The 55,301-nt window shown below is 69.4% G+C and carries 60 protein-coding genes and 1 tRNA gene (1 of these 61 running past the window's edge); 17 read left to right on the top strand and 44 right to left on the bottom strand.

The genetic code is table 11. The features are described from left to right. The 3 genes from ABD164_RS10570 to ABD164_RS10560 form a co-directional block, all read right to left on the bottom strand. Positions 1-173, bottom strand: the 5' portion of a protein-coding gene (locus tag ABD164_RS10570; protein ID WP_344295963.1) for an FHA domain-containing protein. 334 nt of this gene lie to the left of the window's left edge; 173 of the gene's 507 nt are visible here — the first part of the coding sequence; its start codon is at positions 171-173; its stop codon lies off the left edge, out of view. Positions 174-190: 17 nt separating this feature from the next. After that, complete coding sequence (locus tag ABD164_RS10565; protein ID WP_344295962.1) at positions 191-814, bottom strand: CDP-alcohol phosphatidyltransferase family protein; 624 nt, start codon at positions 812-814, stop codon at positions 191-193. Positions 815-946: 132 nt separating this feature from the next. Then, a complete protein-coding gene (locus tag ABD164_RS10560; protein ID WP_344295960.1) occupies positions 947-1,396 on the bottom strand; it encodes an NUDIX hydrolase in 450 nt (149 codons plus the stop codon). A 55-nt stretch (positions 1,397-1,451) separates the two neighbouring features. Here ABD164_RS10560 and ABD164_RS10555 point away from each other — a divergent pair, with 55 nt between their 5' ends. The 3 genes from ABD164_RS10555 to ABD164_RS10545 are packed head-to-tail and all read left to right on the top strand — an operon-like array spanning position 1,452 to position 2,878. After that, a complete protein-coding gene (locus ABD164_RS10555) occupies positions 1,452-1,823 on the top strand; it encodes an RNA-binding S4 domain-containing protein (protein ID WP_344295959.1) in 372 nt (123 codons plus the stop codon). 24 nt (positions 1,824-1,847) lie between these two features. Beyond that, positions 1,848-2,141, top strand: coding sequence for a GNAT family N-acetyltransferase (locus ABD164_RS10550; RefSeq protein WP_344295957.1), 294 nt, complete (start codon positions 1,848-1,850; stop codon positions 2,139-2,141). After that, positions 2,141-2,878 (top strand): NAD(P)H-hydrate epimerase, encoded by a 738-nt coding sequence (locus tag ABD164_RS10545; RefSeq protein WP_344295956.1) that lies wholly within the window; start codon positions 2,141-2,143, stop codon positions 2,876-2,878. Before ABD164_RS10550 ends, ABD164_RS10545 begins: the two co-directional genes overlap by 1 nt. A 21-nt stretch (positions 2,879-2,899) precedes the next feature. Here ABD164_RS10545 and ABD164_RS10540 read toward each other — a convergent pair whose 3' ends face one another. Further along, positions 2,900-3,730, bottom strand: coding sequence for a DUF948 domain-containing protein (locus ABD164_RS10540; RefSeq protein ID WP_344295955.1), 831 nt, complete (start codon positions 3,728-3,730; stop codon positions 2,900-2,902). 216 nt (positions 3,731-3,946) lie between these two features. After that, positions 3,947-4,438: a carboxymuconolactone decarboxylase family protein gene (locus ABD164_RS10535; protein ID WP_344295953.1), complete on the bottom strand. Its 492-nt coding sequence runs from the start codon at positions 4,436-4,438 to the stop codon at positions 3,947-3,949. Between the two features lie 45 nt (positions 4,439-4,483). Between ABD164_RS10535 and pdxR the strand changes: the two genes are divergently transcribed. Continuing rightward, on the top strand, positions 4,484-5,914 hold the full coding sequence (gene pdxR, locus ABD164_RS10530; protein WP_344295952.1) for a MocR-like pyridoxine biosynthesis transcription factor PdxR: 1,431 nt from the start codon (positions 4,484-4,486) through the stop codon (positions 5,912-5,914). Here pdxR and ABD164_RS10525 read toward each other — a convergent pair. After that, positions 5,896-6,741, bottom strand: coding sequence for an MBL fold metallo-hydrolase (locus ABD164_RS10525; protein ID WP_344295950.1), 846 nt, complete (start codon positions 6,739-6,741; stop codon positions 5,896-5,898). The genes pdxR and ABD164_RS10525 overlap by 19 nt on opposite strands. 215 nt (positions 6,742-6,956) lie before the next feature. Here ABD164_RS10525 and ABD164_RS10520 point away from each other — a divergent pair, with 215 nt between their 5' ends. Beyond that, the gene (locus tag ABD164_RS10520) at positions 6,957-7,601 is read left to right on the top strand and encodes a GTP pyrophosphokinase (protein ID WP_425545943.1); all 645 of its coding nucleotides are present in this window, start codon (positions 6,957-6,959) and stop codon (positions 7,599-7,601) included. Positions 7,602-7,629: 28 nt separating this feature from the next. Here ABD164_RS10520 and ABD164_RS10515 read toward each other — a convergent pair whose 3' ends face one another. Together ABD164_RS10515 and ABD164_RS10510 are read right to left on the bottom strand one after the other, a co-directional pair. Beyond that, positions 7,630-8,076, bottom strand: a complete 447-nt coding sequence (locus tag ABD164_RS10515; protein WP_344295949.1) for a hypothetical protein — start codon at positions 8,074-8,076, stop codon at positions 7,630-7,632. After that, positions 8,025-8,309: a helix-turn-helix domain-containing protein gene (locus ABD164_RS10510; RefSeq protein WP_344295948.1), complete on the bottom strand. Its 285-nt coding sequence runs from the start codon at positions 8,307-8,309 to the stop codon at positions 8,025-8,027. The genes ABD164_RS10515 and ABD164_RS10510 overlap by 52 nt, the downstream gene beginning before the upstream one ends. Before the next feature lie 64 nt (positions 8,310-8,373). Between ABD164_RS10510 and ABD164_RS10505 the strand changes: the two genes are divergently transcribed. Then, a complete protein-coding gene (locus ABD164_RS10505) occupies positions 8,374-9,213 on the top strand; it encodes a hypothetical protein (protein ID WP_344295946.1) in 840 nt (279 codons plus the stop codon). Further along, positions 9,197-9,985, top strand: a complete 789-nt coding sequence (locus ABD164_RS10500) for an isocitrate lyase/PEP mutase family protein (protein ID WP_344295945.1) — start codon at positions 9,197-9,199, stop codon at positions 9,983-9,985. The genes ABD164_RS10505 and ABD164_RS10500 overlap by 17 nt, the downstream gene beginning before the upstream one ends. A gap of 31 nt (positions 9,986-10,016) precedes the next feature. Here the strand turns inward: ABD164_RS10500 and ABD164_RS10495 are convergent, their stop codons facing one another. Continuing rightward, on the bottom strand, positions 10,017-11,216 hold the full coding sequence (locus ABD164_RS10495; protein WP_344295944.1) for a cytochrome P450: 1,200 nt from the start codon (positions 11,214-11,216) through the stop codon (positions 10,017-10,019). A gap of 125 nt (positions 11,217-11,341) precedes the next feature. On the opposite strand from ABD164_RS10495, the gene ABD164_RS10490 reads away from it, so the two are divergent. From ABD164_RS10490 to ABD164_RS10480, 3 genes are read left to right on the top strand one after another with little or no spacing between them, the layout of a single operon-like run. Beyond that, complete coding sequence (locus tag ABD164_RS10490) at positions 11,342-12,190, top strand: IclR family transcriptional regulator (protein ID WP_344295942.1); 849 nt, start codon at positions 11,342-11,344, stop codon at positions 12,188-12,190. Continuing rightward, a complete protein-coding gene (locus ABD164_RS10485; RefSeq protein WP_344295941.1) occupies positions 12,187-13,881 on the top strand; it encodes an HAL/PAL/TAL family ammonia-lyase in 1,695 nt (564 codons plus the stop codon). The genes ABD164_RS10490 and ABD164_RS10485 overlap by 4 nt, the downstream gene beginning before the upstream one ends. Further along, complete coding sequence (locus ABD164_RS10480) at positions 13,878-14,876, top strand: PDR/VanB family oxidoreductase (RefSeq protein WP_344295940.1); 999 nt, start codon at positions 13,878-13,880, stop codon at positions 14,874-14,876. Before ABD164_RS10485 ends, ABD164_RS10480 begins: the two co-directional genes overlap by 4 nt. 8 nt (positions 14,877-14,884) lie before the next feature. Here ABD164_RS10480 and ligD read toward each other — a convergent pair whose 3' ends face one another. From ligD to ABD164_RS10460, 4 genes are read right to left on the bottom strand one after another with little or no spacing between them, the layout of a single operon-like run. After that, positions 14,885-15,904: a non-homologous end-joining DNA ligase gene (ligD, locus tag ABD164_RS10475; RefSeq protein WP_344295939.1), complete on the bottom strand. Its 1,020-nt coding sequence runs from the start codon at positions 15,902-15,904 to the stop codon at positions 14,885-14,887. 59 nt (positions 15,905-15,963) lie between these two features. After that, a complete protein-coding gene (locus ABD164_RS10470; protein ID WP_344295938.1) occupies positions 15,964-16,248 on the bottom strand; it encodes a DUF2277 domain-containing protein in 285 nt (94 codons plus the stop codon). A gap of 45 nt (positions 16,249-16,293) precedes the next feature. After that, positions 16,294-16,794, bottom strand: a complete 501-nt coding sequence (locus tag ABD164_RS10465; RefSeq protein WP_344295936.1) for a nitroreductase family deazaflavin-dependent oxidoreductase — start codon at positions 16,792-16,794, stop codon at positions 16,294-16,296. A 57-nt stretch (positions 16,795-16,851) separates the two neighbouring features. After that, positions 16,852-17,916, bottom strand: coding sequence for a YihY/virulence factor BrkB family protein (locus tag ABD164_RS10460; protein ID WP_344295935.1), 1,065 nt, complete (start codon positions 17,914-17,916; stop codon positions 16,852-16,854). 209 nt (positions 17,917-18,125) lie between these two features. Between ABD164_RS10460 and msrB the strand changes: the two genes are divergently transcribed. Continuing rightward, complete coding sequence (gene msrB, locus ABD164_RS10455) at positions 18,126-18,614, top strand: peptide-methionine (R)-S-oxide reductase MsrB (RefSeq protein WP_344295933.1); 489 nt, start codon at positions 18,126-18,128, stop codon at positions 18,612-18,614. Then, positions 18,611-19,156 carry a peptide-methionine (S)-S-oxide reductase MsrA gene (msrA, locus tag ABD164_RS10450; protein ID WP_344295932.1) on the top strand — a complete coding sequence of 182 codons (546 nt, stop codon included), beginning with the start codon at positions 18,611-18,613 and terminating at the stop codon, positions 19,154-19,156. Before msrB ends, msrA begins: the two co-directional genes overlap by 4 nt. Before the next feature lie 77 nt (positions 19,157-19,233). Here msrA and ABD164_RS10445 read toward each other — a convergent pair whose 3' ends face one another. Beyond that, a complete protein-coding gene (locus tag ABD164_RS10445; protein WP_344295931.1) occupies positions 19,234-20,175 on the bottom strand; it encodes an aggregation-promoting factor C-terminal-like domain-containing protein in 942 nt (313 codons plus the stop codon). A gap of 150 nt (positions 20,176-20,325) precedes the next feature. Next, a complete protein-coding gene (locus ABD164_RS10440) occupies positions 20,326-21,243 on the bottom strand; it encodes an aggregation-promoting factor C-terminal-like domain-containing protein (RefSeq protein WP_344295929.1) in 918 nt (305 codons plus the stop codon). 305 nt (positions 21,244-21,548) lie between these two features. Between ABD164_RS10440 and ABD164_RS10435 the strand changes: the two genes are divergently transcribed. After that, the gene (locus tag ABD164_RS10435; protein WP_344295928.1) at positions 21,549-23,801 is read left to right on the top strand and encodes a winged helix-turn-helix domain-containing protein; all 2,253 of its coding nucleotides are present in this window, start codon (positions 21,549-21,551) and stop codon (positions 23,799-23,801) included. Positions 23,802-23,813: 12 nt separating this feature from the next. Here ABD164_RS10435 and ABD164_RS10430 read toward each other — a convergent pair whose 3' ends face one another. Continuing rightward, on the bottom strand, positions 23,814-24,164 hold the full coding sequence (locus ABD164_RS10430) for a carboxymuconolactone decarboxylase family protein (protein ID WP_344295926.1): 351 nt from the start codon (positions 24,162-24,164) through the stop codon (positions 23,814-23,816). 189 nt (positions 24,165-24,353) lie between these two features. Here ABD164_RS10430 and ABD164_RS10425 point away from each other — a divergent pair, with 189 nt between their 5' ends. Beyond that, positions 24,354-24,749, top strand: coding sequence for an SHOCT domain-containing protein (locus ABD164_RS10425; protein ID WP_344295925.1), 396 nt, complete (start codon positions 24,354-24,356; stop codon positions 24,747-24,749). A 101-nt stretch (positions 24,750-24,850) separates the two neighbouring features. Here ABD164_RS10425 and ABD164_RS10420 read toward each other — a convergent pair whose 3' ends face one another. The 6 genes from ABD164_RS10420 to ABD164_RS10395 all read right to left on the bottom strand — a co-directional run bounded on the left by ABD164_RS10420 (position 24,851) and on the right by ABD164_RS10395 (position 33,396). Beyond that, positions 24,851-27,217: a sulfatase-like hydrolase/transferase gene (locus ABD164_RS10420; RefSeq protein WP_344295923.1), complete on the bottom strand. Its 2,367-nt coding sequence runs from the start codon at positions 27,215-27,217 to the stop codon at positions 24,851-24,853. Between the two features lie 110 nt (positions 27,218-27,327). Continuing rightward, positions 27,328-29,460, bottom strand: coding sequence for a bifunctional polysaccharide deacetylase/glycosyltransferase family 2 protein (locus ABD164_RS10415; protein WP_344295921.1), 2,133 nt, complete (start codon positions 29,458-29,460; stop codon positions 27,328-27,330). Between the two features lie 23 nt (positions 29,461-29,483). After that, positions 29,484-29,939: a hypothetical protein gene (locus ABD164_RS10410; protein ID WP_344295920.1), complete on the bottom strand. Its 456-nt coding sequence runs from the start codon at positions 29,937-29,939 to the stop codon at positions 29,484-29,486. A 61-nt stretch (positions 29,940-30,000) separates the two neighbouring features. Further along, positions 30,001-31,194 (bottom strand): Fic family protein, encoded by a 1,194-nt coding sequence (locus ABD164_RS10405; protein WP_344295918.1) that lies wholly within the window; start codon positions 31,192-31,194, stop codon positions 30,001-30,003. An 83-nt stretch (positions 31,195-31,277) separates the two neighbouring features. Beyond that, positions 31,278-32,681, bottom strand: coding sequence for an FAD-dependent oxidoreductase (locus ABD164_RS10400; RefSeq protein WP_344295917.1), 1,404 nt, complete (start codon positions 32,679-32,681; stop codon positions 31,278-31,280). 43 nt (positions 32,682-32,724) lie between these two features. Beyond that, complete coding sequence (locus tag ABD164_RS10395; protein WP_344295915.1) at positions 32,725-33,396, bottom strand: NUDIX hydrolase; 672 nt, start codon at positions 33,394-33,396, stop codon at positions 32,725-32,727. Positions 33,397-33,467: 71 nt separating this feature from the next. Here ABD164_RS10395 and ABD164_RS10390 point away from each other — a divergent pair, with 71 nt between their 5' ends. After that, complete coding sequence (locus ABD164_RS10390) at positions 33,468-33,890, top strand: DUF1801 domain-containing protein (RefSeq protein ID WP_344295914.1); 423 nt, start codon at positions 33,468-33,470, stop codon at positions 33,888-33,890. Positions 33,891-33,914: 24 nt separating this feature from the next. On the opposite strand, the gene ABD164_RS10385 is transcribed toward ABD164_RS10390, so the two are convergent. The 4 genes from ABD164_RS10385 to ABD164_RS18035 all read right to left on the bottom strand — a co-directional run bounded on the left by ABD164_RS10385 (position 33,915) and on the right by ABD164_RS18035 (position 36,420). Continuing rightward, positions 33,915-34,631, bottom strand: a complete 717-nt coding sequence (locus ABD164_RS10385; RefSeq protein ID WP_344295912.1) for an SOS response-associated peptidase — start codon at positions 34,629-34,631, stop codon at positions 33,915-33,917. A 51-nt stretch (positions 34,632-34,682) separates the two neighbouring features. Beyond that, complete coding sequence (locus ABD164_RS10380) at positions 34,683-35,411, bottom strand: PDDEXK-like family protein (RefSeq protein WP_344295910.1); 729 nt, start codon at positions 35,409-35,411, stop codon at positions 34,683-34,685. A 454-nt stretch (positions 35,412-35,865) separates the two neighbouring features. Next, positions 35,866-35,942: transfer RNA gene (locus ABD164_RS10375), tRNA-Pro, on the bottom strand. A gap of 133 nt (positions 35,943-36,075) precedes the next feature. Then, positions 36,076-36,420, bottom strand: a complete 345-nt coding sequence (locus ABD164_RS18035) for an SDR family oxidoreductase (protein WP_425545939.1) — start codon at positions 36,418-36,420, stop codon at positions 36,076-36,078. Positions 36,421-36,423: 3 nt separating this feature from the next. Between ABD164_RS18035 and ABD164_RS10365 the strand changes: the two genes are divergently transcribed. Further along, a complete protein-coding gene (locus ABD164_RS10365) occupies positions 36,424-36,654 on the top strand; it encodes a hypothetical protein (protein ID WP_425545938.1) in 231 nt (76 codons plus the stop codon). Between the two features lie 45 nt (positions 36,655-36,699). Beyond that, positions 36,700-37,323 carry a GNAT family N-acetyltransferase gene (locus ABD164_RS10360; RefSeq protein WP_344295907.1) on the top strand — a complete coding sequence of 208 codons (624 nt, stop codon included), beginning with the start codon at positions 36,700-36,702 and terminating at the stop codon, positions 37,321-37,323. Between the two features lie 3 nt (positions 37,324-37,326). Here the strand turns inward: ABD164_RS10360 and ABD164_RS10355 are convergent, their stop codons facing one another. The 18 genes from ABD164_RS10355 to ABD164_RS10270 form a co-directional block, all read right to left on the bottom strand. Next, positions 37,327-38,208, bottom strand: a complete 882-nt coding sequence (locus ABD164_RS10355; protein WP_344295906.1) for a CHAD domain-containing protein — start codon at positions 38,206-38,208, stop codon at positions 37,327-37,329. Then, a complete protein-coding gene (locus tag ABD164_RS10350) occupies positions 38,208-38,444 on the bottom strand; it encodes a DUF167 domain-containing protein (protein ID WP_344295905.1) in 237 nt (78 codons plus the stop codon). Before ABD164_RS10350 ends, ABD164_RS10355 begins: the two co-directional genes overlap by 1 nt. A 48-nt stretch (positions 38,445-38,492) precedes the next feature. Further along, positions 38,493-40,010: a ribosome biogenesis GTPase Der gene (gene der, locus ABD164_RS10345; RefSeq protein ID WP_344295903.1), complete on the bottom strand. Its 1,518-nt coding sequence runs from the start codon at positions 40,008-40,010 to the stop codon at positions 38,493-38,495. A 53-nt stretch (positions 40,011-40,063) separates the two neighbouring features. Then, the gene (gene cmk / locus ABD164_RS10340) at positions 40,064-40,753 is read right to left on the bottom strand and encodes a (d)CMP kinase (RefSeq protein WP_344295902.1); all 690 of its coding nucleotides are present in this window, start codon (positions 40,751-40,753) and stop codon (positions 40,064-40,066) included. Then, a complete protein-coding gene (locus ABD164_RS10335; protein ID WP_344295900.1) occupies positions 40,750-41,832 on the bottom strand; it encodes a prephenate dehydrogenase in 1,083 nt (360 codons plus the stop codon). Before ABD164_RS10335 ends, cmk begins: the two co-directional genes overlap by 4 nt. Then, entirely contained in the window at positions 41,829-42,641 is an 813-nt protein-coding gene (locus tag ABD164_RS10330) for a pseudouridine synthase (protein ID WP_344295899.1), read from the bottom strand. Before ABD164_RS10330 ends, ABD164_RS10335 begins: the two co-directional genes overlap by 4 nt. After that, positions 42,628-43,311 carry an SMC-Scp complex subunit ScpB gene (scpB, locus tag ABD164_RS10325; RefSeq protein WP_344295898.1) on the bottom strand — a complete coding sequence of 228 codons (684 nt, stop codon included), beginning with the start codon at positions 43,309-43,311 and terminating at the stop codon, positions 42,628-42,630. The genes ABD164_RS10330 and scpB overlap by 14 nt, the downstream gene beginning before the upstream one ends. Next, complete coding sequence (locus tag ABD164_RS10320; RefSeq protein WP_344295896.1) at positions 43,301-44,149, bottom strand: segregation and condensation protein A; 849 nt, start codon at positions 44,147-44,149, stop codon at positions 43,301-43,303. Before ABD164_RS10320 ends, scpB begins: the two co-directional genes overlap by 11 nt. Before the next feature lie 46 nt (positions 44,150-44,195). Continuing rightward, on the bottom strand, positions 44,196-45,083 hold the full coding sequence (locus ABD164_RS10315) for a ParA family protein (RefSeq protein ID WP_344295894.1): 888 nt from the start codon (positions 45,081-45,083) through the stop codon (positions 44,196-44,198). 43 nt (positions 45,084-45,126) lie between these two features. Continuing rightward, on the bottom strand, positions 45,127-46,032 hold the full coding sequence (gene xerD / locus ABD164_RS10310) for a site-specific tyrosine recombinase XerD (RefSeq protein ID WP_344295892.1): 906 nt from the start codon (positions 46,030-46,032) through the stop codon (positions 45,127-45,129). Then, positions 46,029-46,667: an NUDIX domain-containing protein gene (locus ABD164_RS10305; RefSeq protein ID WP_344295891.1), complete on the bottom strand. Its 639-nt coding sequence runs from the start codon at positions 46,665-46,667 to the stop codon at positions 46,029-46,031. The genes xerD and ABD164_RS10305 overlap by 4 nt, the downstream gene beginning before the upstream one ends. Positions 46,668-46,671: 4 nt before the next feature. After that, entirely contained in the window at positions 46,672-48,342 is a 1,671-nt protein-coding gene (gene pyrG / locus ABD164_RS10300; RefSeq protein WP_425545942.1) for a CTP synthase, read from the bottom strand. A 171-nt stretch (positions 48,343-48,513) separates the two neighbouring features. Then, entirely contained in the window at positions 48,514-50,214 is a 1,701-nt protein-coding gene (recN, locus tag ABD164_RS10295; RefSeq protein WP_344295889.1) for a DNA repair protein RecN, read from the bottom strand. A gap of 8 nt (positions 50,215-50,222) precedes the next feature. Next, on the bottom strand, positions 50,223-51,137 hold the full coding sequence (locus tag ABD164_RS10290; protein ID WP_344295888.1) for an NAD kinase: 915 nt from the start codon (positions 51,135-51,137) through the stop codon (positions 50,223-50,225). Beyond that, positions 51,134-51,943: a TlyA family RNA methyltransferase gene (locus ABD164_RS10285; RefSeq protein ID WP_344295886.1), complete on the bottom strand. Its 810-nt coding sequence runs from the start codon at positions 51,941-51,943 to the stop codon at positions 51,134-51,136. Before ABD164_RS10285 ends, ABD164_RS10290 begins: the two co-directional genes overlap by 4 nt. A gap of 3 nt (positions 51,944-51,946) precedes the next feature. Then, positions 51,947-52,171 carry a hypothetical protein gene (locus ABD164_RS10280; protein ID WP_344295885.1) on the bottom strand — a complete coding sequence of 75 codons (225 nt, stop codon included), beginning with the start codon at positions 52,169-52,171 and terminating at the stop codon, positions 51,947-51,949. Positions 52,172-52,248: 77 nt separating this feature from the next. After that, a complete protein-coding gene (locus ABD164_RS10275) occupies positions 52,249-53,283 on the bottom strand; it encodes an HAD-IIA family hydrolase (RefSeq protein WP_344295883.1) in 1,035 nt (344 codons plus the stop codon). Beyond that, positions 53,258-55,102 carry a primosomal protein gene (locus ABD164_RS10270; protein ID WP_344295882.1) on the bottom strand — a complete coding sequence of 615 codons (1,845 nt, stop codon included), beginning with the start codon at positions 55,100-55,102 and terminating at the stop codon, positions 53,258-53,260. The genes ABD164_RS10275 and ABD164_RS10270 overlap by 26 nt, the downstream gene beginning before the upstream one ends. Positions 55,103-55,301 lie beyond the last annotated feature (199 nt).

Genomic DNA, 55,301 nt, shown 5'->3' with positions numbered 1-55,301 from the left:
GCGATCGCCTCTTGCTCTTCGGCGGTGGTGTCGGCATCGAGCGCGCCGAGCTGTGCGGCCGCGTCTCGGCTGAAGCCGATCGTCGTGTCGCCGGTATCGTCGCTGACCGCGTGCTCTGAGGTAGGCGTAGGCAACCCGTCTCCCGTCTCGTTCGTACCGTCGGGCCTTGTCATGTCGGAATCCGCCACGGCTAACCTCCTTGTTCCAGCGTATCGGATCGGGAGTCGTCTGCCACCCGCGGAATACGGATGACCCGTGAGGTCTCGATCGCATAGATGATGCCCGCCCACCAGTAGAGGAACGCACCCCAGAGCGTGATAGCCCAGCCGATCGGCTCGCTCACCGGCTCGATCGCGGGGAACGCCAGTCCGAGCATGATCACGGGCAGGCCGAAGAAGAGGGCGAACGTCGCCACTTTGCCGAGCTGGTGCACCGGAAGGGGACCGAAACCGTGGTTGGCGAGCACGACGCCGAGGACTAGGAGGAACACGTCGCGTGCCACGATGACCACGACGATCCACCACGGCACGAGTTGCTGTGCGGCGAGGCCGACGAGGGCCGCGAAGATGTAGAGGCGGTCGGCCGCGGGGTCGAGCAACTGGCCGAGACGGGTGATCTGGCCGAGTCGCCGCGCGAGGTACCCGTCGAGCAGGTCGGTGAGGCTCGCGACCACGAGCACCACGAGGGCGACGATGTAGTCGCCGATCACGAGGTACACGAGGAAGACGGGCACGAGCGCGAGGCGGAGCATGCTGAGGACGTTCGGGATCGTCCAGACCTCCGAACCGATCTCCCCCGAGCGATCCCCTGCCACGTACCGATCTTATCGAGCCATGGAATTCGGCTCTGAGACCTCTGCTCGTGTGTCTCGGCATCGGTGTCGCGGCCGCGCTCGCCACCTGGGTCGCTTCACTCATCGTTCGCGAGCGGGCGCAGTCGGCCGCGATCAGACCTGTGCGGCGAGTGCGGGCCACGACTCCCCGAACCGCGGATGCAGGTCGAGTTCGTCGACGCGGTCGACCGCGATCCAGCGCAGCTCGATGCTCTCGGGGTCGCTGACCACCGGCTCGAAGCGCTCGGTCGCGTCGGCGACGACGGTCGTGTACGACCAGTAGCCGAGATCGAGCACCGACGTGAATCGCACGACGATCAGGTCGGGCGGCACGCCCGCCTCTTCGCCCGCCTCGCGCACGGCCGCCTCGACCGCGCTCTCGTGCTGGTGCCGCGCGCCGCCCGGCATGCCCCAGGTGCCCCCGAAGTGGCTCCAGTGTGCGCGATGCTGCAGCAGAACCTCGCGCTGCGGGCTCACGGCGAGCAGGCCCGCTGCACCGTACCGCCCCCAGTAGCGCGCGCCGCCCGGACCCTCGACCCAGGCATCGCCGCTCTTCGCACTCATGGTTCCAGCATGGACTACTCGGCTGGGATCTCGACCTGAGTCGTAGGCTGATGACATGAACGGCGAGGCCCCGGTGCGTATCGATGCGTGGCTATGGGCGGTGCGGCAGTTCAAGACCCGTTCGGCGGCCACCGCCGCATGCCGTGCAGGGCATGTGCGGGTCAATGGCGAGCGGGCGAAGGCCGCGCAGCCGGTTCGGCCCGGCGACGAGGTGCGGGTGCGCATCGCGGGATTCGACCGGCAGCTCATCGTGCGCCGGACTCTCGTCAAGCGCGTGTCTGCGACGCTCGCGGCAGAGGCCGTCGACGACCGCACTCCCCCGCCGCCTCCACGGGAGTCGGTGGCGGCCGTCGTCACCCGCGACCGTGGTTCAGGACGTCCCACCAAGCGCGAGCGACGCGACATCGAGCGTCTCCGAGGGCACTGAACGCAGTCGGCGTAGCCTGAGGTGGTGCGCAAGGAACTCACCCATGAACCCGACGCCCGACGCTACGTGCTGCGGGTCGACGGCGGCATCGCGAGCGTGCTCGACTACCGCGTGCTCGGCGACGCGGTCGCGTTCACTCGCACGTTCACGAACCCGACGTACCGCGGGGCCGGACTCGCCGGAGATCTCGTCGAGTACGCGGTCAACGACGTCGAGGCGTCCTCGACGCGACACATCGTGCCGAGCTGCTGGTACGTCGGCGAATGGTTCGACCGCCATCCCGATCGGCAGCAGATGCTCGACGAGCGCCTGACCTGATGGTCGCCGGGTACACCGCCGCGCAGGTGCGCGCGGCCGAGCGTCCGCACATCGAGCGCGGCGAGCCGCTCATGCGGATGGCCGCGTCTGCCCTCGCCGCCGTGGTGCGCGAGCAACTCGCTCGAGCCGTCGAGAACAGCACCGAGCAGCCCGCGTCAGCGCGCGCTTCAATGGATCGTCGGGATGCCTCGCCGACGGTGCTCGTGCTCGCCGGAAGCGGCGACAATGGCGGCGACGCCCTCTTCGCGGCTGCCGAGCTGGCCGGCGACGGCACCCGCGTCGAGGTGGTGCCGACCGGCGCACGGTTGCATGATGAGGCACGCGCCGCGGCCGAGCACGCAGGCGTTCGCTTCGCTGACGACGTCGAGCCCCAGCGGGTCGCGCGGCTCGCGGCCGGGGCATCCGTGCTGGTCGACGGCATTCTCGGCACCGGAACGAGTGCCGACCCGGCGCTGCGCGGTCGCGCGCGCGAACTCGTCGCCGGCATTCTGCCGATTCTGGCCGATGCCCGCCGGCCGATCGTCGTCGCGGTCGACCTGCCGAGCGGCGTCCATCCCGATGACGGGTCGGTCCCCGACCCGGCCGTGCTCGCCGCCGATATCACGGTCACGTTCGGCGCGGCGAAGGCGGGCCTGCTGCTCGAACCGGGCGCCGACTACGCGGGAGAATTGCGCGTCATCGACCTCGGACTCGGCGCCGAGCTCGAGCGGTTCACACCACTCGTCGAGCGCGGCTGACCGAGGTCGACGACCGTCAGGTCAGTACCAGTTGACGGCCTGCGAGTGCGACCAGGCGCCACAGGGCGAACCGTAGCCGCGCTGGATGTAGTCGAGGCCCCACGCGATCTGCGTCGCCGCGTTGGTCTGCCAGTCGGCTCCGGCGGTGGCCATCTTGCTGCCGGGCAGCGCCTGCGGAATGCCGGTCGCACCGCTGGATGCGTTCATGGCCGTGTACGACCATCCCGACTCCTTCTGCCACAGCGAGACGAGGCACTGGAACTCGCCCTCGCCCCAGCCGTATTTCGACGCGGCCAGGTCACGCGCCACGGCCTTCGCGCCCTCGGGAGTGTTCGCGCGGGCGAGCGCCTCGGCCGCCGCCTTCGCCTTCTCGGCCTGAACGCGGTCGTACTCGGCGGCGGCGAGCCTGGCCTTCTCGGCCTCTGCGCGCGTCTGGGCGGCGAGGTCGACGACCTCATCGATCGGGAGCGTCTTGTACTCGCCGAGCGAGGCGACCGACGAGGCGAGGTTCGAGGCGTCGACCTTGCCGTCGACGGCGGCGAGCGTGGCATTGGCGGCCGTGATCGTGTCTTCGGCGTTGGCGCGGGTGCGCTCGGCGGCGATCGTCGCGTAGGCGCCGAGCTGTTCGTGCTGCACGCCCGTCGACTCGGTCAGCGCGGTCGTCGCATCGATGCGCGCCTGGGTGGAGATCGCCGACTGCACCGTGAAGCCGGTGCCGACGATGAGGCCGGTCGCGGCGATCGCACCGGCGACGATGAGCCGCTTGCGGTTGGTGCGGCGGCGGCGTGCGCCGCGGCGAGGGTGCTGGGAGTCGAGTTCGGTTTCGGGCGTGGCTGAGGTGTTGTTGCGCATGAGTTCCAGTGAGTCGCTCGGATCAGATTCGGTCGGAGGAGCCCCCGAGCGCGGGCACAAGTCCCCAACTTTGCACGGTCAGTCTGGACAGATCCTCAGCTTCACCTGTGCAGACCATGGGTGTCGCACCCGATGCGAACGAGCCGATTCACTCGCGAGCGGGTCACTGGTACTCCGTCGGCGGTGACGCCGCCTGACGCCGCGACACCGGCGAGGTCAGTCCTCGTCGCGTTCGATCGGCCAGCACCTGGTCGCGACGCCGATCAGGTTCCAGGCGTTGATCGCGACGATGAGCGCGATGAGCGCCCCCGTGCGTTCGTCGCCGAAGTGTGCGAGCGCCTCGTCGACGTCGCCGTCGGGCACATGCGTTTCGGGTGCCCTCGTGATGGATTCGGTCAGGCGCAAGGCCGCGCGCTCTGCGGCAGTGAAGAGCGGCGAGTCGCGCCAGATGGCGACGGCGTGCAGCTTCTGTTCGGTGAGCCCGGCGGAGCGCCCGGTCTTCGTGTGCAGGTCGACGCAGTACGAGCAGCCGTTCAGCTGCGACGCGCGTAGCCTCACCAGGTCTCGAGTGGCCGGGTCGATTCCGACGCGGTCGAGTTCGGCGGTGGCAGCGTGGTCGAGCGAGGCGACAGCGCGGGAGAATCGCGGTACCGCCGCGTCGAAGTCGATGCGCACGGGAATCTCGACGAGTGTCTCGGTGAAGGTCATGACTCCACGCTAGAAGCGATCACACCGCTGCTACAGTCCATTTCCATGGCGATCCAATGGGCCATTCCGGGTCTCGACCTGCTCATCGACGTCGATCCCGCTCGAAAGTCCGCGTCACTCGAATCCGGTGTCCGCGACGCGATCCGCGATGGACGCCTGCGCGCCGGCACTCGGCTTCCGTCGAGCCGCACCCTCGCCGGTGACCTCGGCATCGCCCGCAACCTCGTCGCCGAGGTCTACGCGCAACTGGCTGCCGAGGGGTGGCTCGACGCACGCACGGGTGCCGGCACCTGGGTGGGTGATCGCGGCGGGCGAGCCGTCGCCGCCGCCGAGGTCGAGCACCCGCACCCGGCGCCCGCGCTCGACCTGCGCGGCGGTGTGCCCGATGCCTCCGCGTTCCCGCGTTGGGACTGGGCGTCCGCCGCGCGGCGGGCCGTCGTCGACGCACCGGCGAGCGCCTACGGCTACGGTCCGCCGCTCGGGTCACCGGGACTTCGCGCCGTCCTCGCCGAGTACACCTCGCGCGCCCGCGGCGTCGTCGCCGACCCCGAACGCATCGTCGTCACCCACGGGTTCGGCGACCTGCTCGCACGGATCGGGCGAGCGCTCTCGGAACGAGGCGCCCGGCGCATCGCCGTCGAGGAGTTCGGTCATCGGCATCACCGTCGCATCGTGAGGTCGATCGGACTCGAGGTGATCGCGCTCCCTGTCGACGACGACGGTGCGGTCACGGCGGCGCTGGAAGGCGCACAGGTCGACGCCGTGCTGCTGACGCCGGCCCACCAGTTCCCCACCGGCGTGGCGCTGTCGCCCGCGCGACGGGTCGAGGTCGTGCGGTGGGCTGAGCGCACCGGAGCCGTCGTCATCGAAGACGACTACGACGGCGAGTTCCGCTATGACCGGCGGGCGATCGGCGCACTGCAGGCGCTCGCTCCCGACCACGTCGTGTACGCGGGCACCGCGTCGAAGAGCCTCGCGCCGGCGGTCGGACTCGGATGGGGTGTGGCGCCTCGATGGCTCATACCCGCCCTCGCAGCGCAGGCCGAGCTCTCGAGCGGTCTCCCCGACATCCTGAACCAGCGCACCCTCGAGGAGTTCATCCGCGTGCACGCCTACGACCGGAACGTGCGGCTCCTGCGCGGGATGTACCGGGAGCGGCGCGCCCTCGTCGACGCCAGGGTGGCCGAGGAGCTCGCCGATTGCCACGTGAGCGGCATGTCGGCCGGTCTCCATTGCCTCATCGAACTCCCCGCCGGCATCGACGAAGCCGCCGTGAGTGAGGAGGCTCGCCGACGCGGTGTGCGACTCGCCGGCCTCCGGTCGTTCCGCGACGACGGCGACGCCGGTCGCCACCCGAGCGACCGCGTCGCGATGGTCGTCGGCTACGGCGCACCCCCGGCGCACCGCTTCGGACGGGCGCTCGACGGGGCGGTCTCGGCGATCCGCACCGTGCTCGCTCAGTCGGCCGGCGGCTGATCGAGCTGGGTGTAGGCCCGCTCGACGCCGCTGACGAGGAAGTCGAGCGGGATCGGCCAGTCGTGGTGGCGCGCGAGCGCCTCGGCCGCTGTGAGGCCGTCGTCGTGCGCGGCGCGGAACCGATCGGCGACGAGCTGCAGGTCACCGGCCTGGCGTGCCACGAAGCCGCGGTCGACGACACGGCCGTGACCGGGGATGACGAGGTCGCGCGGGTCCATCGCATCGGCGAGGGCGGCGAGCACGCCCGGCCACTGCAGCGGGAAGCTCCCCGAACCGTACATCGGCGGCCCCGACTCCTCGACGAGGTCGCCGAGGATCCACACGCGCTCGGCCGGGGCGAACACGACCAGGTCGGTGTCGGTGTGCGCCGGGGGTTGCGGCAGGAGTTCCACGATGCGGCCCCCGAGATCGAGCGTGGTCGGCGTGCCGACCGGATGCGTCGGGGGCGTCAGCCGCACGTCGTCCCAGTGCCGCCCGGGCTCCCGCGTCGGGTCGGCATGCCACGCGGCCAGCCTCGGTCGCTCATGCTCTGCGAAATGGGTCGCGATGTTCTCGTGGCCGTGGATCGAGGCATCCGCCGACGTTCCCGGGCCGAAGGCCTGATTGCCGAACGTGTGGTCGAAGTGCGCGTGCGTGTTCACGACCCATCGCACGGGGCGATCGAACCGCTCGCGCACGTCGTCGCTCAGCGCCTCGCCCTCGGCAGGCTCGGCCCGCGTGTCGACGAGCAGCACACCGTCGGCGCCCTCGATGACGACGATCGAGATGTCGAACGGGTCGTATCGGCGCTGGTGGATGCCCGGCGCCACAGTGTGCCATTCACGCATGACTCGAGCGTAGCGATCCGCCCGCAGCGAACTCCGGCGCCGAACCGCGGATTCCGTGGCCGAATCAAAGGCAACGCAGAGGATCGCGCCCTACGGTGGAACTCGTGACCCCGCTCGACGGAATCCGATCCACGAGGCATCCGAAAACCCCGCCCATGCTCACCGACCGCGCCCAGCGCACCCTCGAGACCATCGACGGGCAGACGCTCGACGAGATGCGAGCGCTGCGCGACGAGACCGAGCGGTTCATGCTGCGCTACAAGTTCGGCATGGACGAGGTGATCACGAAGCTCTCGATCCTGCGCGAGGAGTTCAGCCAGACGCACGACTACAACCCGATCGAGCACATCTCGAGCAGGCTGAAGAGCCTCGACAGCGTCATCGAGAAGATGCGGCGCAAGGGCGTCGAGCCGACGTTCGACGCGATCCGCGACACCATCACCGACATCGCGGGCGTTCGCGTCACATGCAGCTTCGTCTCCGACGCCTACCGAATCTTCGAGCTGCTCACTGCTCAGCGCGACATTCGCGTACTGAAGGTCAAGGACTACATCAAGGCGCCCAAGCAGAACGGCTACCAGAGCCTGCATGTGATCGTCGAGGTGCCCGTGTTCCTGTCGACCGGGGCGCATCCCGTGGCCGTCGAGGTGCAGATCCGCACGATCGCCATGGACTTCTGGGCGAGCCTCGAGCACAAGATCTACTACAAGTACGACAAGCAGGTTCCGCAGGAGCTGCTCGACGGGCTGACCGATGCCGCGCACACGGCTGCAGAGCTCGACGCTCGCATGGAGCGACTGCACCGCGAGGTGCACGGCGTGCCGCGGCTCCCCCACGCGAACCGCGATATCGCGGTCTGAGTCGAACAGCTGTCACCGCGGTCGCCGATCAGGCGAGCGCGGCAAACTGCGCCCGACCTTCGGCGGTGACCCGCAGGGATCGGTCGCCGGCCACGCGCGCGACCCACCCGTCGTCGAGCAGCCGCTCGAGCAGGTGCGCCCCGAGCCTGCCGGCGATGTGCGGCCGACGCTCGGTCCAGTCGAGACAGCCGCGCACTGCCGGCCGTCGAGACGTGGTCGCGATCGCCGACGCGATGCCGAGACGGGTTGCGAGCGGGCCGTGTGCATCGAGGACGGCGCCCGGCGCACCGGCTTCGAGCGGGGCGAGGGTGCCCTCGGCGACGAGCGCGTCGGCCACGTCGAGCGCGACGCGCCCGGCGAGGTGGTCGTAGCACGATCGCGCCTCGGCGAGCCGTGACATGGTCTTGGACTGCGAGTACGAGGTCACCTCGCCTCGCGGTGCGAGCAACTGCAGCGCTTCGACGGCGTTCGCCACCGCTGGTCCCGCAAGCGAGAAGTAATGGTGGCGACCGAGCCTGCGGCCGATGACGAGCCCGCCTCGACCAGTTGCGCGAGGTGCGCACTCGCGGTCGAGGGCTTCACCCCGGCGATCCCCGCGAGGTCGGACGCGGGCAGCGCTCGGCCGTCGAGCAGTGCGAGCAGCATCGCGGCACGTGCGGGCTCCCCCATGAGTCGGGCGGGCGTGGCGAGATCGGCGTCTCCGAGCATGTGCCCACGATACGTCGGGCACACTTCGATGGGTGGCGAAACGTTGCGGTCGTACCGTGGCACCATGACGATCATCTCCGATCCCCGCCAGGCCGAACGCATCCTCGCGGATCCGCGATACCGGGTCCCCGAGGCGGATGTCGCGGCGACGGGCTCCTTCGATCGATTCCGGGCAGCGGTCTCGCGTTTCACGAACGGCTCGATCCATGATGGCCGGCGCGCGCAGCTCGACGCACGCCTCGCGCACCTGAACCTCGGAGCGCTCGCCGACGCGGCCACGACGCGAACGAGGCGCGCGCGTCGGCTCGCCGAACGCGCTGCACTCGACACTGCCGCCCTGACCGCCGACGTCGCGCGCGGCGTGCCCGTGGCGAGCCTCGCCGACGTGCTCGGCTTCGACGAGGCCGACCGGCTCACGGAACTCGTTGCCCTCGTCGCCGATCGGTATGCCACCGGAATCGCGAATGACACCGTGGCCGAGGATGACGCGATCGAGCGCCTGGTCGCGATCGCGCCGGGCGCCGACATCGACACCCGCGTGCTCGAGGTGCAGTTGCTCGTGCAGGCCTGGGCGGCCACCCGCGCCCTCATCGAAGGCGCGATGCGCCTGCTCGCGTGCGACGACCACGCCCAGCGCTCGACCGCCGAACTGCTGCGCGAGGCACTCGAACAGCACGCACCCGTGGCGATGACCCGCCGGGTCGCACCCAGCGGTGAGCTCGTGGCCCTGCGCCTCGACGGCGCAGACCTGGCCTTCGGGACAGGAGCCCGTCGGTGTCCGGCGCCGCACCACGCCATCGCCATCGCGACGGCGGCCGTCGATGAGCTGAGGCGATCGCTCGACGGCCGCGACACCATGCCCGCCGAACGCGAGGAAGGATCCCCCCGTGCTGACGCCGACTGAGTTCCGAAGCCTCCACAGGCCCGGATCGCCGCTCATCCTTCCGAACGCGTGGGACCTCGCTTCGGCGCGCTGGCTGCACGCGTCGGGTCATCGCGTCGTGGGAACCACGAGCCTCGGCGTCGCGTTCGCAACCGGCCTGCGCGACGGCGCCGGTGAGATCGCGGAGGAAACGCTGGGCCTCGTGCGAAAGGTCGCCGGCGCTGGCATCGCGGTCACGGCCGACATCGAGGCGGGCTTCTCGAGTGATCCCGACGAGGTCGCGCGCTACGTCGCCGAGCTGGCCGAGCTCGGGGCCGTCGGGGTCAACATCGAGGACTCCGACACCACCGGTGGGCTCGTCGACCCATCGCTCGCGGTCGCGAAGATCGCCGCGATCGCCGCGGCGGTGCCGAACCTCTACGTGAACGCACGCACCGACGTCTTCTGGATCGGCGACGACGCCGACACTGCCTCGAAGCAGGCCGACGCAATCGCCCGGGCCGATCGCTACCTCGAGGCCGGAGCATCGGGGGTGTTCGTGCCCGGCGTGCTGACGCCGGCCACCATCGCTGCGCTCACCGCGTCGATCGCGGCACCGCTCAACGTGCTCGTGCAGCAGCGCATCCCGGTCGCGGAACTGGCTCGCCTCGGCGTGGCGCGGGTCAGCACCGGTTCGCTTCTCTTCCGCGCAGCGCTTGGAGCACTCGCCGACACGGCGGCATCGGTGTGCAGCGGTGAAGTGCGCCAGCCCAGCGGCACCCCGAACTACGACGAGGTCGTCGCGCTCGACTGACGGCCGGGACCCGACTTCTGGGTTCGCGGGGTCAGGCCGCGACGAGCTCGATCGGGAGTGACGACCACCCCCTGAGCGTGGTGTGCAGGAACCGACGCGGTTCGCCGGCCGGTCGCAAATGCTTCACACGCGTCGCGAGCGTGGTGAGCAATACCTCCATCTCGAGTCGTGAGATCGGCTGGCCGACGCACTGGTGGATGCCCATGCCGAACGCGAGGTGGCCACCCGCCTGGCGATCGAGCGTGAAGCGCGCCGCGTCGTCACCCCATTGCTCTGGATCGCGGTTGGCGGCACCCGGGAATACGAGCACCTTCGTCTCGGCGGCGAGTTCGATGCCGTGGAAGATCGTGTCGACTGACGCCGTGCGGAAGAACGACTGGAACGGCGACTCGATGCGAAGCGCCTCGTCGATGGCGAACCTCACGAGGCGGGGGTTCTCGTGCACTCGCGCCCATGCGTCGGGGTCGGCGAGAAGGGATGCGACGGTGTTGCCGATCGCCAGAGCGGTGGTGTCGAGTCCCGCCGAAAGCAGGGCGCGCACGAGCAGCGTCGCCTGATCCGAGGTGATGCGTCCGGCGTCAGCGTGCTCCCAGACCTTCGCGCCGAGCCCGTCGGGGGTGAGGCTCTCACGCGCGCAGTTGCGCATGACCCAGTCGCGCGTGCCCTCGCCTCGCGCGAAGTAGGCGCGAGCACGCTCGTTGTCGGGGCCGAACGCGCTGAAGTTCATCGCCCCGTGCGGCAGCAGGTTCTCGGCGCGCCCCTCGCGCGGAATGCCGACCGCGTCGCCGAACGCGTGGATCGGGAAGACCTCTGCCATGTCACCGACCGCATCGATTCTGCCGCGCACGACGAGACCGTCGACCAACTCGTCGGCGAAGGCCTGGAAGCCTTCACGAAGCGTGCGCACGCCGCGGGGTGAGATGACATCGACCATCGCGCTGCGCATCGAGGTGTGGATCGGCGGATCCGACTCGAGGATGCCCTGCGGTCGCCACGCCGGTTCATGGTGGAGGTTCTTCGGACCCACACCCGCGCCTGAGACGAACGTCTCGTGATCGACGAGGATCTCGCGCACGGCCGCGTGCCGCGTGAACGCCGCCACGCCGTGGCGGGTGAGCCAGACCGCCGGGCCCGCGGCCCGCATGCGTTCGAAGAGCGGGTACGGGTCGGCGAGATTCGCGTCGTCATAGGGGTCGTCGTCGAAGTGCGGCAGCTGCTCGGGGGTCGTCATGGGGGTCAACGTAGCCCCAGGCGGTGCCTGGCCGCCAGCGTGATTCTCAGTCACCGAGAATCACGCTTGTCAGCCCGCTCCCTCGGGTCGAACATGGTGCATGACGAGGACGAGATGAGGTGACCATGGCCGAATCGCTGTCGAGCCGCGATGCGTCGGCGCCGGCGTCGGCGCCGAACGGTGCCGACACGTCGCTCGAGCGCGGCCTCGCGATCCTCGACGTGATCGCGGCACCGGGCGAGCACACGCCGGCCGCGATCGCCGCGGCAGTCGGTCTGCCGCCGAGCACGACCTACCGATATCTGCGCCGGTTGGCCGCTCGCGGGTTCGTCGCGGTCGCCCACGGACGATACGAACCCGGTCCATCGCTCATCGGCCTCGCCGGCGGCAACTTCGCGACCACGTTCCTGGCGTCGGTCGCACCCGCGGTGCTCGCCGGGATCGTCGACGAGGTCGGCGAGACCGCGGTGATGATCGTGCGCGTCGGCACGCACGCCGTATGCGTCAGCCGCGCCGAACCCGATAAGGCGATCCGATACACCTTCGCCGTGAACCAGTTGCTGCCACTGCATGCGGGCGCCGGGCAGCGGGTGCTGCTCGCCTGGGCGCCGCCATCGATCGTGGAGCGGGTGGTCGCGAGCGGGCTCGCACCGTACACCGATGCCACCCTCGACGCAGCACAGTTGCACGCGAGCCTGCATGCCACCCGGCAAGCGGGATGGACGGTGTCACGTGGTGAATACGACACGGGCTCCGTCTCTGTCGCGGTGCCCGTGTTCTTCGGCGGCGAGGCCGTCTGCTCGCTGAATGTCGCCGGCCCCGAGTCACGCTGCGGCTCCCGCGAGTGGGTCGCCCGTGTGCGAACGCTGCTGAGCGACGCGGCACGTGACCTCAGCGAGTCCCTCGAGGCATGGTCGCCGCCGATACCGGCGCCGGCCGAATCGTCCATCCCGACCGACCCGGAGATCACATGACCGCACCAATCCCCCTGCTCATCGGCGATCGTCCCACCAGCGTCGACGACCTCGTCGCCGTCGCCCGTGATCGCCGTCGCGTCGCGCTCGATCCGGCGTGCCTGTCGCGCATGACCGCGAGTCGCGAATGGGTCGATGGCCTCATGCGCGGCATGGCCGCCGGAGAACCCGTCGACCCCGTCTACAGCATCAACACGGGGTTCGGGTCCCTCGCCGGGCGCGCGGCGTTCGATGACCCCGCCGATGCGGCCGAGCTCAGCCGTCGACTCATCCTCGCCGACGCGACCGGGGTCGGTCGCACGGTCGATGAGGAGGTGGTGCGTGCGACGATGCTCATCCGAGCCGTGAGCCTCGCACAGGGACACTCGGGTGTCGACCCGGCACTCGTGCAGGGCATCATCGACATGCTGAACCACGACGTCTACCCGGCCGTGCCGGAGTTCGGATCACTCGGCGCCAGCGGCGACCTCATCCCCCTCGCGCATATCGCGATCGTGCTCACCGCACCGCCGACGGGAGACGACGACCCGCTCGACTCGGGCGAAGCGATCGTCGACGGGCGCATCGTCAGCGGGGTCGAGGCCATGCGGCACGCCGGACTGGCACGGGTGCGCATTACCGCGAAGGACGGCCTCGCGCTGCTCAATGGCACATCGTTCTCAGCGGCCCAGGCGGCGCTCGCGCTGTGGGATGCACGGGTACTGCTCGAGACCGCGCAGATCACCGCGGCGATGTCGATCGAAGCCCTGCTCGGGTTCGGCGACGCATTCATCGCCGAGTTGCACGAGGCTCGCGGACAACGGGGGCAGATCACCGTCGCCACCCGAATGCGGCAACTCCTGGCGGGCAGCCGTCTCATCACGGGCGACCGCGACCACGATCCCATGCGCCAACCACCACAGGACGCGTACTCGCTGCGCTGCGTGCCGCAGGTGTACGGGCCCGTCGCAGACACGCTGGACTTCGTCGAGGGAATCCTGCAGACCGAGATCAACGCGGCCACCGACAATCCCCTGATCTTCCCGTCACTGCCGGCGTCGCGGTCGCTGAAGGCAGTGTCGGGCGGCAACTTCCACGCCGAGTACGTCGCCTTCGCCGCCGATTTCCTCTCGATCGTCGTCACCGAGATCGGCAACATCACCGAGCGGCGCCTCTTCCGTCTCGACGACGGCACCCTGAGCCGCGGTCTGCCCGACATGCTCGTCGCCAGCGCAAAGGTCGGACTCGACTGCGGCTACATGCTCCCGCAGTACCTCGCAGCAGCCCTCGTCTCGGACTGCAAGACCCTGGCCCACCCCGACAGCGTGGACTCGATCCCGACCTCGGCGAACCAGGAGGACCACGTCTCGATGGCCAACAACGCCGGTCGCCACGCGCGCCAGATCGTGCAGAACATCCAGCACGTCGTCGCGACCGAGCTGCTCATGGCTGCACAGGCGCTCGAACTTCGATGCGCGATCGACGGCGTCGGCACTCACACGGCCGACGACATGGGCACGGCGAGCCGCGCCGCGCTCGCCCTCGTTCGCGCGACGCCCGCGAGCGACGGACGCCCCATCGGCCACCTTCGCCACGATGTCGCGCTGTATCCGCGACAGCGGGCGGCGCACGCGCTCGTCGCTCAGGGCGAGGTCGTCCGCGCGGTCGACGCCGCCCTCGATGCCGGCGCGGGCCCGAGAGACGACTCATGACCACGGCCGTGTCGCCCGATTCCCTCCTCGCCCTCCGAGTCGTCCGCCTCGAGCCCGCCGCGGCCGGGGTGCGCGCGATCACGTTCACCCGAGACGACGGCGCAGCGCTTCCGCACTGGGAGCCCGGCAACCACCTCGAGCTGCGGCTTCCGGGCCGGCTCGTGCGCCACTATTCGCTCTGCTCGGATCCCGCGAGGCGCGACGAATGGCGCATCGCCGCGCTCGACGAACCCGAGGGGCGCGGCGGCTCGGCGTTCCTCTGCAATGAACTGCGCGAGGGCGACGTGCTCGAATCGTCGCCCCCGCGCGACAACTTCCGCTACCGCGACGGCGCGCATCCGCAGCTGTTCGTCGCCGGCGGCATCGGCATCACTCCACTGCTTCCGATGATCGCCGCGGCCGAGGCATCCGGTGCGCCGTGGAGGCTGCTGTACCTCGGACGCAGCCGCGCCTCGATGGCGTTCACCGCCGACCTCGATCGCTTCGGCGACCGAGTCATGGTGCACCCGAAGGATGCGGGCGGCTCGCTCGACCTCGGCACCCGCCTCGATGCACTCGACGCCGAGCTGCGCTCAACAGCCCCGGCGGGCGAAGCGGCGCAGCTGTACGCCTGCGGCCCGAACCGACTCCTCGACGCGGTCGTCGGCTGGGCCTCCGCGAACCCCGACCGAGCGACGCGGGTGCATGTCGAGCGCTTCACCGGTGTCGACGCATCGCCGAGGCTCGACGACGCCCCCTTCACCGTCGAACTGCCCGACGGCACCGAGATCGCGGTCGCCGCCGACGAATCGATCCTCGATGCCGTGGCCCGATCGGGAATCCCGGCGCTGAACTCCTGCCGAGAGGGAGTGTGCGGCACGTGCGAGACGCCGGTGATCGACGGGGTGCCCGATCATCGCGATCACCTGCTCAGCGACGAGGAACGGGCGAGCAACGAGACGATGATGATCTGCGTCTCGCGGTGCATCGGTGCACGGCTCGTGCTCGACCTCTGACGACGGGGTCAGTCCTTGCGCGCGCGGCTCGGCTGCACGCGCATCGGCTCACCGGGCATCTTCGGGAAGTCGGGCGGGAAGGGCAGCTCGCCGAGCCCGTCGTCGAGGTCGCGCTGCCACCACTCGAGCAGGGTGTCGATGCGGCCGGGGTGCGCGTGCATCGTCGCCCAGGGGTCGCCGTGCTCGGCGAGCCGCGCCGGCACACTGCGAATCGTGTGCTGGAGGGGGTCGGTCGCCTCGATCTCATCCCACTCGATCGGGCACGACACGGTGGCGGCCGGAACCGGGCGCGGGCTGTACGCGCCCGCCATCGTTCGGTCGCGGTTCGCCTGGTTGTAGTCGATGAAGATGCGGTCGCCGCGCTCCTCCTTCCACCATTTCGTGGTGACCTCGTCGGGCATGCGGCGCTCGAGCTCGCGCCCGAGCGCGATCACGGCATGGCGCACGTCGAGGAAGTCGTGCTCTGCCTCGATGGGCGCGAAGACGTGAATGCCGCGACTGCCCGAGGTCTTCACGAACGCGGTGAGGTCGACCTCGGCCAGCAGCTCGCGGAGCGCGAGCGCCACCGGCACGGCCTCGGCGAACCCGGTACCGGGCTGAGGGTCGAGGTCGATGCGCAGCTGGTCGGGGTTGTCACTGTTGCCCGCGCGTGAAGCCCATGGGTGGAAGACGATGGTGTTCATCTGGGCCGCCCACACCGCAGTCGCCGGCTCGTCGATGACGAGTTGCGGGTGACTGCGCCCACTCGGGTACGTCACCGGCACCGACCGCACCCACTCGGGCGCGCCTTTGGGCGGGTTCTTCGAGAAGAACTGCTCGCCGTCGACGCCGCCCGGGAACCGCTGCAATGAGATCGGTCGATCGCCGTTCGCCTCGACGAACGCCGCGCCGACGGCGACGAGGTACTCGGCGAGGTCGCGCTTGGTGATGTCGGCCTCCGGCCAGATCACGCGGGTCGGACTCGAGATGCGCACGCTGCGATCGCCGTGCGGACCCGGGACTGTGAGCTCGATCGCGTCGGCGGCCATGCCAGCGACGCTACTCCCCTTCGCGACCGGGGCGCACCAGGCGCGGCCGCCCCGGCCGCCTACGCCGTCGCGGGCAGGGCGGCATAGCGGCGGGCGGCGCGCTCGCGCGCCTTGGCAGCCTCGACCTCGCGGTCTTTCGGCGGCGCCGTGGTCACGAGATCGTCGAGCAGATGCTGCGTGATGTGGGCGATCTCGGCGACGGCGCGGTCGAAGGCCTCGGCGTTCGCCTTCGACGGCTTGGTCGCTCCGCTCACCTTGCGCACGTATTGCAGCGCCGCCGCGTGCACCTCGTCACTCGTCGCGGCCGGTTCGAAGTTGTGGAGGGTGTGGATGTTCCTGCACATGCCCCGATGCTAACCCCACACGGATTGAGCCGCTCGGGAGCCCTGTCATTCGCTGCGGCGGTCGGCGACCGGCTGCAGGCGGAACAACCGCACGACCCGCCCCGAGTCGCGCTCGTAGCCGCGATAGCCGGGCCACTGCGCCTCGATTCGCGCCCACGCCTCGTCGCGCTCGCCGTCGCCGATGAGGCTCGCCCGCACGGGCATGCTGCGGCCGCGTACCGTGATCGAGGCGTCGGGGTGCGCAAGCAGGTTGTAGGTCCACCCCGGATGCCGCTCCTGCGCGAACGTCGTGCCGGCGACGATCGCCCGGCCGCGACCGTCGGCGGTGTACATCAGGTAGGTGTCACGCGGTGCGCCCGACTTCGCGCCGATCGTGTGCAGCACGAGCGACGGAACGAGCAATCCGCTCAGCTGCACGCGCCCGCCCGAGACACGCGCGACCACCCATTCCAGCGGCGGCAGCAGCACCGGCGCGAGCGCACGGAACACGCGGGTGCGGGTGAGCGGCGCGATGACGGAGCGAACGAGGAGCTGCACGGTCGGCATCCGCCCCATTCTCGTCGCCGGCCTCGACGTTCCGGAAGATCGGCCGGAGATCGGGCCTCAGACTCGCGCGCCGCCCGACGCCGCATGCTCGCGCTCGACCGCGGCGCGGGCATCTGCCAACTCGGTCGCTGCGACCGACGCGCGGCGCTCCGCGCGCTGCATGCGCCGTATCGCGACGGTAGGCGCGCCGTACCGAGCGCGCACCCGGTCGTGTTCGTCATCGACTCCCGTGATGATGTACGCGGCCGCGATGAGGATGACCTGGGCCGAGAGGTTGAACCACAGCAGCAGGGCGATCAGCGATCCGAACGATGCGAGCAGCGGGTTGGCCGTCGCACCGCCCACGAAGAGGCCCGACAGCTCCTGCAACCCGGTGAGACCCAGTCCGCCGATGACGGCGCCGCTCCATAGGGAACGTGGGCTCGGCCGAAGACCCGAGAGGATGCGGAACATCGCCGCAACGACGATCGTGTCGATCACGAAGATCACGACGATCGAGAGGGCACGCGTCGTGCCGTCATAGGCGGGATCGCGGGTCGAGACGCCGAACCAACCGAACACGACATCGACGGCGGCGGTGCCGAAGAAGGTCACGGCCGCCGTCGCGGCGAGCAGCGCGCCGAATCCGATCGCCAGCACGAGATCGCGCGCCATCACCCAGATGAAGAACGTCTGGTCGTCGGGCAGGTCGCCGAGATTGCGGAACGAGAGGCGCAGCGACCCGACCGCCCCCATGGCCGCGCCGACGAGGCCGATGAGCGCGAGCGCCCCGGCGATGCTGAGGGTGAGCGGCTGAATGAGGTCGTCGGGATGGATGAGCCCGTCTTCGCCGACCAGCCCGGGGATGACGGCGTCGATCGTCTCGATGAGGGCTGTGATCGCCTCGGGACGGCCGGCGAGCCACACGCCCGCGATGGCGAACCCGAGGAAGACTCCGGCGAAGACCGAGAAGAGCGTGCGATACGTGATGCTGTCAGCCAGCATGGGGCCGTGATGCTCGAAGTAGAGCAGCATCGCTCGCACCGGCTTGCGCGCCAGGGCCCATGCCGTGATGCGATCGCCGAGCGCGCCGATCCGCGCGAATGCCCCGCCCTCTCGCTGCTGCGGCCGTTGTTCGCCCATGCCCGTCAGGCTACTCACGCGGGCGCCGGGTGGTGCGAGCGCAACGCGCACGGGGGTGCACGCTCTCACAGCGAAGTCACAGCGGGGAGGCGTGTGATGCGGAACAGCTGGACATCGTCGCCGGTTCTCTCTGGTGACGCGTGAGCACTCGCACCGAGTGCCCGCATCGAGGCGCCGCAGCCAGCGTCGCCGAGAAGGAGGAACGACCTTTGTCAGACGACTACCGCAAGACTCCCGAGGCGGTCGCCCGCCTCACACCCGAGCAGTACCGCGTCACGCAGGAGGACGCCACCGAGCCGGCCTTCCGCAACCGGTACTGGAATCACCACGAGCCGGGCATCTATGTCGACGTCGTCTCGGGCCAGCCGCTGTTCGCGTCGACCGACAAGTACGACAGCCGTTCGGGCTGGCCGAGCTTCACCCGGCCGATCGACCCCGATGCGGTCAATGAGAAGGTCGATCGTTCGCTGTTCATGAAGCGGGTCGAAGTGCGTTCGTCGGGCGCCGACAGCCACCTCGGGCATGTCTTCGACGATGGGCCGGCAGACGCCGGCGGCCTACGCTATTGCATGAACTCGGCGGCGCTGCGATTCGTGCCGCTCGCCGAGCTCGAGGTGCAAGGGTACGCGCAGTACCGCGACCTGTTCACGACGACGGATGCCGCGGCCGCGACATCCGAGAAGGAGGAAGCATCATGACGACCCCCGGTGCCATCACCAAGATCCCCGGTACCGAGACGGCTGTCCTGGCCGGCGGCTGTTTCTGGGGCATGGAGGACCTGATCCGCAAGCGTCCGGGCGTCATCGACACGCGCGTCGGCTACACCGGCGGCGACGTGCCGAATGCGACATACCGCAACCACGGTTCGCACGCCGAGGCGCTCGAGATCGTGTTCGACCCGTCGAAGGAGTCGTTCCGCGACCTGCTGGAGTTCTTCTTCCAGATCCACGACCCGTCGACGAGGAACCGCCAGGGCAACGACATCGGAACGAGCTACCGCTCGGCGATCTTCCCGACGACGCCTGAACAAAAGGTCACGGCGTACGAGACCATCGCCGACGTCGACGCCTCGGGACTGTGGCCCGGACCCGCCACCACCGAGGTCGCGCCGGCCGGGCCGTTCTGGGAGGCCGAGCCCGAGCATCAGGACTATCTCGAGAAGTACCCCAATGGGTACACGTGCCATTTCGTGCGCCCCGGGTGGAAGCTGCCTGAACGCGACGCCGAGACGGTCGCGTAGCCTCTCCTGAGAACGCGAAGGACCGCGGCGGATCTGATCCGCCGCGGTCCTTCCGCGTTTCCGGTGAGCGCTACGGCCTAGTACCAGCCGTTCGACTCCGAGTGGCTCCACGCGCCGCAGGGGCTGCCGTAGCGGTCGGCGATGTAGCCGAGACCCCAGGCGATCTGCGTGGCGGCGTTGGTCTGCCAGTCGCTGCCGGCCGAGCCCATCTTGCTGCCGGGGAGCGCCTGGGGAATGCCGTACGCGCCGCTCGACGGGTTCTGGGCGTAGACGTTCCAGCCCGACTCGCGATCCCAGAGCGACACGAGGCAACCGAACTGGTCGGCGCCCCAGCCGCGTGCGGCGAGCATGTCGCGCGCGATCGCCTGCGCACCGGTCGGATTCGCCGGTCCGGACGGGTACGAGCCCGAGAAGCCCGACTCCTGCTCGGCCGCCGCGGCCTCGGCTGCGGCCTTCGCCTTCGCGGCGGCCGCGGCGGCGGCGGCCGCCTTCTCGGCGGCGATGCGGTCGGCCTCGGCGACGGCGGCCTTCACGGTGGCCGCGTGCGCGGCGGTGACGTCGGCCAGCTCGAACACCCGCTCGGGTGCGAGCAGGCGGAAGTCGTCGAGCGCCGCGACCGACGAGGCGAGGGCGGTCGCGTCGGCCTTGCCCTTCGCCTTGCTGAGCGTGTCCTTGGCACCGGTCAGGGTGTCCTGCGCGTCCTTGACGGCGCGCGCTTCGAGGATGCCGCCGTGGGCATCGAGCTGCTCGACGCGCAGGTCGGTCGCGGCGCTCAGTTCAGCGGTGGCGGCGATGCTCTCGTTCTTTGCGGCGACGGCCGACTGCAGGGCGAAACCACTGCCGACGAGCGCCCCGACGGCGACGACGGCACCTGCGGCGATGACTGGTCCGCGACGCCAACCACGGCGGCTGCGCAGCGCGCGGCGGCTGGGCGGCGTGCTGGGCTTCGAAGACGGGTCAGGGGTGTTGATTGGGGAAGAGGAAGACTGGTTCTGCATGACCTTCACGTGGCGGGTCATGGTGCTGGCGCGCCACGATCCCTTTCTCGACGTTCCTCAGACGCGGGGGCGCCCGGGCGAAGTGGCCAGTCTGCCGGTGCCCTCTGGACGGAACCTCACATTGTTCTGTGAATGTCATCCGAAATCTATTGCGCCTGACGCTCGAATGCGCTAGTACCAGCCGTTGGCCTCGACGTGCGCCCACGCGCCGCACGGCGTGCCGTAGCGGCCCGCGATGTAGCCCAGACCCCAGATGATCTGGGTACGTGCGCTGGTGGCCCAATCGGCTCCCGCAGTCGCCATCTTCGAGCCGGGCAGCGCCTGCGGAATCCCATATGCTCCGCTCGGATTACTGGCGTACACGTTCCAGCCCGACTCGTAGTCCCAGAGGGCCACGAGGCATCCGAACTGATCCGAACCCCATCCGTACTGGGCGGCCATCAGGTCACGTGCGATCGCCTGGGCCTCGCTCGGATTCGAGGGTGGCGCGGGAGACGACGCTGTGCCCTCGCTCGACCGATCGGATGCCGCCTGCTCGGCAGCCGCTCGCTCGGCTTCGGCGCGCTCGGCGGCAGCCTTCGCGGCGGCCGCCTTCTCGGCGACGATGCGGTCGAATTCGGCGATCTCGGCACGCACCGTCGCGGCCTGCGCGTCGGCGAGGTCGACGAGTTCGAAGATGCGCTCGGGCGCGAGCAGGTCGTAGACCTGCAGTGCCGCTACGGATGCCTCGAGCTCGGCGGCATCGGATTTGCCGCGTGCCGCGGCGATGGCCTGTGCGGCGCCGTCGAGCGCTGCCTCGGCATCGCTGGTCGCCCGAGCTGTGAGCATGAGCCCATGCGCGTCGAGTTGGTCGGAGGCGCGATCGCCGCTCGCAGTCAGTTGCTCGGTTGCCGCGATGCGCGCCGCGGTCTCGTCGGCTGCGGTGCGCACGAGCACTCCGGTGCCGGCGGTCGCGGCGATCGCGACCACGGCGCCCACCGCGAGCACCGACAACCACCGCTCCCTCGACGACTGGCCGGATGACCGAGAGGAGCCGCCGCCCCCGGACTCGGACGCGGGAAGGTGCCGGTTCAGGGAGTTGTCTCGCATGTGGATCACCGTGGGATCTCGCGACTCAGGCGCCGACCGATCCCCGTCTCTCGATCCGCGAGCGTCTTCCGCCCGCGGAAGCTGCCAATTCCGCGACAGACTAGAGAGCCTTCCTCAGGTCCGCAACCACGGGTTCAGTCGGCCGTCAGCTGCCATCCCCACCGCTCGCAGGCGGCACGGAGGCCGCATACCGACCGCACACAGGCAGCGATACCGAGATCGCCGAGCGTGTCCTGCCTCGAGCCGATCGACCCACGCGAATGGGGCTCTTGAGCGCGCCGACGCGCGACCCGTAGGATTCGAGCGTGTTCGAGGACGCTCCGGCAACCGCAACTTCTGCGGTCGAGCTCGATCGACTCCTGCTCGACGCGAAGCTCACTGTTCCCGAGCATCCGGCCCGAGAAACGGTGAGTCGCGCCGGGCTCATCGAAGCGGCGCGATCCAGCGGGCTGCGCGTGGTCGGCGTCACCGCACCGGCCGGCTACGGCAAGTCCACGCTGCTCGCGGAGTGGGCGCATCTCGATCCGAGGTCGATCACATGGGCATCTCTCGATCGCTTCGACGATGATCCTGCCGCCATCCTCGCCCTGCTCGCCGAGGCGTACGCCGCCGTCACGCCCGGAATGCGCCACCTCGCTGACGACGTGCGCGGCCACGGCGTTTCGGCACTCGGCCGCGCCGCGCCGCTGCTCGCGGCGGCATTCCGCGCCGCGCCGACGCCGTTCGTGCTGATGCTCGATGACCTGCACGAACTGCGCTCGCCCGGGTGCCATGATGTGCTCGGCGTCGTGCTCGCCGGAATTCCGCGTGGGTCGCAGGTCGTCGCGGCCAGCCGTGGCGAGCAGCCCTACCTGTCGCGCCTGCGCGCCGCGGGCGACGCATTCGAGATCAGTGCGAGCGATCTCGCCGTCGGCCCGGCGGGGGCGCAGCAGATCTTCGCCGGCGCTCAGGTGCCTCTCGACCACGATGACGCCGTCGAGGTCGTCGCACGCACCGAAGGCTGGCCGGTCGGCGTGTTCCTCGCCGCGGCGATCATGCGAGACGGCGGGGGGGATGCCCTGGCAGTCACGGGCGACGACCGTTATGTCGCCGACTACCTCTACCGTGAGACGCTCGCGAAGATGCCCGAGGAGCAGCAGCGATTCCTGCGCCGCACGGCGGCACTCGATCGCTTCTCGGCGCCGCTGTGCGATGCCATCCTGGGCACCGGCGACGCCCATCAGGTACTTCGCCGGCTCGAGACGTCCGATGCCTTCCTGGTGCCGCTCGACCGCCGCCGCGAGTGGTACCGCTACCACGCACTGTTCCGCGAATTCCTGATCGGCGAGCTTCGACGCGTCGAATCCGGTGCGATCGTCGACCTGCATCTGCGGGCCGCCGACTGGTTCGAACAGCAGGGCTCTCCGGCTCTCGCCGTCGAGCACGTGCTCGACATTTCGGCCGAACGCGATCGGGCGACGCATCTCGTGGCGTCGATCGCTTTGGCGACCTACCAGTCCGGACAACTGACCACCGTGCAACGGTGGTTCGCGACGCTCGGTGACGCCACGATCGAGGCGTACCCGCCGCTGGCGGTGCTCGCCGGGTGGATCACCGCGCTCGCCGGCCAGGCGCACGAAGCGGAACGATGGGCGGCGGTGGTCGACGACTCGGCCTTCGACGGCTCACCCGACGACGGCACGTCGTCATTCGACTCCGCCCGGGCGATGCTCCGCGCCGCCATGTGCGCCGCAGGACCCGAGCGCGCGATGGCCGATGCCGCATTCGCCGTCGCGTCGGAGCCGATCTGGAGCCCATGGCGCGACCAGGCGTTGATCCTGCTCGGCGAGGCGCACCTGCTCTTGGGCGAGGCCGCGCAGGCTCGGGCGGTATTCGAGGCGTGTTCGGCGTCGTCGGCCGCACGAGGCAGTACCGATGACGTGATCCTCAGTGAGTCGGAGCTCGCCATCCTGGCCATCGACGACGGACGGTGGGATGACGCGACCCGACACGTCGAAACGGCACTCACCGCCGTCGAGCGCTGGCGCATGCACGACTACGCCACGGCGCTGCTCGCATTCGCGGCTGCAGCACGACTCGCGGTGCATCGCGGCGACCTGGCCGACGCGCGGCGTCAGCTGACCCGCGCCATGCGCGCGAGGCCGACCTGCACGTACGCGATTCCGTTCATCGCTGTGCGACTGCGCCTGCAGCTTGCGAGGGTGTTCTGGTCGCTGACCGACCACGCAACGGCGCGGCACCTGCTGCGCGAGATCGACGACATCCTCCAGCATCGGCCGGCCCTCGGCGTGCTCGTCGACCAGGTGGCCGACTTCCGTGCCTACATTTCATCGACCGAGCAGACGGAACCCGCAGGGGGGCCGCCGTTGACGCCCGCCGAACTGCGGTTGCTGCCCTACCTGCAGACCCACCTGTCGATTCGCGAGATCGGCGAGCGTCTGTTCATCTCGCGCAACACCGTCAGTTCGGAGGTCGGCTCGATCTACCGAAAGCTGGGGGTTTCGGCGCGCAGCGACGCCGTAGAGGTGGCAATGGCGAGGGGACTGCTCGGCGCCTGACGCCCGATCATCTCATTCGGGGTGCGCTCGCGTGGTGGCATCCATCGCATCGTCGAGGTCGTACCCCAGCGCCATCGCCACCTTCGGCGCCGCGGCGACGACGAGAGCGAACCCGACGACGGGGATGATGCCCACGAGCACGTCGACGATCTCTTGGGGGGATGCACCGGCGCTGACCGCGGCGTCGGCCTGCGATCCGAACGACGGCTCGGCACCGCCGACGGCCACGAGCGCGGCGATGCGGGCGAGCGCCAGGGTCTTGGCGTCGAGCCCGTCGGGCGCCACTTCGACCTCGTCGAGGTCGTCTTCGGGCAGCCGTTCATCGTTGATGGCCAGTCGACGGAGCCGATCGGTATAGTCCACGTCCTCCCCCTCTCCACCTCGATCCAGCATCTTCAAGTGCACGCGACCTCGCCGTTCGACGCATCATGCAGATGATGTGAATCCGCAGCTTCACCTGATCTGCATGATGTCGGGCTGGGCGACGTGGGGCTAGTTTCGTCAGCAGGCAGATGCCGAGTGCCGGCGTCGATCGAGCTGAAAGGGGCCGACATGACCAGTTTCTGGGACTTCTTGGTGTGGCTGTTCTGGTTCTACATCGTGGTGGCGTGCATCTGGATCTTCATCACGATCATCATCGACGTGTTCCGTGACCACACGCTGAACGGGTGGGCGAAGGCACTCTGGGTGCTGTTCCTCGTGGTGCTGCCGTTCCTGGCGGCGTTCATCTACCTCATCGCTCGTGGCAAGAGCATGGGACAGCGCAACATGGAGCAGGCGGCCCAGGCGCAAGCTGCCAATGCCGAGTACATTCGCACCGTCGCGGGCAGCGGCGGCGCATCGTCGGCGGCCGCAGAGATCGAGAAGAGCAAGCAGTTGCTCGACTCGGGCGCGATCACGCAGGCCGAGTACGACGCGCTGAAGTCGAAGGCGCTTCAGAACTCGTAGAGCTGACGGCTCGCAGATGACGGCCGGTCGCCCCGAGGGGCGGCCGGCCTTCGCGTGCGTGTCGCGTCATCCGCATCTCACGACGGCACGCATGACGGATGCTACTGCCGCGCCATCGCGATGCGCATGCGCTCATCGGGGTCGATGAAGTGGTCGTGATCGTCGTCGCCAAGGTCGATCTGCACCCAGTTGATCTTGCCCGTGAAGCGGCTCGTCTGCGGGGTGTAGTCGGGGCTCACCGCAGTTCCGGATTCATAACCGATGTCGGTCGTCTCATCGGCAGAGAAGACCATCGGCTGGGTGGCGCCCACCCGGCCGGTGCCCGCCGGCTGGCCGTCGTGGTAGAGCGTGACAGCGCCGCCCTTCGCGAGCCCGCCGCCGTCGTACGCGAATTCCATGCGCACCTGATGCGTGCCGGACGGGATCGGCGAGTCGCCCGCGGTGGTGAATTCCTGGATGCCGAGCACGTTGTAGGCGAACTTGAGCACACCGTCGTTCGCGTACAGGCTCCACCCGCCGAAGCGGCCACCCTGCGCGATGATCACGCCGTTCGCGCCGCCGTCGGGCACGTCGACTTCGGCCGTCACCGAGAACGACTTGTTCTTGATGTTGACGACGCTGTTCTCAGAGAGCCGGCCCATGCCCGGGAAGAACCGCTGGGAGTTGCCGCGGATCAGCGTGGGACGGCCCGCCGTGTCGGGGTTGAGTCGGTCGGCGGTGCGGTCGTCGATCGGCAGCACGTTGTACTTCACGGCTTCGATCAGGAAGAGCCGTTGCAACTCGTGCAGCTTGTCGGGATGCTCGGCCGCGAGGTCGCGCGCCTGGCTGTAGTCGGTGCTGCCGTCGTAGAGCTCCCACACGTCGTCGTCGAAGGCCACCATCGTTCCGCCGACCATGACCCAGGGCGTGCGGTGCTTGGTGACCGCGCTCCAGCCCTTGGAGTAGATGCCGCGATTGCCGAACATCTCGAAGTACTGCAGGTCGTGGCGCTCTGGGGTGTCGGGCTGGTTGAAGCTGTACAGCATGCTCGTGCCCTCCATGGGCGACTGCTGCACACCGTTCACCATCGTCGGCTCAGGCAGGCCTGCTGCTTCGAGGATCGTGGGAGCCACGTCGATGCAGTGCGTGAACTGCGAACGCAGCCCGCCCTTGTCGGTGATGCCCGCCGGCCAGTGCACGATGGTGCCGTTGCGGGTGCCGCCCCAGTGCGAGGCGACCTGCTTGGTCCACTGGAACGGGGTGTCCATCGCCCACGCCCAGCCGACGGCGTAGTGGTTGTACGAGCTCGGCGAACCGAACTCGTCCATCTTCGAGGCCATGAACTCGGGCGTCTCGAGTGCGGCCATGCCGTTGAAGTTGGCCATCTCGTTGAAGGCGCCGTTCACGGTGCCCTCTGCCGATGCCCCGTTGTCGCCGATGATGTAGTAGATGAGGGTGTTGTCGAGCACCCCGAGGTCGTCGATCGCGTCGATGACGCGGCCGACGTGGTGGTCGGTGTGCTCGAGGAATCCGGCGTACACCTCCATCTCGCGTTCGAGCACTGGCTTGAGCTCGGCCGGCATGTCGTCCCATGCGGGGATCTCGTCATGCCGGGGCGTGAGCTCGGCGTCGGCGGGAATGACGCCGAGTTCCTTCTGCCGGGCGAACGTGCGCTCGCGTTGCACGTCCCACCCGTCGGCGAACTTGCCCCGGTACGTGTCGGCCCACTCCTTCGGCACGTGGTGGGGTGCGTGCGTTGCACCGGGCGCGAAGTACACGAAGAACGGCTTGTCGGGCATGAGCGCCTTCTGCGTGCGGATCCAACTGACGGCGTGATCGGCGAGGTCTTCGGTCAGGTGGTAGCCCTCTTCGGGCGTCGCCGGCGGCTCGACGGGGGTGGTGCCCTCGTAGAGGGCCGGATCCCATTGGTTGTTCTCGCCCCCGATGAAGCCGTAGAACGTCTCGAACCCGCCGCCCCCCGACGGCCAGGCGTCGAACGGGCCCATCGGCGAGGACTGCCACACCGGCACCTCGTGGCACTTGCCGAACTGGGCCGTCGAGTACCCGTTGAGCTTCAGGGTCATCGCAACCGGCGCCTTGGTGTTGGGCTTCAGTGAGCTGTTGCCCGGGGCCGAGGTCGCGGTCTCGGTGATGCTGCCCATGCCGACGGAGTGGTGGTTGCGGCCGCTGAGCATCGCCGCCCGGGTCGGAGCGCACAGTGCGGTCGTGTGGAATCGGTTGTACGTCAGGCCGCCCGCGGCGAGCTTCTCGGCATTCGGGGTCGCGCACGGGCCGCCGAACGCACTCGCCGCGCCGAAGCCGACGTCGTCGAGCAGCACGATGAGCACATTCGGCGCACCCTCTGGCGGCAGCAGCGGCTCGATCGGCGGGTATGCCGTATCGGGGTCTTTGGCGTCGTAGGTCGTAAGACCAGGTGACGGCCGATCGGGGATCGGCAGCATGGTGCGGGCGTGGCGGTCGGGACGCATGACATTTCCTCCCCAAGGATGTGACCGCGTCAGTCTCGCCGCGGGCATGCCCGCCCGCATCACGCAGACCGCGTGATTGCCGAAGCGCCATATCAGACCGCGAGCGCTGGTCAGGAGGCGCGCGTGAGCGCCCGATCGTCAGCGGGCACGCGCAGGCTGCCGTACCGCTCCATGCGGTGCCACCGCAGGTGCACCCCGGCGAACGCGGTGAACACCGACTGGATGACGACCAGGTACATGAGCTGCCGGTAGACGATCTGCTGCAGCGGCAGCGTCCACAGCGGGCGCAACGATTCTCGATCGAGCCGGAACGCGTAGGCGGCCATGACCAGCTGCACCGCGAGGAACGCAAGCCAGACGCCGGCGATGCGAACGGGGTCGAGGAAGATGAGCCCGTACACCGCGAAGAGGTCGACGACCGGGGCGAACAGCGGCAGCAGCACCTGCAGAACGAGCAGGTAGCCGAGCCCTCGCCGGCCGAGCTTGCCTGCTGCTCCGCCCTGCACCACGGCGCCGCGGTGCTTCCACATAGCCTGCAGGGTGCCGTAGCACCAGCGGTAGCGCTGCCGCCAGAGCGCGCCGAGGCTCGCGGGGGCTTCAGTCCACGCCCGGGCGTCGTCGCGGTACACGACCCGCCACCCGTCGCGGCAGAGCGCCATCGTCAGGTCGGTGTCCTCGGCGAGGGTGTCGTCGCTGACGCCGCCCACGCGCTCGAGGGCTTCACGTCTGAAGCCGCCGATGGCGCCGGGCACGGTCGGCATGCACTCGGCGACATCGAACAGGCGGCGGTCGAGGTTGAAGCCGACCACGTACTCGATGTGCTGCCACGCCCCGAGCACCCCGTCGCGATTGGCGACCTTGGTGTTGCCCGAGACGGCACCGACATTCGGATCGGCGAAGGCCTGCACGAGCGAATGCACCGTGCCCGGCTCGAACACCGTGTCGCCGTCGACCATGACGATGAGGTCGTGCGTCGCGGCTCGCAGCCCGGTGTTGAGCGCCGCCGGCTTTCCGCCATTCCGTCGGCGGATCACCGTCACGCCCGGCAGCCCGAGACCTTCGGCGATCGCAGCCGTGTCGTCGGTCGACCCGTCGTCGACGACGATGATCTCGACGGCATGCGTCGAGGCGGCGATCGAGCGGATCGCGGCCTCGATGCCGGCGGCCTCGTTGTGCGCCGGCACGATGACGCTCACCGGTTCGTTCACGATCGTTCGCGCAGGCGCCCCCGGCAGGTGTCGCCCTCGTCGTGCCATGCGGTGGTGGCGGCGGGCGACGGCGACGACCAGCACGGCGCGTACGACCATCACGAATCCGCTGATGACGAGAGCCCATCCGATCAGCGTGACCACAAGATCGCTCAGGCGGATGCCCCACCCGAAGGCAGCGCCGGCGACGCGCTCCACGGTTGTCGCCGGGGCTGCGCTCTCGACGCTGAGCGCGTCGCCGACGGTCGTCACCCGGTAGCCCTGCTCGTCATAGCGGCTCAGCATCTCATCGAGCGCTTCGACGGTCTCACTGCGATCGCCGCCGCCGTCGTGCATCAGCACGATCTGGCCGTCGGTGCCGCTCGGGGTCAGGTTCTGTTCGATCGCCTCGACACCCGGCTGCCGCCAGTCTTCGCTGTCCATCGTCGTCAGCACCGTCAGGTAGCCGTCGTCGGCGCCGGCGCGGATGGCCGACCAGGTGCCATCGGTCACGGCTTCATTCTCTGAGCTGTACGGCGGCCGCATCAGCGCGGTCTTCGATCCCGTGATGCCCACGATCGCCTGCTGCGATCCCTGCAGCTCGAGTTCGCGCTGCCACGCCGGCGCGACACCGAGGTCGACATGCGTCAGGGTGTGCACACCGACCTCATGGCCCTCGTCGACCATTCGGCGCACCAGGTCGGGGTGATCGATCGCCGCCGTGCCGACGACGAAGAAGGTCGCGTGCACGCCGTGGCGCTCGAGTACATCGAGGATGCGGGGCGTCCACGTCGGATCGGGGCCGTCGTCGAAGGTGAGAGCGATCGTGCGGTCGGGAGGCCCGGCGGTGCGCACCCCGCCGTCGCTCGCATCGATGACCGGCCCACCCTCATGCACCTCGCGGGGCACGTTCCCGCTCGCGGTGCTCGAGGGCACCGAGTCGTCGGTGATCGATCCGAGGTGGTGGGTGTACCCCTGCACGAGCAGCGCGACGCCGAGCGCCAGCAGCACCGCGCCGAGCACGACCCAATGGGCTCGAACGCGCGGCGTGCGCATCGCGCGCCGCACTTCGCGCCGCGTCACGGACGTTTCGGGTGTTCGGGAGCGTTCGCCTGGCCGGGAGCCGTCTCACTCTTGCCGGGCTCGTCGCGTGCCGGCTCGGTCGGAGCGGGTGCCACAGGCAGCGGCGTGGGCTGCGGGGCAGCTGTCTCGGGCGCAATCGGAGCGGGCAGGGCCGGCTCCGCGGGCCCGACCGACGGCACCGCGCTCGGCGCCGGCACCGACGCGGGAACCTGTCGAGCGGCGTCGTTCGCGGCGGCGGTCGGCTTCGGCAGCAACGGAGTCACGACAGCGGGCCCGCCGAGGAACGCCGTCGCCACGAGTCCGAGGTAGACCGCGATCGCGCCCAGAGCCAGACCGCTGATCAGCCGAACGCGGTGTCGCCGACGGCCTGACGGGTCGACGAAGACCGGCGCATCCTGCGATTCGGTTGTCCCCGGTGGGGCCGCGGTCGGCGTCTGCGTTCGTTCCGTCATCGGGCCCGAGTATATGCGGCTCACCCGCAAGACCGATCCCAGCGCCCGGCGTTCGGGCGCATCACCACCGGGCTCGACGGGCGCGAGCGGCGAAGGCGTCGAGCGCCGCAAGCACTTCGGTCGCCTGCCACACCCGGTAGCGCACTCCGCCGGCCGCGCGCGTGAGCACACCTGCAGCGGCGAGCTTGTCGATCGACGTCTGCGCTGCGACCTCGCTCACGCCCACCCCCTCGGCGACCGAGGCGGCCGTCACGAGGGGATGCTGCAACAGGTGCGCCTTCACCCGGTGCACCGAGGCATCGGATCGCGCGCGAACGAGCGCGTCCCACCCCAGGGCGATCTCCTGCAGCTCGCGCACCAGGGCGCGACCGTTCGCGACCGCACGGAACGCGGCTTCGGCGACCGCGTCGACGATGACATCGGGTTGCCCCTGCCGGTATCGGGTGAGCGCCCCGAAGTAGGCCTCGAGGTCGCCGAGCAGCCCGGCAGAGACCGGCACCGCGACGTTGCGCGTCACGTCGGCGGCACGGAGCATCCCGTGCAGCAGTGCTCGCCCCGTGCGACCGTTGCCGTCGGGAAACGGGTGGATCGTCTCGAACTGGGCGTGCGCGATCGCGGCGTGCGCGAGTGCCGGCACATCGGTTCGGTCGGCGAATCGCACCAGGTCGCCCATGAGCTTCGGCACGCGGTCGTGATGCGGCGGCACGAACTTCGCGTGGTGCGGTGAGAACGACCCGCCGCCGATCCACACCTGCTGGTCGCGCCACCCGCCGACGAAATGCGGTGCGGATGTCGCGAGCAGGGCTTCGTGCATCTCGATGATCGCCCGCTCGTCGAGGCGATCAGCCAGCCCGATCGCCGCCTGCATCGCGTGAACGTTCGCGACGACGAGTTGCGCGTTCGTCGAGTCGGATCGATCGAGTTCGGCGAGCGCGACCTGCTTCGCGCTCGCGGTGAGGTGCTCGACCTCTGAGCTCGAGGCACTCTCGGTGCGCAGCAGGATCGCGGCGAACGGCGCCGCGAACGAGCCGGCCTCGGCGTCGAACCGGGTGAGTTCCTTGCTCGCGTCGTCGGCGATCGCCAGGGTCTCGGGGCGCAGTCGCACCTCGCGCCCCGCGATCATCGGCACCAGGGCGGCGCGGTACTCGCCGACGGCCGCGCGCAGCTGCCGTCGCGAGGCGACCTCGTTCTCGGCGCGATGCCAGGGCCGCGGTTCATTGCCGACGGCGGGCCACGCGTCATCCTTGATGGTCACATCGCTATTCTAACCGAAGATTACAGCTTAACCTTTGGTTAGAGCGACGGTGATTCGTACTTGTCCGTTCTCGACGACCTGCGTCATGCGGCAGCCGACGCCGGGATGAGCGACGCGAGCACCTCGTTGAGCGCTTCGGTGCTCGACGGATGCGTCCAGATTCCATCACGCAGCGCGGTCGCAGACACTCCCGCGCGCATCGCGAGGGCGATGAGGTTGATGACCTCGTGGGCGTCGATCGAGAACACCGTCGCGCCGAGCACGAGGTCGGTGCCGGGGTCGACGACCACCGAGATGAGGCCATGGGTCTCACCCACGATCTTCGGCCGCGGCATCGCGGCGATGTCGGCGATGCGCTTGGAGCCGACCAGCACCGCACGGCCCTGCGCCCGCGCCTGGGTCACGTTGAGGCCGACCCGGGCGAGCGGCGGGGTGAGGAACGTCGTGCGCGGCACCGCGACACGGTCGACGATCGTGCGGCGCCCCGCACCCATGATGCGGTCGGTGACGATGCGATGGTCGTCGAGCGAGACATAGGTGAACTGGGGCCCGCCGTTGACATCGCCGACCGCGTAGACCCCCTCGACCGAGGTGCCGAGTCGCTCGTCGACGACGACGTAGCCGCGTTCATCGCGCACGATTCCCGCGACGTCGAGCCCGAGGTCGTCGGTCGCGGGTCGGCGCCCGGTCGCGAGCAGCACCGCGTCGGCCGCGAACTCACGGGCGACCCCGTCGACGGCGACGGCGACGGCGACGGCGACGGTCGCCCGGTCTGGTGCGTCGACGATCGACGTCACCGCAGCGCCGGTGATGAACTCGACACCGTGTTCCTCGAGCAGTTCGCGCGCCGCGTCCGCGACATCCGCGTCTTCATGGCGCAGCACACGCGCGCCGCGCTGCACCAACGTGACCCGCGAGCCGAACTGCGCGAACATGTCGGCGAACTCGAGCGCGACGTCGCCGCCGCCGACGATCACGAGCCGTTCGGGCAGCGGGGAGACATGCTGGATCGTCGTCGAATCGTGCACCCGGGCGCTCGGCACGGCGCCCGGGATGTCGGGCCAAGCGGGCACGGTGCCGGTGTTGACCACGATCGATGCCGCGCGCACGAGCATGCGGTCGTCGCCCGCGGTGACCTCGACCTGGTGCGGGGCCGTGAACCGCGCGCGACCCCCGACGAGCGTGACCGCCTCGACCTCTGAGAGCATCGCGTGATTGCGAGCCCGCAGCTTCTCGACGAGGTTGTCACGGCCGGCGACCGCATCAGCGAACCACGCCTGCGGGTCGTCGTCGTCACGGCGATGCGCGGCGCTCTCGACAAGGTCTTTGGTGGGCACGCACGCGATGTTGATGCACGAGCCGCCGACCATTTCGCGAGACCGTTCGACGAGGGCGACCGTGCGCCCGTTACGACCGAGCGCGCCGGCGAGTGTCTTGCCGCCCTTGCCCCAGCCGATCACGAGCACGTCGACGACGAGTTCTTCCATCAGTGCACCTCCATGCTCTGTGCTCGCGCGCCGATCGACAGGACTACGGCTCGACGACCCTGCCGTCGTCCCACTCCACTGCCCACCCGAGGTCCTCGAACATGCGCGACAACACGATCGCGGTGAACCCCCACACGACCCGCCCGCCGACCACGAACGCGGGCGAGCGGTAGACCTCACCGGCGGAGTGATGCTCGGCTACGGCGCGGTTGGCCGGGTCGACGAGATCGGCGACCGGCACCCGGAACGTCTCGACGCTCTCGGCGTGGTCGACGGCGGCGACCTCCGACGGGCGGCTCCACCACGCGGGCACGGGCGTCACCGAGTGGTTGCTCACCGGAACCGGGAACGGTGTCAACATGCCGAGCACATCGACGCCTGTGGGATCGAGCCCGGTCTCCTCGACGGCCTCTCGCAAAGCTCCGGCAGCGGCATCGTGGTCGATGGGCTCGAGCCGCCCACCCGGGAACGCGATCTGCCCCGCATGGTTCGAGAGCGTCGCCGCCCGTCGCTGCAGCAGCACATCGAGATCGCGGGCAACCGCATTCGACGCGTCGGCGGGCACCGAGTCGAGCACGCCGAAGAGCACGAGCACGGCGGCGTCTCTCACGGGGGCGTCGTTGCGCAGCACCCGCTGCGGCCCGAGCCGCCAGTCGATGCCCCGTTCGCACAGCGCGACCAGGTCGGCGCGCGCATCGGTCGAAGCGGGAGGCATGTGGTCAGCCTACGACCCGGCCCCCGCAATGGCGCTCGCGTGTCGTCGGTTCTCCCGTGAGAATGGACGTCATGGCCGAGAACAAGACCCAGCCGACCGATGCCTCGGTCGACGACTTCCTCGAGGCAGCGACACCCGCCCGGCGACGCGACGACGGCAAGGCCCTCGCCGACATCTTCCGAGACGTCACCGGTGCCGACCCCGTCATGTGGGGTCCGTCGATCGTGGGCTACGGCAGCTACCACTACGTTTCGCCCATGAATCCCCGCACCCAGGGCGACTGGCCCAAGACGGGGTTCTCGCCGCGCAAGGCGCAGCTCTCGATCTACGGGCTCAAAGACCTCCCCGAGAGCGCCGCCCTGCTTGCCGAGCTCGGCACATACACCGAAGGTGCCGGATGCCTCTACGTGAAGAAACTCGATGACATCGACCTCGACGTGCTGCGCCGCCTGATCGCGATCGCGTGGGCGCGCGGCGACGACCCGACGCCGTGAGTGGGGGCACCGGCTCCGATCGGGTCAGGAGCCGCTCGTTTCGAGCGGCTCGATGAGCGACGGGTCGGTCGGATCGATGCGCCGGTGGTTGTTCACGCGCGGATCGACCTCGTACTCGGTGATCGTCGGGGCCACGTGGTCGGATGCCTCGATCAGGAAGTCGACCATCGCCTGCATGCCGCCCGCGTCGAGCTTCGTGGGGTCGAGGTAGCGATCGACCGCATCGAGCGGAAGGTAGACCGGCATGCGGTCGTGGATCTCACCGCTCGCGTCACGCGCCTCGCGAGTGATGATCGACGTCGAGACCTGCCAGGTGCCGTCGTCGAGCTTGCGCGCCGTCGAGATGCCGGCTGCCGCGAGCAGGTCGTCGGGCCCGCGCAGGAAATGCGCCTGCTTGTGGCCGGGCTCACCCGTCCACTCGTAGTAGCCGTGCATCGGCACGATGCAGCGGCCTGACGCGAACGCGCCCTTCCACAACCCATTCGTCGCGACCGTCTCGATGCGGCTGTTGAACTGCGGCCGCTTGGAGTCGCGCATGAACGACGGATGGAAACTCCACACCGCCGGCTCGACACGACGCACGAACGCCCCGGTCGCGGAGTCAGCCCGTTCGCGCACGATCGGCACAGAGTCGGTCGGGGCGAGACTGAACCGGGGCTCCCAGTCGTCGTAGTCGTTCTCGGCGTCGAACACCTCGGTCAGGTCGGTGACCTTCTGCGAGACGACGAACCTTCCACACATGGCAACTCCCCCTCGATCGTCTCACCAAATTCTCGCAACGATCTCGCCGGTTCAAGGCACTCGCGACAGTCGGTACTGGTCATAGCCGCCGACGTGGATCGCCTGCAGCCCTCCAACTGCCACAACCGGGATCAGATAGTACGCGAGATCTCCGTCGACAATGAAGAAGTCATCGATCTCGTCCGGATCGTACGTTCGGCGTTCGCGACGCGAGCTTGAGAGATAGACCTTCCACGTGTCTCCTGCCCGTGTCGTCGTCGTCTTCACCTGAACCCGGCGGATCCCCATGTCGATGCAGACAAGCAGGTCGTAGCGACTGGGTTCGAGCGGCCACGAGACATCATGGCCACACAGCGTGAACCAGGCAGCCGCGAGAAGCGAACCGGCCCGATCGAGGCGGGCGATGTCCGGCTCAAATCCGCCATTTGTTGTGTCAGCAGGCTGTAACACCCTCAGATGTGATGCGTCGAGGTCGAGGCGAGCCGCGTGACCCTTCACCCGGGCAATTGCGGACGAATCGCCGAGCCCGAGCATCTGGACGACGTCCGACCAAGTGCCGGCAGCCGCTATTGCCGCACGAAGACCATCGTCGGTCCAGCGACGCTGCCCTCTGAAGTGGCGGTAGTCGAGGCCGAGACGATCGGCGCGCGAACGCACCGACCTCATTGCTCCCGCGGAAGTGGCAACCAGACCGAGTTCACGCAGTAGGCCCCGCCAGGAGATCGAAGTCGCGATCGCATCGGCGAGCTGCTCATCGGTATACGTCCGTTCCCACGCCACATCTAGACCCTATGAGGGACCACCCACGTGCGATCGTGAACCGCGATCTCGTTACTGCCGTCCAACCGCATCGGGGTGAACCTCGAAGCCAAATGTTCGGCCCGTCTCGCCAAGCGCATGATTGCGCCCACAAACGGCAGTCATCTCCCAGAGCCAGTAAACGCTCCGTGCATGGCCGGAATCCAGGGCAGCGAGACCAAGAGTCAGTTCGTACAACTTTTCGACGCCAATGGAGAGCATGGTGAGGGCACAGCCCTGTTGCCTGTCCAGATGTACGATCGCCCCGCCCACGCCGTACCGGCCTGTGGCCGCGATCCCGCTCACCCCTCGGCCTTTGGACGGGTTTCGGACGGGACTTCCGATCCCGGGAAACGACAAACGCCCCCTTCCGAAGAAGGAGGCAATGTCGTCGATGTCTCGACACATCTGTAAACGATGTCTCGACACATCACAATGGTCGGGCTGACAGGATTTGAACCTGCGACCCCCTGACCCCCAGTCAGGTGCGCTACCAAGCTGCGCCACAGCCCGAAGTCATCTGCTTCTCGCAGAAGACAACTTGACCATCATAGCGGCATCCGCCGGGGTGCTCGTGCACGCGACGGGCGGCCGGGTGATCTTGCAGAGCACTCGGCCGCCCTCTACTGATGGGCAAACCTTCCGATCAGCGCGCGGTGTACCCGCCGTCGACGACGAGCTCGGAGCCCGTCATGAACGACGCGTCGTCGCTCGCGGCGAACAGGATGACCGCGGCGACCTCTTCGGGCCTGCCGAGGCGGCCGACGGGCTCGGCGCTGCCCACGCGTCCTCCCCCGCCGCACTGCTGCGCTCGGCGCTGGGCGACGAACTCGACGAGATCCGCGACCGCCACCTGAGCGAACCGGCCGCTGCACGCGACATCCGTGCCGCCCTCAATGCCGTCACGGTCGCCGTACTCGAGCACGTGCAGGCGCACCGGGCGATCTACCGCCGCAGCCTGCCTTCGCTCGACGAGAGCGCCGGGCTGCATGCGATGCTCGGCTCGCACTTCGAGGTGGCGGCCAGAATGCTGCTCGAGCAGCACCGCATCGAGTTGCCGGCTCACGATGGTCGCACCGTGCCGCTCGCCACCGCCGCCCGATTCATCGCCTACGGCGTGGTCGGGGCGATCGAGGCCTGGGTCGCTGAAGAGCCGCCTCGGCCGATCGACGACCTCGTCAGCGACATCCGTCTTCTGCTGCCCGCATGGTGGCCGATCGGTTGACGCCCCCGGCCGTTGAATGTCAGTCGCCGCCTATACCGTGGAAGCATGATGACCGAGGTGACCGACGATCTCGAACCCGCGCCGCTGCGCGTCGTTCCGGCCGACACGACGCCCTTCGCCGACGTCGAGGCGGTATTCGGCACGAGGGGCGACCCGGCGCACTGCTGGTGCCAGTGGTACAAGATTCCCGGCAGCAACTGGCGCGGCATCGGCGACGAGGCGCTGCGAGATCGGCTCGAGGCCCAGCTGAACGCCCCCGGGGCCGGTCCTGGCCTGCTCGCCTACGACGGCGACGAGCCGGTCGGCTGGTGCGCAGTCGAGCCCAGGGCGAACCTTCCACGGCTGAAGAGCAGCCGGCTCATCGCCGGCCACACGCCGAATCCCGACTTCGACGAGCCCGGCATCTGGTCGATCTCGTGCTTCGTGGTGCCTCGTGCCTACCGCCGTCGCGGCGTCGGCCGTGCACTCGCCGAGGCCGCGGTCGAGTTCGCGCGTGCGAACGGGGCGCGCATCGTCGAGGGCTATGCGATAGACGCGACCAAGCACGAGAAGATCCCCGCGGCCGATCTCTTCCACGGCACGGTGTCGATGTTCGCCGACGCCGGCTTCACCGAGGTCGGCCGACCGAACGCCGACCGGGCGATCATGCAGCTCAGGCTGCGCGATTAGCGGTCAGGCCGACTTCTTCAACCACCTGGCCCGCTTGCGCAGCGTACGCAACGCATCGGGCAGGTCGTCGAGTCGCCGCGCCGCGCCGGCCAGCGCGGCGTCGGCGACCGCCGTGTACGCGTCGATCGGCTCGCCCTCGACGCTGGCATCCTCGCCCGCCTGCTGCACCTGCATCGCGAAGAGCACTTCGTCACGGTGATCGCCCAGCACGTCCTGAACGTCTTGCGCCGCATCCGCGACCTCGGCGACCTCGTCGCCGAATACCACCGCGCGAACCTCGGTGACTGCCTCGCACGCGTAGCGCAACCGCCGCGCGGCCTTTCGCAGTCGGTGCAGCGAGTCGAGGTCATCGGTCGCGCCGCGCGCGGCCCTGCGCACGCGGCGGTACTCCCGCTCGAGCAGGCGCGCCAACGCCTTCGGGGCATGACGCGAGGCACGACCCGCATACGGCGGCGCCGAGACGAACTCCAAAATGCCCTGCCCGTGTCCGCCCACCCCGAGGAACGCAACGAGATCGGCGTGCGCGGCACGGTAGCGCGCCTGCTCGTCATCGACGAGTCGTTCGCGCATCTCACGCGGCGAGTCACCGGTCAGATGGCGCTGCGCGTGCTCGACGCGAACTTCGAGGTCGCGCACCCTGCCGAGCGCATCACCGACTTCGGCGAGCGAGGCACGCAACTGCTCCACGGCCGCCCGCTCGAACAGCGGCCGGAAGGTCCGCAGCACGCTCCGCAGGCGCCGCACGAGAATACGCGCCTGATGCACGGCGTCGGGTTCGTCGACGACGGCGGCGCGTTCGGCCTCGTCGAGCTGCACGATCAGCGCCGTCAGCGCGGCAACGACCGCCGAGCCGGCGGCATCGAACGTGACATCCGACCTCGTCATCAGTCCTCCTCGATGCGCACGCGCTTGACGCGCGAGGTGTCTCCGCGCAGTATGTGCACGCGCCGTCGCGGCACGCCGTAGTGAGCGGCCAGCGCTGCGACGACGCCCTCGTTGGCCGCACCGTCGACGGCACGCTCACGTACGAACACCACGGCCGCTGCCGACGGGTCGTCGACGAGCGGCTCGACGAGGGGACCCTTGCGGCTGCCGGGCTTCACCCGAACCGTGATGTCCATCACTCCACCAAGCGGTACCGTGCACGCAGGCCGTTGCGATCGCCGCCGCTACCGCTGCCGCTTCTCACGCACCCGCATGTTCACGACGATCGGCGAGCCCTCGAACCCGTAGATCTCGCGCAGACGACGCTGGATGAACCGGCGATAGCCCGGGTCGAGGAACCCGGTCGTGAACAGCACGAATGTCGGCGGACGACTCGCGGCCTGCGTGCCGAACAGGATTCGCGGCTGCTTGCCACCGCGCACCGGGTGAGGGTGCTCCTGCGTGAGTTCGGTGAGGAACGCGTTGAACTTGCCCGTCGCGATGCGGGTGTCCCACGACTCGAGCGCCGTCTCGAGGGCGGGCACGAGCTTCTCGAGGTGCCGGCCGGTGCGGGCAGAGATGTTCACGCGAGGCGCCCACGCGACGTGATGCAGGTCCTTCTCGATCTCACGCTCGAGGTACCGACGGCGGTCGTCATCGAGCAGGTCCCACTTGTTGTAGGCGAGCACGAGCGCACGGCCCGACTCGAGCACGAGGTCGATGATGCGCACATCCTGTTCCGAGATCGGCTGCGACACGTCAAGCAGCACGACGGCGACCTCGGCCTTCTCGAGCGCGGCCTGGGTGCGCAACGACGCATAGAAGTCGGCGCCCTGCTGCAGGTGCACCCGGCGGCGGATGCCTGCGGTGTCGACGAAGCGCCAGATCTTGCCGCCGAGCTCGATCTGCTCGTCGACCGGGTCGCGTGTGGTGCCGGCGAGCTCGTTGACGACGACGCGCTCTTCGCCCGCAGCCTTGTTCAGCAACGAGCTCTTGCCCACGTTCGGGCGGCCGAGGATGGCGACACGGCGGGGACCGCCGAACTCGTCTTTCGCGACGGCCGACACCTGCGGCAGCACCTTGAACACCTCTTCGAGCATGTCGGCGACCCCGCGACCGTGCAGTGCTGACACGGGGTATGGCTCTCCGAGCCCCAGGTTCCACAGCGCGGCGGCCTCGGGCTCTTGGCGGGCGTCGTCGACCTTGTTGGCCACGAGGAACACGGGCTTCTTGGTCTTGCGCAGCAGTCGCACGACGTGCTCGTCGGTCGCCGTGGCGCCCACGGTCGCGTCGACGACGAACATGACGACGTCGCAGAGGTCGATCGCGACCTCGGCCTGCGCGGCAACCGAGGCATCGATGCCGCGTGCGTCGGGCTCCCACCCGCCGGTGTCGACGAGCGTGAAGCGGCGGTCGAGGAACTCGCCCTTGTACGACACCCGGTCGCGCGTGACGCCAGGGGTGTCTTCGACGACGGCCTCGCGACGCCCGAGGATGCGGTTCACGAGCGCCGACTTGCCCACGTTCGGGCGGCCGACGATCGCGATCACCGGCAGCGCGGGCAGGTAACGGATGCCCTCTTCACCCTCGGCCGAGTGCTCGAGCACCTCAAGGTCGTCTTCGTCGAGCTCGTAGTCGGAGAGCCCCGAGCGCAGCGCGGCCGCCCGCTGGTCTGCAAGGTCGTCGTCGACGTCGGCGAGCCGTTCGGCGAGATCGTCGTCGACGGTCTCCTCGTCGTCATACTCGTCGCGCTGGTCGGTCATTTCTTCTCCTCGAGTCGGCAGGGCGCGTCATCACGACGCGAGCCCCGCTCTATTCAACCAGTGACCGGCTGGGAGGATCGGATGACCCCGATCACGGCCTCGACCGTCTGGTCGAAGTCGAGCTCGGTCGAGTCGACGGTGGTCACCCCGTCGGCGGCGGTCATGAAGTCGACGACCTTCGCGTCGGCCGCGTCGCGCCGGCGCATCTGCTCGCCCACGTCAGACGTCGACGAGCCGACGAGCTCTGCCGAGCGGCGCGCGGCGCGCACGTCTTCCGACGCCGTGAGCAGGATGCGCACCGGGGCGTCGGGGGCGACGACGGTCGTGATGTCGCGCCCCTCGACGACGATGCCGGGCGCCGCGTCGGCGGCCATGATCGCGCGGAACAACTCGATCAGGTGCGTACGCACCTCGGGCACGCGCGCAACGCGGCTGACCACGGCCGAGATCTGCGGGTCGCGGATGGCGTCGGTCACGTCGGCTTCGCCGACGTGCACGGCGTACCCGGCCGGGTCGGTTCCGATGCGGTAGTCGAAACTCGCGAGGCTCGAGATGACGGATGCCGCGTCGTCGGTGTCGATGCCAGACGCCTCGGCATGCCACGCGAGTGCCCGATAGGCCGCGCCCGTGTCGAGGAACCCGTAGCCGAGGCGCCGGGCCACCTCTTTCGACACGCTCGACTTGCCGCTGCCCGCGGGTCCGTCGACGGCGACCACGAATGGGGTGACGGGTGACACGTTCAACCTGCAATCCGCCAGCCGCGCGCGGCCAGCTCGTCGGTGAGGCGCTCGAGCACCTCGGGGAGTACGGAGATCTCGGCGAGACCGACCTGGGCGCCCGGCGAGTGCTCGAGCCGCAGGTCTTCGATGTTCGCGCCGGCGTCGCCGACGTCGTTGAAGAGCTTCGCGAGCTGCCCCGGCCGGTCGTCGACCATGACGGTGAGGCTCGCGTACCGGCGGTCGACGCCGTGCTTGCCGGGCAGGCGTTCGAAGCCGGTGTTGCCGCCGAAGAGCTCTTCGGCGACGCGGCGGCGCGCGCCCGGGGCATCCATGTTCTCGAGCGCGTCGATGAACCGGTCGAGGTCGTCGCGGTAGCCGCGCAGGATCTCGAGGACCGGCTGCGCGTTCTGGCCGAGGATCTGCACCCACAGTTCGGGATCGCTCGCGGCGATGCGCGTGACGTCGCGCAGCCCTTGCCCCGCGAGGTTCACCGATGCGTGCGGCGCCTCGATGAGCCGGCGCGCCATGAGGCTCGACACGACCTGCGGCACGTGCGAGACGAGGGCCACGGCGGCGTCGTGCTGTTCGGGGGTGAGCTCGACGAGCGTGGCGCCGAGATCGAGGATGAGGTCGTCGATCGCTGACGCGTCCTGGTACGAGACGTTGCCGTGATCGACCACCACCCACGGGCGGCCGACGAACAGGTCGGCACGCGCCGACATGGGCCCGCCCCGCTCGCGCCCGGCCATCGGGTGGGTGCCGATGTAGCGCGACAGGTCGGCGCCGCGGTCGCGCAGGCTCTCGAAGACGGCGACCTTCACGCTCGCGACATCCGTCACGATCGCCTCGGGGAACGCGTCGAGCTCGGCCGCGACCACGTCGGCCGTGACGTCGGGCGGCACGCACACGACGATGAGCTGCGGCCGGTCGCCGGGCGTTGCCGGCCGGCCGGCGCCGTAATCGACCGAGATCGCGAGGTGCGTCGGCGACGCATCGGCGAGGATCACCTCGATGCCCTTCGCCCGCAGTCCCAGGCCGATGCTGGAACCGAGCAGTCCGACGCCGACGATGCGCACCGGCCCGGTCAGGCGTGATTCGGTCACTCGTCGTCCTCCTCGGGTTCGGTGTCGACGGAGCGGCTGATCGTGAGCAGCCCGCCGAGCTCGGCCGGGGTCAACGGCCGCAGGTGGCCCGAGCGCAGGGTGCCGAGATTGAGCGGCCCGAAGCTGCGGCGCACCAGGTCGACGACCGGATGTCCCACCGCATCCATCATGCGCCGCACGATGCGGTTGCGGCCCGAGTGCAGCGTGAGTTCGACCATCGTGTGCCGCTCGTCGGCCTGCTGCTGCAGGATGCGGGCCTTGTCGGCCGCGATCGGCCCGTCGTCGAGGTCGACGCCGTTCTTGAGCCGCTGAATCGTCTGGGGGGTGACTTTGCCCTTGACCTTCGCGATGTAGGTCTTCGACACGCCGAACGAGGGGTGCGCGAGCACATGCGCGAGCTCGCCGTCGTTGGTGAGCACGAGCAGCCCGCTGGTCTCGGCGTCGAGCCGTCCGACGTTGTACACGCGCTCGTCGAGTTCGTCGGTGAACCGGCGCAGATCAGGCCGGCCCTGCTCGTCGCGCATCGACGACACCACGCCGCGAGGCTTGTTCAGCATGTAGTAGCGCTTCGCGGTGTCGAGTTGCACGGCGACGCCGTCGACCGAGACGTGGTCGGTCGCCGGGTCGATGCGAGTGCCGAGTTCGGTGACGACGCGGCCGTTCACCTCGATGCGGCCCTCGACGATGTAGTTCTCGACGACGCGCCGGCTCGCGACGCCCGCCGCCGCGAGCACCTTCTGCAGGCGCACCCCCTCGGGCGCGTGCGCACCGCCGGTCCCTGAGCCCGTCGAAGCGTCATCGGTGGTCAAGGTCGAATCCCTCCTGGCCGTCGTCGAGCAACGGCGAGATGTGCGGCAGCTCGTCGAGCGAGTTGATGCCGAGATTGGTGAGCAGCAGATCGGTGGTGCCGTAGAGGATCGCACCGGTCTCGGCATCGGTCGACACCTCGGTGACGAGCCCACGGCCGAGCAGCGTACGTACGACCGAGTCGACGTTCACCGCCCGGATCGACGCGACGTGCGACCGCGAGATCGGCTGCTTGTACGCGATCACCGACAGCGTCTCGAGCGCCGCCTGCGACAGTTTCGTCGACGACTGCGTGATCACGAAATCCGCCACCAGCGCGTCGTACTCGGCGCGCACGTAGAAGCGCCAGCCGCCGCCGACCTCGCGAAGTTCGAAACCGCGACGGATGCTCCGTGCCTCGCCATCGTCTCGGGCGGTGTCGGTGCGGGGCTCGCCCGAGGGGCCGCCGCCGTCGTAGTCGGCCCTCAGCCGTGCGATCGACGCCCGTACCTCGGCCACCGGCCGGGCGACGGCAGCCGCGAGGTGCACGACGCTCTGCGGCTCGTCGGCGATGAACAGGATCGCCTCGAGCGCCCGATCGAGGTCGAGCCGGGGCTGGCCCGGCACGTCGAGCGGGGTCGCCACCGACAGCTCGGGCCCGGCCCCCTCCGCGACATCCGTCTCATTCGTCATAGTCGGCTCCCAGGCTCTCGAGGTTGTCATCAGACCAGGTCTCTGCGGCCCAGTGCAGGGTCAGCTCACCGAGCGGCTCGAGCTGATCGAATCCGATCGCCGAGTGCCGGTACAGCTCGAGTACGGCAAGGAATCGTGCGACGACGACGCCCGGCTGGCCCACGCCGGCGATGAGCTGGCGGAACGTGACCGGGTCGCCGCGCCGCAGCACCGCCACGACATGTGCGGCCTGCTCGCGGATCGACACGAGCGGTGCGTGCAGGTGGTCGAGGCCGACCACCGGGATCTCACGCGGCGTCAGCGCCAGTGTGGCGATCGCCGCGAAGTCGGCGGCAGACAGCGTCCACTTCAGCTCGGGCGGCTGCTGGCGGAACCGCTCTTCGAGGCGCACCGTGCGCGCATGCCGCGAACCCTCGGCCTCGAGGCGACCGCCGAACCACCGCGCCGCCTCTTTGAACGCCCGGTACTGCAGCAGCCGCGCGAACAGCAGGTCGCGGGCCTCGAGCAGCGCCACGTCTTCGGCGTCGACGAGTTCGCCCTGCGGCAGCAATCCCGCGACCTTCAGGTCGAGCAGGGTCGCGGCGACCACGAGGAACTCCGACGCGCGGTCGAGCTCCTCTTCGGAGTCGAGTCCCCTCAGATACGAGATGAACTCGTCGGTCACCTTCGACAGCGACACCTCGGTGATGTCGAGTTCGTGCTTCGCGATGAGCGAAAGCAGCAGGTCGAAGGGGCCCTCGAAGTTCGTCAGGGCGACACGGAATCCGGCGCCGGGCGCGTCGGGCGCGTCGGGCGCGACATGGGCGTCGGCGGCATGATCTTCGCTCGGCTCCGTCATACCCGGCGCCCCGACCGGCGTGTGCTGCTGCGAAGCCGACGCGGCCTCAGGCGACCGCGCCACGGAAGACCAGCTCCCTGGCCAACTGCCGGTAGGCCTTCGACGCCTGATGCTCAGGGGCGAACTCGGTGATCGGCGTCGCCGCGACGGTCGCGTCGGGGAACTTCACGGTGCGTGTGATCACGGTCTCGAGCACCTTGTCGCTGAAGGCGTCGACGACCCGCTCGAGCACCTCGCGCGAGTGCAGGGTGCGTGCGTCGTACATGGTCGCGAGAATGCCGTCGAGCTGGATCGCCGGGTTGAGGCGGTCGCGCACCTTGTCGATGGTCTCGATGAGCAGTGCCACGCCGCGCAGCGCGAAGAACTCGCACTCGAGCGGGATCACGACGCCGTGGCTCGCGGTGAGCGCGTTCACGGTGAGCAGGCCGAGCGAAGGCTGGCAGTCGATGAGGATCACGTCGTAGTCGGGTGCGACCCGGCGCAGCACGCCGGCGAGGATCTGCTCGCGAGCGACCTCGGTGACGAGATGCACCTCGGCCGCCGACAGGTCGATGTTCGCGGGAATCACGTCGAGATTGGCGACCCCGGTCGACTGGATCACGTCGCGGGGGTCGAGTTGGCGCGAAAGCAGCAGGTCGTAGATGGTTGGCACGTCGTGTGTCTGCACGCCGAGACCAGCCGAGAGCGCCCCCTGCGGGTCGAAGTCGATCGCGAGCACCCGGCGGCCGTAGTCGGCGAGCGTCGCACCGAGGTTGATCGTCGTCGTGGTCTTGCCGACGCCGCCCTTCTGGTTGCACAGGGCGATGATGCGGGCGGGGCCGTGCGCCTTCAGCACCGCCGGCTCGGGGAAGTCGCGAAGAGGTCTACCTGTCGGGCCCAGCTCCGGCTCGAGCGACGCGATTCCATCGGCCGGATCGTGCTGGTGCTGCGTCACGTGTCGTCTTCTCTCGATGTTCGGGCGAGTTGCTTGGTCGATTCTAGCGAGCACGCGGGTGGGCTGCCGTGTACATCTCGCGGAGTGTATCGGCTGTGACGAGCGTGTATATCTGCGTCGTGGCCACCGATGCGTGCCCGAGCAGCTCTTGGACGACCCGCACATCGGCCCCTCCCTCGAGCAGGTGGGTCGCGAACGAGTGTCGCAGGGTATGCGGTGACACCGCCGCCTCGATGCCGGCGCGATCGGCCGCGACACGGATCACGTCCCATACGGCCTGGCGCGACATGCGCCTGCCGCGCACGCCGAGGAACAGTGCCGGAGTTGCGCTGCCTCGCGCCGAGAGCAGCGGACGCGCACGCACGAGGTAGGCGTCGACCGCGCGCCGCGCATAGCTGCCGAGCGGCACGACGCGCTGTTTGCCGCCCTTGCCGAACAGCCGCACGACCTCGTCGTCGACGAGGTCATCGACGTTCAGCGACACCGCTTCGGTGACGCGCGCACCCGTCGCGTACATCAGCTCGAGTAGGGCGACGTCGCGGATCTCGGCGACCTCATCACCGCCGGCCGCCGCGATGAGCGCCTCGACGTCTTCGACGGGGATCGCCTTCGGCAACCGCATCGGCGACTTCGGCGGGCGAAGCTCTCGAGTCACGTCTGCCTCGATCACGCCTTCGTCTGCCAGGAATCGATGCAGTCCGCGCACCGCCGAGAGTACCCGCGCGATCGACGCGGTCGAGAGCGTGGGTTCGCGATCGGCGCCGAGGAAGCGCACGAAGTCACCCAGGTCGCGCTCACTGACGGCACCCGGCCCGGCGACGCCACGTGCCTCGAGCCAATGGCCGTAGATCGCGAGGTCGCGTCGATACGAGGTGATCGTGTTGCGTGCGAGCCCGCGTTCCACGGCGAGGTGCCGCAGGTACTCGTCGACCGGCGCACTCGCGGTCATCGCGGCGCCGAAGGCTCCCCGGCACGCGACCGGCTCGGCCACGGGGCATCCGGCGCGCCCAGCGTCTGCCACCCGCGTGCGCGTGCCGCCTGCGCGGCGAGCACCGCGATCGACAACGGCGCGTTGTGGATGCTGCGGCCGAGCACCGCGTCGACGCACTCGTCGAGCGACACCCAGCGCAGCTGCATGTCGGCCTCTTCGTCTTCGCGCGCGAACACCTCGTCGGTAGCGCGCAGGTCGCGCGCCAGATAGACGCGGATCACCTCGTTGCTGCCGCCGGGCGACGTCGCGAAATCGGCGAGCACCGCCCATTCGGATGCCTCGAGGTCGGCCTCTTCGGCGAGCTCGCGCTGCGCCGTCGCGAGCGGATCTTCGCCCTCGACGTCGAGCAGGCCCGCCGGGATCTCCCAGTCGCGGGTGCGCACCGGGTGCCGGTACTGCTTGATGAGCAGCGCGCGATCGTCGGCGTCGAGCGCGAGCACGCCGACGGCGCCGGTGTGAGCCATGTACTCGCGCACGATCTGCCGGCCGCCGAGTTCGAAGGTGTCGCGACGGATGTCCCATACCCGGCCCTCGAGTACCCGCTCGCTCTCGACGAGCGGGTACTCGACTGGTTCGTCGACGAGGTCGGCCATCGCGTCAGTCGTTGTCGTCGTCGAAGAGTTGGCTCGCGAGATGGCGGTCGAGCGCCGCGGCGACGAGCCCCCGGAACAGCGGATGCGCATCGTTCGGGCGGCTGCGCAACTCGGGGTGCGCCTGCGTGCCGACGTAGAACGGGTGCACGTCGCGCGGCAGTTCGACGAACTCGACGAGGTGCCGGTCGGGCGACATGCCCGAGAACGACAGCCCCGCCTCGGCGATGCGGTCACGGAACGAGTTGTTGACCTCGTAGCGGTGACGGTGCCGCTCTGAGACCTCGGTCGAGCCGTAGAGCTCGGCCGCGATCGAGCCGTCGTCGAGCTTCGCCGGGTAGAGCCCCAGGCGCATGGTGCCGCCGAGGTCGCCGCCGGCGATGATCTCGACCTGCTCCTCCATGGTCGCGATCACCGGGAACCGCGTGTCGGGGTCGAACTCGCTCGACGAGGCGCCTTCGAGGCCGACCACGTTGCGCGAGTACTCGATGACCATGCACTGCAGGCCGAGGCAGAGCCCGAGCACCGGAATGCCGTTCTCGCGCGCGAAGTGCAACGCGCCGAGCTTGCCCTCGATGCCGCGCACCCCGAACCCGCCGGGCACGCAGATGCCGTCGAGGTGGGCGAGGTGCCGCTGTGCTCCCTCGGGAGTCTGGCACTCGTCAGACGGGATCCACTCGACCGTGACCTTGGTGTCATTGGCGAACCCGCCGGCCCGCAGCGCCTCGGTGACCGAGAGGTAGGCGTCGGGCAGGTCGATGTACTTGCCGACGAGACCGATGGTGACGTCGTGCTTGGGCTCGTGCACGACCCGAAGCAAGTCGCTCCAGCCCGACCAGTCGACGTCGTCGGCCTTGACATCGAGGCCGAGCGCCTCGATGAGGTAGGCGTCGAGCCCCTGGTCGTGCAGCATCGTGGGGATGTCGTAGATCGACGGCACGTCGACGGCATTCACCACGGCGGCCTCGTCGACGTCGCACATGAGGGCGATCTTGCGCTTGTTCGCCTCGGTGACGGGTCGGTCGCTGCGCAGTACGAGTGCGTCGGGCTGGATGCCGATCGAGCGCAGTGCCGCGACCGAGTGCTGCGTGGGCTTGGTCTTCTGCTCACCCGACGCGCCCATGTAGGGCACCAGTGAGACGTGCACGAAGAACACGTTCTTGCGGCCCAACTCGTGGCGCACCTGCCGCGCCGACTCGATGAACGGCTGCGATTCGATGTCGCCGACCGTGCCGCCGATCTCGGTGATGATGACGTCGGGCTTGGGCGTCTCGCTCGCCTGCAGGCGCATGCGGCGCTTGATCTCGTCGGTGATGTGCGGGATGACCTGCACGGTGTCGCCGAGGTACTCGCCGCGCCGCTCCTTGGCGATGACCGTCGAGTAGATCTGGCCGGTGGTGACGTTCGCGGCTTGGCTCAGGTTGATGTCGAGGAAGCGCTCGTAGTGCCCGATGTCGAGGTCGGTCTCTGCACCGTCGTCGGTGACGAAGACCTCGCCGTGCTGGAACGGGTTCATCGTTCCGGGGTCGACGTTCAGGTAGGGGTCGAGCTTCTGCATGACCACCCTGAGGCCCCTGGCCGTCAGCAGGTTGCCGAGACTGGCGGCGGTGAGCCCCTTGCCCAACGAAGAAACGACACCACCTGTCACGAAGATGTGCTTGGTCGTGTCGTCGGAAATGCCCGAACTGGAAATATTGTCTTGGCTCGAAAGAGCTCTGCCGCGTTCATCCACCACGGGCTTATAGTCTAACCGACGTTCGCCGCCGTTCGTCGCGACATGCCCCACGCGTTCCCCCTTCGTCGTACCGGAGCCGGGTGACTCCGACCTGTGCGGCGCATCGCCTCGCGTTCATGCGGCGCGATCCGCGGCGATCTCGAGCAATTCCCGGGCGTGTGCGAGCCCGCTCTCGGAGTCGGAGAGCCCCGACAGCAGCCGGGCCATCTCGGCCTCGCGCTCGGCCCCCGTGAGCTGCCGTACGCTCGACGCCGTGACCGCGCCGTCGGTGCCCTTGACCACGCTGAGGTGGTTCGTCGCGAATGCCGCGACCTGCGCGAGGTGCGTCACGACGATCACCTGCGAGCGTTCGGCGAGGCGTGCGAGGCGACGGCCGATCTCGATCGCGGCCGCACCGCCGACCCCGGCGTCGACCTCGTCGAACACGAACGTGGGAACCGGGTCGGTGCCGGCGATCACGACCTCTATGGCGAGCATGACCCGCGAGAGTTCGCCGCCCGAGGCGCCGCGCGCCACCGGGCGAGGCTCGGTGCCGGGGTGCGGACGCAACAGGATCGCGACCGTGTCGCGCCCATGCGCGGTCGGCTCGGCGGTGGGCTCGAGGCTCACGCTCAACACGGCGTCGGGCATCGCCAGTGCCGCGAGCTCGCGGGTCACCGCATCGGCGAGCCGCGCTGCCGCTTCGGTGCGAAGCTCGGTGACCCTCGACGCGAGTCGATCGACCTCGGACTCGAGCTCGACGACCGCGGCCTCGAGCTCGGCGATGCGCTCGTCGTCGCCGTCGAGCTCGACGAGCCGCAACCCCCCGTCACGACGAAAGACGAGCACATCGTCGAGCGAACCACCGTGTCGGCGGATGAGCGCGGCGAGCACCGCCCGCCGTTCCTGCACGACCTCGAGTTCGCGCGCCCCGTCGGCGTCGAGCCCGGCGAGGTACCCGGCGAGCTCGGCCGCCGCATCGGCGAGCAGGAACCCGGCGTTCGTCAGCGCCTCGGCGATCGGCGCGAGCGCTGGGTCGTGCCCGACGACCTTGTCGAGGTGACGGCGTGCAGCCTCGACGAGGGTGACCGAGTCTGGAGTGTCATCGACGATCTCATCGGCCGACACGAGGGCGCGGGCCTGCGCGGCCGCGACCCGCAGCTCTTCGAGGTTCGAGAGACGGTCGGCTCGTTCGGTCAGCTCGACGTCTTCACCGGGTTGCGGATCGGCCGCCTCGACCTCGTCGAGGTCGGAACGCAACGCCTCGGCCTCACGTGCCCGCGCGTCGTGCGCCTCACGCAGGCGAACGAGCTCGGCGGCGTCGGCCCGCCAGCTCGTGTACGCGGCGCGGTACGCCTCGAGCGCGTCGTGCAGCGCCGGGCCCGCGAACCGATCGAGCGCTTCGCGTTGGGCCGCCGCAGACCGCAGCCGCTGCTGATCGGCCTGCCCGTGCACGACGACGAGTTCGTCGCCGAGTTCGCCGAGCACCCCGACCGGCGCACTGCGCCCACCGACGACAGCTCTGCTGCGCCCCTCGGACGACACCGATCGCCCGAGCAGCAGTTCACCCGCCTCGACCTCGCCGCCCGTCTCGGCGACGCGCTCGGCGATGACACCGTCGTCGGGCACGAGCCAACGGCCCTCGACCCATGCCTGCTTGGCGCCCGAACGCACCGCTGCCGCGTCGGAGCGGGCGCCGAGCAGCAGCCCGAGCGCCGTGACGACCATGGTCTTGCCCGCGCCGGTCTCACCGGTCACGGCCGTGAAGCCTGCCCCGAGCGGAAGCGTCGCCTCGGCGATGACCCCGAGATCGCGAATACCGAGCTCTTCAATCATCGCAGCCCTCAATCACGGCCCACCGGCCCCTTCCAGCCGGTGACCGGCAGCTGGAACTTGTTCACGAGCCGGTCGGTGAACGGCGCCTCGTGCAAGCGGGCGAGTCGAACGGGCACGTCGGACTTGCGCACGATGACACGGGCGCCTGGCGGAAGATCGAACGAACGTCGACCATCGCACCAGATGACCGCCGACGTCTCGGTGCGCTCGAGCACTTCGACCGCGAGTGACGACTCGGGGCCGACGACGAGCGGGCGAGCGAACAGCGCGTGCGCGCTGAGCGGAACGAGCAGCAGGGCGTCGACGCTCGGCCACACGATGGGCCCGCCGCCCGAGAACGAGTACGCCGTCGAACCCGTCGGCGTAGACATCACGACGCCGTCGCAGCCGAACGACGACAGCGGCCTGCGGTCGACCTCGATGACGACCTCGAGCATGCGCTCGCGCTCGGCCTTCTCGACCGTGGCCTCGTTGAGCGCCCAACTCTCGTAGACCACCTCGGCGCCGACCTTGGCCCTCACCGAGATCGTCATGCGCTCTTCGACCACGTAGTCGCGCGCGAGCGCCCGCGCGATCGTGTAGCCGAGGTCGTCGCGCTCACTCTCTGCCAGGAACCCGATATGGCCGAGGTTCACGCCCAACAGGGCGACGGGCACCTCGCGCACGATCTCGGCGGCGCGCAGGATCGTGCCGTCGCCGCCGAGCACGATGACGAGCTCGATGCGACCGGGATCGACGTCTTCGAAGCGCACGACGCCGCCGTTCAGCTCGGGGAGATGCGCGTGCACGTCGTCCCACTGCTCGGAGGCGATCACGGGAACGGCACCGGCGGCGATCAACTGCGTGCAGACCTCGCCGGTCGCTTCGAGCGCAGATCGCCGACCCGTGTGCGAGACGACCAGGAAGTGCCGTGCGTCATTCACGCGTGAGCTCCTCCTGCCAGTTCGTCGACCCGACCTGACCATTCTGTCGGATTCGTGCCCCCGATCGCGCTCAGGTGCACGAGGTACTCGAGGTTTCCATGACCGCCGGCGATTGGGGAGGACAAGACACCGACGGTGCCGAGACCGACGTCGAACGCCGCCCACAGCACGTTCATGACCGCCTCCGAGCGCAGCTGCGCGTTGCGCACGACCCCCTCGCGCACTCCCCCGCGCCCCACCTCGAACTGCGGTTTCACGAGCAGCACGAAGTCGGCATCGTCGACGGCGGTCGCCCGCAGCGCCGGCAGCACGGTCGTGAGCGAGATGAACGAGAGATCAGCCGTGACCAGCGAAGGGCGTTCGTCGATGCCGGTGAGGGCCGCGAGCGTCGCCGCATCGAGGTTGCGCACATTGCACCCCTCGACGAGCACGAGCCCCGCGGCACGGGTGAGTTCGCGAGCGAGCTGGCCGTGGCCGACATCGACCGCGAGCACCGTTCGCGCTCCCCTCTCGAGCAGCACCTGGCTGAAACCGCCGGTCGAGGCGCCGGCGTCGAGCACGACGCGCCCGGCGGGCTTCACCGCGAAGCCGTCGAGCGCGGCGATGAGCTTGTGCGCGGCGCGACTCACGTAATGATCGGATGCCGCGACCGCGAGTTCGGCGTCGTCGCCGACCTTGTGCGACGGCTTGACGACCGGGCGACCGTCGACGGTCACCTCGCCGGCCGCGATGAGCGTGGCAGCGTGCGTGCGCGAGCGGGCGAGCCCACGGGCGGCCAGTGCCGCGTCGAGTCGCTGTTCGGTCATCGCTCAGCGAGCGTGCGGATCGGATTGCTCGAGCTCGACGCGAAGGCGGTCGGCGAGTGCCTGGTAGCCGGGTGCCCGCTCGTCGAGCGGCTGCTGTTCGATATCGAGAATCGCCTGCGCAGCGGCATCGGATGCTGCGCCGGCTTCGTCGGGCGCCGGGCCGGGGTCTCGCTCGACCGACGACCGCGTGCGCTCGTCGGCGGAGTCGGTCACGTCGTCAGTGCTCACCCGACAACGCTACCCCGTGCCCGCGAAGAGTCGCCCGCCCACACGCGATCGGCACACCGGGTCGGTGCCCGAACACGTCACGCGTAGAGGCGCTCGGGAACGTCGAGCGCGTGAATCGCGACTCCCGACTCCCAGATCACCGTGCACGCCGCGCGCAACAGGTCGAGTCCCCCGGCGCCTTCGTCGATGATGCGCACCCGATTGCCCTCGAGTTGCACACGGGCGCCGCCGACCCGCACGGCACCGCCGCGCACCCGTTCGGCGACGGAGTACGGCCGATGCAACTCGCGCAGGTCGCCGAGGATGAAGTCGGGCCGGCTGGCCGCATCGGCGGCGAGCAGCTGCTTCGCCCGGTCGATGCCGGTCAGTACGACCGCGCTCGCCATGCCCGAGCGGTTCGCACCGAGGATGTCGGTGTCGAGGCGATCGCCCACGACCAGCGGTGATGCCGCATCGAACCGGCGTCGGGCTTCGTCGAAGATCGGCGTTTCGGGCTTTCCGGCGACGAGCGGGAAGCGCCCGACCGCAGTGTGCACCGCCGACACGAGCGTGCCGTTGCCCGGCGCGATGCCACGCGCGACCGGAATCGTCCAGTCCATGTTGGTCGCGATCCACGGGATGCCCGGCGTCGCGGCATCCGGCCCGCCGTTCGCATTCAGCGCGAACGCGGCCTCGGCGAGGTGGGTCCAGGCGATGTCGGGCGCGAACCCCTGCACGACCGCGTCGGGAGCGTCGTCGGCGGAACGCGTGACCCGGTAGCCGCGCTTCTCGAGTTCGGTGACGATGCCCTCGCCGCCGACCACGAGCACGAGTGCGCCCGGCGCCACCTGCTCGTCGAGCAGGTGCATCGCCGCCTGCGGCGAGGTGACCACGTCGTGCGGGGTGACCTCGAGTCCGAGTTCGGCGAGATGGCGGGCGACGGATGCATCGCTCCGCGAGGCGTTGTTCGTGATGTACCCGACCGGGCGGTCGGCCTTCACCCGGTTGAGGCTCTCGACCGCGTGCCGGATCGCGTGGGGTCCGGCGTAGACCACGCCGTCGAGATCGGCGAAGACGGCATCGACGCCCGCGAGGGGCGACGCCGCCTCAGTGCGCGCTCGGAACAGCGCCATCGCGCCCACCCTCGTTCGATTCGGTGTCGTGCGCCTCCGCCTCGTTCGACTCTGCCACGTTCGACTCTGCATCGTTCGATTCGGCGTCGAGCGCCTCGCCCTCGGCGATGACCGCCGCGACGTCGTCCTCGAGCACCGCTCCGGGGTCGTCGTGGTTGGGCTCGGATTCGGTTGCGGGCTCGGATTCGGCTGCGGGCTCGGCCTGGGCTTCGGGCTCGGGCTCGCCCTCCTCCTCGATCTCGAAGATCTCAACGAGCTCGGCCTCGGCCGGTGCGCCGAGCGCCGCCTCTGCACGAGCCGTGCGGGCGCGCCATTCGGCTGCCTCAGCGGTGCGTCCGAGTTCTTCGAGTACTTCCGCGTAGGCGGAGAACAGCGCTGGGCTGTACGAGTACGCACGATCAGGGTCGAGTTGCGGGATCTCGAGCTCGGCAAGCGCCAGCTCGGGCTGCCCGAGGTCGAGCCGGGCACCCGACATCGCGATGGCGAGGCTCACCTGCACGGCGACGGGAAGTTCGGCCCGATCGACCGCACGACCGACCTCGAGCGCACGGTCGGGACGACCGACGCCACGCTCGCTGTCGACCATGAGCGGAAGCTGGTCGTTGCTGCCCGAGATGCGGCGATACGTGCGGAGTTCGCGTAAGGCGAGCGAGAAGTCACCCGTCGCGTAGGCGGTGATCGCGAGCGTCTCGCGGACGACCGCGATGCGGCCCGCGCGGCGCGCGGCCGAGGTCGCATGCTGGTGCGCGAGTTCGGGATCGTCATCCAAGAACTCGGATGCCGCGACCAGGTGCCGCGCGACCCAGTCGGCGTTCTCCTTGCTGAGCGTCTTCAGTTCGGCACGCGCGCCCTTGTCGAGATCACGCGGTTCGATGCGCTCGGGAATCACGGGGTCGTCGTGGCGCGGCCTGACGGCGAGATCGGAGGCGCCGTAGCGTTCGCGCGACGCGTCATCGGTACGCGCGCTCGAGCGGTCATCGCCTCGCCGGTCGCCGTAGGGCTTCCGAACGTCGCGGTCGCCGTGCGGCTTGCGGTCGCGGTCACCATAGGGGCGCTTCGCGTCGCGTTCGCCGTACGGCTTGCGATCGCGGGCATCATATGGCTTGCGCTCGCGATCCCCATAGGGGCGCTTCGCATCACGGTCACCGTACGGCTTGCGCTCGCGATCCCCATAGGGGCGCTTCGCATCACGGTCACCGTACGGCTTGCGATCGCGGGCATCATATGGCTTGCGCTCGCGGTCACCGTACGACTTGCGCTCGCGGTCGCCCGTTCCGCGCTGGCCGTCCCGGTCTCCATATGGCTTGCGGTCGCGATCACCATAGGCGCGCTTCGCGTCGCGTTCGCCGTACGGCTTGCGGTCACCGTGCGGCTTGCGATCGCGGTCGCCATATGGCTTGCGGTCGCGATCCCCATAGGGACGCTTCGCGTCACGGTCGCCATACGGCTTGCGATCACCGTCGCCACCCGGCCTACGGTCACGGTCACCATACGGCCTGCGGTCACGGTCGCTGTAGGGCTTGCGGTCGCCTGACTGCGCTCGGCTCTCCCGCTCGCCGTAGGGCTTCCGATCTCCATAGGGCTTGCGCTCTCCATGGTGCTTGCGGTCGCGATCACCATAGGACGTGCGCTCACCGGTCGAGGAAGAGCGGTTCGAGCCACGGTCGCCGTGCGACTTCGCCGCCTGGCGATCATCGTGCCCGCTCTTGCCCGCGGGCGGGCGGGCGCTCGAGCGGCCTGCTCCGTGCGGTCGCTCGGCGCCGCGCTCGCCCCGCTTGGGGCGCTCCTGGTCTGCCGAGTCGTTCCTCGAATCGCTCACGCTGTTCCTGTCGTGTGTGTGGAGTCTCGATGGACTCAACCGTACTGCCGAGGCCGTGGAACGGCCTGTTAACGAGAAAATGGCCACCCGCCAGCGCTCGCAATTGAGCACTGTGGGTGGCCATTCCTCAATGAATGTCCGGCGGTGTCCTACTCTCCCACAGGGTCCCCCCTGCAGTACCATCGGCGCTGCGAGTCTT

It is taken from the genome of Agromyces neolithicus (assembly GCF_039529735.1).
GTDB lineage: Bacteria > Actinomycetota > Actinomycetes > Actinomycetales > Microbacteriaceae > Agromyces > Agromyces neolithicus.
The sequence above is the reverse complement of the archived record's forward strand: the minus strand, read 5'-3'. Positions and strand labels throughout refer to the sequence as shown.

Coding starts and splice junctions, on each gene's coding strand:
- ABD164_RS10560 (WP_344295960.1), bottom strand. CDS start 1,396: ATGAGTGCGAAGAGCGGCGATGCCTGGGTCGAGGGTCCGGGCGGCGCG.
- ABD164_RS10555 (WP_344295959.1), top strand. CDS start 1,452: ATGAACGGCGAGGCCCCGGTGCGTATCGATGCGTGGCTATGGGCGGTG.
- ABD164_RS10545 (WP_344295956.1), top strand. CDS start 2,141: ATGGTCGCCGGGTACACCGCCGCGCAGGTGCGCGCGGCCGAGCGTCCG.
- ABD164_RS10540 (WP_344295955.1), bottom strand. CDS start 3,730: ATGCGCAACAACACCTCAGCCACGCCCGAAACCGAACTCGACTCCCAG.
- ABD164_RS10535 (WP_344295953.1), bottom strand. CDS start 4,438: ATGACCTTCACCGAGACACTCGTCGAGATTCCCGTGCGCATCGACTTC.
- pdxR (WP_344295952.1), top strand. CDS start 4,484: ATGGCGATCCAATGGGCCATTCCGGGTCTCGACCTGCTCATCGACGTC.
- ABD164_RS10525 (WP_344295950.1), bottom strand. CDS start 6,741: ATGCGTGAATGGCACACTGTGGCGCCGGGCATCCACCAGCGCCGATAC.
- ABD164_RS10520 (WP_425545943.1), top strand. CDS start 6,957: ATGCGAGCGCTGCGCGACGAGACCGAGCGGTTCATGCTGCGCTACAAG.
- ABD164_RS10510 (WP_344295948.1), bottom strand. CDS start 8,309: ATGCTCGGAGACGCCGATCTCGCCACGCCCGCCCGACTCATGGGGGAG.
- ABD164_RS10505 (WP_344295946.1), top strand. CDS start 8,374: ATGACGATCATCTCCGATCCCCGCCAGGCCGAACGCATCCTCGCGGAT.
- ABD164_RS10495 (WP_344295944.1), bottom strand. CDS start 11,216: ATGACGACCCCCGAGCAGCTGCCGCACTTCGACGACGACCCCTATGAC.
- ABD164_RS10490 (WP_344295942.1), top strand. CDS start 11,342: ATGGCCGAATCGCTGTCGAGCCGCGATGCGTCGGCGCCGGCGTCGGCG.
- ABD164_RS10485 (WP_344295941.1), top strand. CDS start 12,187: ATGACCGCACCAATCCCCCTGCTCATCGGCGATCGTCCCACCAGCGTC.
- ABD164_RS10480 (WP_344295940.1), top strand. CDS start 13,878: ATGACCACGGCCGTGTCGCCCGATTCCCTCCTCGCCCTCCGAGTCGTC.
- ligD (WP_344295939.1), bottom strand. CDS start 15,904: ATGGCCGCCGACGCGATCGAGCTCACAGTCCCGGGTCCGCACGGCGAT.
- ABD164_RS10470 (WP_344295938.1), bottom strand. CDS start 16,248: ATGTGCAGGAACATCCACACCCTCCACAACTTCGAACCGGCCGCGACG.
- ABD164_RS10465 (WP_344295936.1), bottom strand. CDS start 16,794: ATGCCGACCGTGCAGCTCCTCGTTCGCTCCGTCATCGCGCCGCTCACC.
- ABD164_RS10460 (WP_344295935.1), bottom strand. CDS start 17,916: ATGGGCGAACAACGGCCGCAGCAGCGAGAGGGCGGGGCATTCGCGCGG.
- msrA (WP_344295932.1), top strand. CDS start 18,611: ATGACGACCCCCGGTGCCATCACCAAGATCCCCGGTACCGAGACGGCT.
- ABD164_RS10445 (WP_344295931.1), bottom strand. CDS start 20,175: ATGACCCGCCACGTGAAGGTCATGCAGAACCAGTCTTCCTCTTCCCCA.
- ABD164_RS10440 (WP_344295929.1), bottom strand. CDS start 21,243: ATGCGAGACAACTCCCTGAACCGGCACCTTCCCGCGTCCGAGTCCGGG.
- ABD164_RS10425 (WP_344295925.1), top strand. CDS start 24,354: ATGACCAGTTTCTGGGACTTCTTGGTGTGGCTGTTCTGGTTCTACATC.
- ABD164_RS10420 (WP_344295923.1), bottom strand. CDS start 27,217: ATGCGTCCCGACCGCCACGCCCGCACCATGCTGCCGATCCCCGATCGG.
- ABD164_RS10415 (WP_344295921.1), bottom strand. CDS start 29,460: ATGCGCACGCCGCGCGTTCGAGCCCATTGGGTCGTGCTCGGCGCGGTG.
- ABD164_RS10410 (WP_344295920.1), bottom strand. CDS start 29,939: ATGACGGAACGAACGCAGACGCCGACCGCGGCCCCACCGGGGACAACC.
- ABD164_RS10400 (WP_344295917.1), bottom strand. CDS start 32,681: ATGGAAGAACTCGTCGTCGACGTGCTCGTGATCGGCTGGGGCAAGGGC.
- ABD164_RS10395 (WP_344295915.1), bottom strand. CDS start 33,396: ATGCCTCCCGCTTCGACCGATGCGCGCGCCGACCTGGTCGCGCTGTGC.
- ABD164_RS10390 (WP_344295914.1), top strand. CDS start 33,468: ATGGCCGAGAACAAGACCCAGCCGACCGATGCCTCGGTCGACGACTTC.
- ABD164_RS10385 (WP_344295912.1), bottom strand. CDS start 34,631: ATGTGTGGAAGGTTCGTCGTCTCGCAGAAGGTCACCGACCTGACCGAG.
- ABD164_RS18035 (WP_425545939.1), bottom strand. CDS start 36,420: ATGCAGCCCGGCGCTCTCGTCGAGCGAAGGCAGGCTGCGGCGGTAGAT.
- ABD164_RS10365 (WP_425545938.1), top strand. CDS start 36,424: ATGCTCGGCTCGCACTTCGAGGTGGCGGCCAGAATGCTGCTCGAGCAG.
- ABD164_RS10360 (WP_344295907.1), top strand. CDS start 36,700: ATGATGACCGAGGTGACCGACGATCTCGAACCCGCGCCGCTGCGCGTC.
- ABD164_RS10355 (WP_344295906.1), bottom strand. CDS start 38,208: ATGACGAGGTCGGATGTCACGTTCGATGCCGCCGGCTCGGCGGTCGTT.
- ABD164_RS10350 (WP_344295905.1), bottom strand. CDS start 38,444: ATGGACATCACGGTTCGGGTGAAGCCCGGCAGCCGCAAGGGTCCCCTC.
- der (WP_344295903.1), bottom strand. CDS start 40,010: ATGACCGACCAGCGCGACGAGTATGACGACGAGGAGACCGTCGACGAC.
- scpB (WP_344295898.1), bottom strand. CDS start 43,311: ATGACGAATGAGACGGATGTCGCGGAGGGGGCCGGGCCCGAGCTGTCG.
- ABD164_RS10320 (WP_344295896.1), bottom strand. CDS start 44,149: ATGACGGAGCCGAGCGAAGATCATGCCGCCGACGCCCATGTCGCGCCC.
- xerD (WP_344295892.1), bottom strand. CDS start 46,032: ATGACCGCGAGTGCGCCGGTCGACGAGTACCTGCGGCACCTCGCCGTG.
- ABD164_RS10305 (WP_344295891.1), bottom strand. CDS start 46,667: ATGGCCGACCTCGTCGACGAACCAGTCGAGTACCCGCTCGTCGAGAGC.
- recN (WP_344295889.1), bottom strand. CDS start 50,214: ATGATTGAAGAGCTCGGTATTCGCGATCTCGGGGTCATCGCCGAGGCG.
- ABD164_RS10285 (WP_344295886.1), bottom strand. CDS start 51,943: ATGACCGAACAGCGACTCGACGCGGCACTGGCCGCCCGTGGGCTCGCC.
- ABD164_RS10275 (WP_344295883.1), bottom strand. CDS start 53,283: ATGGCGCTGTTCCGAGCGCGCACTGAGGCGGCGTCGCCCCTCGCGGGC.